This window comes from Pedobacter immunditicola (genome assembly GCF_037482985.1).
Classification (GTDB): domain Bacteria; phylum Bacteroidota; class Bacteroidia; order Sphingobacteriales; family Sphingobacteriaceae; genus Pedobacter; species Pedobacter immunditicola.
Genome location: NZ_JBBHKC010000005.1, coordinates 56775 through 114445, shown reverse-complemented (window position 1 = coordinate 114445; position 57671 = coordinate 56775). Strand labels below are relative to the sequence as shown.

At 41.0% G+C, this 57671-nt stretch carries 50 protein-coding genes (2 of these 50 cut by a window edge); 20 read left to right on the top strand and 30 right to left on the bottom strand.

From position 1 onward, the window contains the following. The first annotated feature begins 251 nt into the window (after positions 1 to 251). Entirely contained in the window at positions 252 to 1298 is a 1047-nt protein-coding gene (locus tag WG905_RS10010) for a hypothetical protein (RefSeq protein ID WP_339591578.1), read from the top strand. Positions 1299 to 1381: 83 nt separating this feature from the next. Here the strand turns inward: WG905_RS10010 and WG905_RS10005 are convergent, their stop codons facing one another. After that, the gene (locus WG905_RS10005) at positions 1382 to 3094 is read right to left on the bottom strand and encodes a RagB/SusD family nutrient uptake outer membrane protein (protein WP_339591577.1); all 1713 of its coding nucleotides are present in this window, start codon (positions 3092 to 3094) and stop codon (positions 1382 to 1384) included. Positions 3095 to 3113: 19 nt separating this feature from the next. Further along, on the bottom strand, positions 3114 to 6347 hold the full coding sequence (locus WG905_RS10000) for a SusC/RagA family TonB-linked outer membrane protein (RefSeq protein ID WP_339591576.1): 3234 nt from the start codon (positions 6345 to 6347) through the stop codon (positions 3114 to 3116). Positions 6348 to 6796: 449 nt separating this feature from the next. Here WG905_RS10000 and WG905_RS09995 point away from each other — a divergent pair, with 449 nt between their 5' ends. From WG905_RS09995 to WG905_RS09975, 5 genes are all read left to right on the top strand, one after another. Continuing rightward, entirely contained in the window at positions 6797 to 8704 is a 1908-nt protein-coding gene (locus tag WG905_RS09995) for a 7TM diverse intracellular signaling domain-containing protein (RefSeq protein ID WP_339591575.1), read from the top strand. A 254-nt stretch (positions 8705 to 8958) separates the two neighbouring features. Continuing rightward, positions 8959 to 11871: a SusC/RagA family TonB-linked outer membrane protein gene (locus tag WG905_RS09990; RefSeq protein WP_339591574.1), complete on the top strand. Its 2913-nt coding sequence runs from the start codon at positions 8959 to 8961 to the stop codon at positions 11869 to 11871. Between the two features lie 12 nt (positions 11872 to 11883). Continuing rightward, positions 11884 to 13299 (top strand): RagB/SusD family nutrient uptake outer membrane protein, encoded by a 1416-nt coding sequence (locus tag WG905_RS09985; RefSeq protein WP_339591573.1) that lies wholly within the window; start codon positions 11884 to 11886, stop codon positions 13297 to 13299. Between the two features lie 128 nt (positions 13300 to 13427). Next, complete coding sequence (locus WG905_RS09980) at positions 13428 to 14864, top strand: glycoside hydrolase family 30 protein (protein WP_339591572.1); 1437 nt, start codon at positions 13428 to 13430, stop codon at positions 14862 to 14864. 196 nt (positions 14865 to 15060) lie between these two features. Further along, a complete protein-coding gene (locus WG905_RS09975) occupies positions 15061 to 15279 on the top strand; it encodes a hypothetical protein (protein WP_339591571.1) in 219 nt (72 codons plus the stop codon). A 47-nt stretch (positions 15280 to 15326) separates the two neighbouring features. Here the strand turns inward: WG905_RS09975 and WG905_RS09970 are convergent, their stop codons facing one another. Further along, complete coding sequence (locus tag WG905_RS09970) at positions 15327 to 15707, bottom strand: PIN domain-containing protein (protein ID WP_339591570.1); 381 nt, start codon at positions 15705 to 15707, stop codon at positions 15327 to 15329. Continuing rightward, positions 15704 to 15913 carry a type II toxin-antitoxin system VapB family antitoxin gene (locus WG905_RS09965; RefSeq protein WP_339591569.1) on the bottom strand — a complete coding sequence of 70 codons (210 nt, stop codon included), beginning with the start codon at positions 15911 to 15913 and terminating at the stop codon, positions 15704 to 15706. The genes WG905_RS09970 and WG905_RS09965 overlap by 4 nt, the downstream gene beginning before the upstream one ends. Positions 15914 to 16296: 383 nt before the next feature. Between WG905_RS09965 and WG905_RS09960 the strand changes: the two genes are divergently transcribed. Then, on the top strand, positions 16297 to 16764 hold the full coding sequence (locus WG905_RS09960; RefSeq protein WP_339591568.1) for a hypothetical protein: 468 nt from the start codon (positions 16297 to 16299) through the stop codon (positions 16762 to 16764). Positions 16765 to 16769: 5 nt separating this feature from the next. On the opposite strand, the gene WG905_RS09955 is transcribed toward WG905_RS09960, so the two are convergent. Together WG905_RS09955 and panB are read right to left on the bottom strand one after the other, a co-directional pair. Then, the gene (locus WG905_RS09955; RefSeq protein WP_339591567.1) at positions 16770 to 17456 is read right to left on the bottom strand and encodes an RluA family pseudouridine synthase; all 687 of its coding nucleotides are present in this window, start codon (positions 17454 to 17456) and stop codon (positions 16770 to 16772) included. Further along, entirely contained in the window at positions 17456 to 18271 is an 816-nt protein-coding gene (gene panB / locus WG905_RS09950) for a 3-methyl-2-oxobutanoate hydroxymethyltransferase (RefSeq protein ID WP_339591566.1), read from the bottom strand. Before panB ends, WG905_RS09955 begins: the two co-directional genes overlap by 1 nt. A gap of 223 nt (positions 18272 to 18494) precedes the next feature. Here panB and carA point away from each other — a divergent pair, with 223 nt between their 5' ends. The 5 genes from carA (at position 18495) to WG905_RS09925 (ending at position 23447) form a co-directional block, all read left to right on the top strand. Continuing rightward, complete coding sequence (gene carA, locus WG905_RS09945; RefSeq protein WP_339591565.1) at positions 18495 to 19607, top strand: glutamine-hydrolyzing carbamoyl-phosphate synthase small subunit; 1113 nt, start codon at positions 18495 to 18497, stop codon at positions 19605 to 19607. Between the two features lie 97 nt (positions 19608 to 19704). Further along, a complete protein-coding gene (locus tag WG905_RS09940) occupies positions 19705 to 20472 on the top strand; it encodes an ABC transporter ATP-binding protein (protein ID WP_339591564.1) in 768 nt (255 codons plus the stop codon). 10 nt (positions 20473 to 20482) lie between these two features. After that, positions 20483 to 21574: an ABC transporter permease gene (locus WG905_RS09935; RefSeq protein ID WP_339591563.1), complete on the top strand. Its 1092-nt coding sequence runs from the start codon at positions 20483 to 20485 to the stop codon at positions 21572 to 21574. A 159-nt stretch (positions 21575 to 21733) separates the two neighbouring features. Further along, a complete protein-coding gene (gene eno, locus WG905_RS09930; protein ID WP_339591562.1) occupies positions 21734 to 23026 on the top strand; it encodes a phosphopyruvate hydratase in 1293 nt (430 codons plus the stop codon). Positions 23027 to 23147: 121 nt separating this feature from the next. Then, positions 23148 to 23447 carry an FtsB family cell division protein gene (locus WG905_RS09925; protein WP_339591561.1) on the top strand — a complete coding sequence of 100 codons (300 nt, stop codon included), beginning with the start codon at positions 23148 to 23150 and terminating at the stop codon, positions 23445 to 23447. Here the strand turns inward: WG905_RS09925 and WG905_RS09920 are convergent, their stop codons facing one another. From WG905_RS09920 to truA, 12 genes are all read right to left on the bottom strand, one after another. Beyond that, positions 23448 to 24539 (bottom strand): PAS domain-containing sensor histidine kinase, encoded by a 1092-nt coding sequence (locus WG905_RS09920; protein ID WP_339591560.1) that lies wholly within the window; start codon positions 24537 to 24539, stop codon positions 23448 to 23450. A 230-nt stretch (positions 24540 to 24769) separates the two neighbouring features. After that, the gene (gene fabG, locus WG905_RS09915) at positions 24770 to 25513 is read right to left on the bottom strand and encodes a 3-oxoacyl-[acyl-carrier-protein] reductase (protein ID WP_339591559.1); all 744 of its coding nucleotides are present in this window, start codon (positions 25511 to 25513) and stop codon (positions 24770 to 24772) included. A 30-nt stretch (positions 25514 to 25543) separates the two neighbouring features. After that, entirely contained in the window at positions 25544 to 26602 is a 1059-nt protein-coding gene (locus WG905_RS09910) for an agmatine deiminase family protein (protein WP_339591558.1), read from the bottom strand. Next, a complete protein-coding gene (locus WG905_RS09905) occupies positions 26586 to 27461 on the bottom strand; it encodes a carbon-nitrogen hydrolase (RefSeq protein ID WP_339591557.1) in 876 nt (291 codons plus the stop codon). The genes WG905_RS09910 and WG905_RS09905 overlap by 17 nt, the downstream gene beginning before the upstream one ends. A gap of 65 nt (positions 27462 to 27526) precedes the next feature. Beyond that, the gene (locus tag WG905_RS09900; protein ID WP_339591556.1) at positions 27527 to 27739 is read right to left on the bottom strand and encodes a cysteine-rich CWC family protein; all 213 of its coding nucleotides are present in this window, start codon (positions 27737 to 27739) and stop codon (positions 27527 to 27529) included. Between the two features lie 76 nt (positions 27740 to 27815). Then, entirely contained in the window at positions 27816 to 30194 is a 2379-nt protein-coding gene (locus tag WG905_RS09895) for a ribonucleoside-diphosphate reductase subunit alpha (protein WP_339591555.1), read from the bottom strand. 82 nt (positions 30195 to 30276) lie between these two features. Continuing rightward, on the bottom strand, positions 30277 to 31251 hold the full coding sequence (locus WG905_RS09890; RefSeq protein WP_339591554.1) for a ribonucleoside-diphosphate reductase small subunit: 975 nt from the start codon (positions 31249 to 31251) through the stop codon (positions 30277 to 30279). A 334-nt stretch (positions 31252 to 31585) separates the two neighbouring features. Continuing rightward, positions 31586 to 31942 (bottom strand): septal ring lytic transglycosylase RlpA family protein, encoded by a 357-nt coding sequence (locus WG905_RS09885; RefSeq protein ID WP_339591553.1) that lies wholly within the window; start codon positions 31940 to 31942, stop codon positions 31586 to 31588. Positions 31943 to 32061: 119 nt separating this feature from the next. Beyond that, positions 32062 to 32541 carry a methionine-R-sulfoxide reductase gene (locus WG905_RS09880; RefSeq protein WP_339591552.1) on the bottom strand — a complete coding sequence of 160 codons (480 nt, stop codon included), beginning with the start codon at positions 32539 to 32541 and terminating at the stop codon, positions 32062 to 32064. Positions 32542 to 32713: 172 nt separating this feature from the next. Continuing rightward, positions 32714 to 33589: a succinate--CoA ligase subunit alpha gene (gene sucD, locus WG905_RS09875; RefSeq protein WP_339591551.1), complete on the bottom strand. Its 876-nt coding sequence runs from the start codon at positions 33587 to 33589 to the stop codon at positions 32714 to 32716. A gap of 98 nt (positions 33590 to 33687) precedes the next feature. Beyond that, positions 33688 to 35457 carry an ABC transporter ATP-binding protein gene (locus WG905_RS09870; RefSeq protein WP_339591550.1) on the bottom strand — a complete coding sequence of 590 codons (1770 nt, stop codon included), beginning with the start codon at positions 35455 to 35457 and terminating at the stop codon, positions 33688 to 33690. A gap of 1 nt (position 35458) precedes the next feature. Beyond that, positions 35459 to 36205, bottom strand: a complete 747-nt coding sequence (gene truA / locus WG905_RS09865; protein WP_431844514.1) for a tRNA pseudouridine(38-40) synthase TruA — start codon at positions 36203 to 36205, stop codon at positions 35459 to 35461. Between the two features lie 98 nt (positions 36206 to 36303). Between truA and WG905_RS09860 the strand changes: the two genes are divergently transcribed. Both WG905_RS09860 and WG905_RS09855 read left to right on the top strand, forming a co-directional pair. Beyond that, positions 36304 to 36762: a DUF4293 domain-containing protein gene (locus WG905_RS09860; protein WP_339591548.1), complete on the top strand. Its 459-nt coding sequence runs from the start codon at positions 36304 to 36306 to the stop codon at positions 36760 to 36762. 89 nt (positions 36763 to 36851) lie between these two features. Further along, a complete protein-coding gene (locus WG905_RS09855) occupies positions 36852 to 38735 on the top strand; it encodes a DEAD/DEAH box helicase (protein ID WP_339591547.1) in 1884 nt (627 codons plus the stop codon). 290 nt (positions 38736 to 39025) lie between these two features. Here WG905_RS09855 and WG905_RS09850 read toward each other — a convergent pair whose 3' ends face one another. The 4 genes from WG905_RS09850 to WG905_RS09835 form a co-directional block, all read right to left on the bottom strand. Beyond that, positions 39026 to 39349: a hypothetical protein gene (locus WG905_RS09850; RefSeq protein WP_339591546.1), complete on the bottom strand. Its 324-nt coding sequence runs from the start codon at positions 39347 to 39349 to the stop codon at positions 39026 to 39028. Between the two features lie 101 nt (positions 39350 to 39450). After that, on the bottom strand, positions 39451 to 40449 hold the full coding sequence (locus WG905_RS09845) for an NAD(P)H-dependent glycerol-3-phosphate dehydrogenase (protein WP_339591545.1): 999 nt from the start codon (positions 40447 to 40449) through the stop codon (positions 39451 to 39453). A gap of 75 nt (positions 40450 to 40524) precedes the next feature. Continuing rightward, entirely contained in the window at positions 40525 to 41883 is a 1359-nt protein-coding gene (locus tag WG905_RS09840; RefSeq protein WP_339591544.1) for an efflux RND transporter periplasmic adaptor subunit, read from the bottom strand. A gap of 38 nt (positions 41884 to 41921) precedes the next feature. Continuing rightward, positions 41922 to 43292 (bottom strand): TolC family protein, encoded by a 1371-nt coding sequence (locus tag WG905_RS09835; RefSeq protein WP_339591543.1) that lies wholly within the window; start codon positions 43290 to 43292, stop codon positions 41922 to 41924. A gap of 83 nt (positions 43293 to 43375) precedes the next feature. Here WG905_RS09835 and WG905_RS09830 point away from each other — a divergent pair, with 83 nt between their 5' ends. Further along, the gene (locus WG905_RS09830; RefSeq protein WP_339591542.1) at positions 43376 to 43993 is read left to right on the top strand and encodes a polysaccharide deacetylase family protein; all 618 of its coding nucleotides are present in this window, start codon (positions 43376 to 43378) and stop codon (positions 43991 to 43993) included. 255 nt (positions 43994 to 44248) lie between these two features. Next, on the top strand, positions 44249 to 46516 hold the full coding sequence (locus WG905_RS09825; protein ID WP_339591541.1) for an aconitate hydratase: 2268 nt from the start codon (positions 44249 to 44251) through the stop codon (positions 46514 to 46516). Positions 46517 to 46636: 120 nt separating this feature from the next. On the opposite strand, the gene WG905_RS09820 is transcribed toward WG905_RS09825, so the two are convergent. Both WG905_RS09820 and WG905_RS09815 read right to left on the bottom strand, forming a co-directional pair. After that, entirely contained in the window at positions 46637 to 48451 is a 1815-nt protein-coding gene (locus WG905_RS09820; protein WP_339591540.1) for a MutS-related protein, read from the bottom strand. Positions 48452 to 48483: 32 nt separating this feature from the next. Next, positions 48484 to 49281 (bottom strand): hypothetical protein, encoded by a 798-nt coding sequence (locus WG905_RS09815; RefSeq protein WP_339591539.1) that lies wholly within the window; start codon positions 49279 to 49281, stop codon positions 48484 to 48486. Positions 49282 to 49548: 267 nt separating this feature from the next. Here WG905_RS09815 and WG905_RS09810 point away from each other — a divergent pair, with 267 nt between their 5' ends. Together WG905_RS09810 and rlmH are read left to right on the top strand one after the other, a co-directional pair. Continuing rightward, positions 49549 to 50826 carry an ATP-grasp domain-containing protein gene (locus WG905_RS09810; RefSeq protein ID WP_339591538.1) on the top strand — a complete coding sequence of 426 codons (1278 nt, stop codon included), beginning with the start codon at positions 49549 to 49551 and terminating at the stop codon, positions 50824 to 50826. A 42-nt stretch (positions 50827 to 50868) separates the two neighbouring features. Next, a complete protein-coding gene (rlmH, locus tag WG905_RS09805) occupies positions 50869 to 51342 on the top strand; it encodes a 23S rRNA (pseudouridine(1915)-N(3))-methyltransferase RlmH (RefSeq protein WP_339591537.1) in 474 nt (157 codons plus the stop codon). A gap of 185 nt (positions 51343 to 51527) precedes the next feature. On the opposite strand, the gene WG905_RS09800 is transcribed toward rlmH, so the two are convergent. Next, positions 51528 to 52439, bottom strand: a complete 912-nt coding sequence (locus WG905_RS09800; protein WP_339591536.1) for a helix-turn-helix domain-containing protein — start codon at positions 52437 to 52439, stop codon at positions 51528 to 51530. A gap of 108 nt (positions 52440 to 52547) precedes the next feature. On the opposite strand from WG905_RS09800, the gene WG905_RS09795 reads away from it, so the two are divergent. Together WG905_RS09795 and WG905_RS09790 are read left to right on the top strand one after the other, a co-directional pair. Next, on the top strand, positions 52548 to 53156 hold the full coding sequence (locus WG905_RS09795) for an ExbD/TolR family protein (protein ID WP_339591535.1): 609 nt from the start codon (positions 52548 to 52550) through the stop codon (positions 53154 to 53156). 17 nt (positions 53157 to 53173) lie between these two features. Beyond that, complete coding sequence (locus WG905_RS09790) at positions 53174 to 53680, top strand: signal peptidase II (protein ID WP_339591534.1); 507 nt, start codon at positions 53174 to 53176, stop codon at positions 53678 to 53680. A gap of 105 nt (positions 53681 to 53785) precedes the next feature. Here the strand turns inward: WG905_RS09790 and WG905_RS09785 are convergent, their stop codons facing one another. Next, positions 53786 to 54322 carry a DUF5606 family protein gene (locus tag WG905_RS09785; protein ID WP_339591533.1) on the bottom strand — a complete coding sequence of 179 codons (537 nt, stop codon included), beginning with the start codon at positions 54320 to 54322 and terminating at the stop codon, positions 53786 to 53788. Between the two features lie 2 nt (positions 54323 to 54324). Then, positions 54325 to 54786, bottom strand: a complete 462-nt coding sequence (locus WG905_RS09780; protein WP_339591532.1) for a peptidylprolyl isomerase — start codon at positions 54784 to 54786, stop codon at positions 54325 to 54327. 93 nt (positions 54787 to 54879) lie between these two features. After that, positions 54880 to 56868 carry a putative porin gene (locus WG905_RS09775; protein ID WP_339591531.1) on the bottom strand — a complete coding sequence of 663 codons (1989 nt, stop codon included), beginning with the start codon at positions 56866 to 56868 and terminating at the stop codon, positions 54880 to 54882. Next, positions 56868 to 57671 carry the 3' portion of a purine-nucleoside phosphorylase gene (locus tag WG905_RS09770; RefSeq protein WP_339591530.1) on the bottom strand. Its footprint extends 12 nt past the window's final position, so the window shows 804 of its 816 coding nt (coding positions 13-816); its start codon lies beyond the right edge, outside the window; the stop codon is at positions 56868 to 56870. Before WG905_RS09770 ends, WG905_RS09775 begins: the two co-directional genes overlap by 1 nt. Then, positions 57655 to 57671, bottom strand: the 3' end of a protein-coding gene (lpxK, locus tag WG905_RS09765) for a tetraacyldisaccharide 4'-kinase (RefSeq protein ID WP_339591529.1). The gene runs 1060 nt beyond the window's last position; only the last 17 of its 1077 coding nucleotides appear in the window; the start codon falls outside the window, past its right edge — the gene reads right to left on this strand; it ends in the stop codon at positions 57655 to 57657. The genes WG905_RS09770 and lpxK overlap by 29 nt, the downstream gene beginning before the upstream one ends.

Below are 57671 nucleotides of genomic sequence, written 5' to 3'. Positions count from 1 at the left end.
CCTTGCCCCCGTTAAAAAAACGCTACTGATAAATATTCCTGTTAGCCTAAGAAAAGATTAATCCTATTGCCATTTCCACAGTAATAATTACAGAAGTTTCGCATGGAATAACTCAGTGCAGGTATATGATAGGGCATGTTATGGGAATGTTAATTGCTAGAAGCTTTGCAGTGAAGCGCCCTATTCCGGGCAAAATTAATATATCTTCGCTGTACTAATTTACCGTCGCTTAACTCAATTATCTTCGCTTCATGATGACAAGGATATACCGGCAATTATTTCCACTGGGCCAGGCAGTTTTATTATTTCTAATCCCTGTTATTTTTTCGCTGCCGGCTATTGCGCAAAACAGCTTAAAAATTATTCCTTTACCCATCAAAATCAATAGTGTGAATGAAGAGTTCTCCGGACTGGCCTGGTCTGGGAACCGCTTGTACCTCCTGCCACAATATGGCAATCATAAAGAAACACTTTTAAATGGGGAATTTTCGATTTACAGCCTCCTGGCAGACAGTATTTCCCGGGTCATCGACGGTAAAGACACCGCATTGACACAGTTTAAGGTGTTGCGTATTAAAAATCTGGAGAAACTTCCCGATTCCGTGAAATCGCATTACCAGGGCTTTGAAGCCATTACCTTTTATAAAAACGAAGTCTTTTTAGCTATCGAAACGGATGATAAGTATGATTACTGTTTTGTCATTAAAGGGGTGTTGAATGAACAGCAAAGCCAGATCCTGATTGACCCTTCGCGAACCATAGCTTTGAAACGTTATCCTTATATTTTCAATGCAGGCTTTGAAAGTTTAACTTATCTGCCCGACAAGCAGAAGCTAATGGCTTTGTTTGAATTCAACGGCATGCATACCGGAGGAATAGGGTTTTTATTTGACACTGATTTTAAAAGTAAGCCTAAAGAAATTGCTGTTCCTTATCTTCCTTTCAGGATCACTGATATCGAGGCCACAAAACGGGGAAGAATTTATGGGATCAATTACTATTGGGAAGGAGATTATCATGTCTACCTCAACAACAATATCTCCAGAAACCAGGAAAGTGCGGTAAAGAAATGGGCGCCAGCATTTGGTGATAGCTTGAAAACGAAATCCTATGCACGAATTGTCACTAAAAAACGATGGAGATCAAAAAGTTGGGATCAGGTGACTTCTTTTGAAGCAAATAAAACGAATTGGGAAGGATTGGCACTTTTCAGAAATGGTGCATTGGTCATCACTGATGCAAACAGGAGTAAAAAACTCAAGACCGTTTTTGCGTTTATCACTTTTGAAGTGAATTAAATATAAAAGTTGCTACAGCTTCCTTAAAAAAAATCCTGCCTGCTTTAAAAGCAGGCAGGATAAAATTCGGCAAACCCGAAGGCTTAATAGCCGGTATTCTGTTTCATGATACCGTTACTACGATCTAACTGTTCCTGTGGGATCGGGAAATAGGAATCCCGGTCAGAAATTGTAATCCCCTTTAGATAAGGAAAATGTTCACCTTCAAAGGCAAAATAACTCTCTAAAGTAGGCTTCAGCACGCCCCAACGCACAAGGTCATAAAAACGGTGACCTTCCATCGCCAGCTCTAATCTGCGTTCAAAACGAACCGCATTCCGGGCGTAGGTTTGGTCAGGGAAGGATGTATATAAACCTACATTGTAAGCAGCCACCGGCGTACCACCAGCTGTTAATGGAGGAAGTTTTCCCGCACGGGTACGGATATTATTAACCAGGGTAAGAGCCCGAGGCAAATTGCCCAGTTCCACTTCACATTCTGCAGCCATCAGGTAAACATCTGCCAGACGAATGATATTCACATTCAAGCCGGTGATGTTGGCATTACCAGGACCAGTGCCACTGGCAATTTGGGAAGCTTCAATCACATTTTTATAGGCAACAAAGGGTCCGCCATTGGATGATTCCCTAATCCAGGTATCTCCAGCCATAATTCCCCAGTCGCGGAAAGGCACGCCTCTTCTGCCCATGGTGTAATCCATACGAGGATCAATAGCAAGGGTACGATCTACGGTATAAGCGGCTTTTTGAGCTGTATTTAAACCTAAATCCGATTTATACGGATTTGTACGATAACTGTTGTCAAGGAATGGTAAACCAGCTGCCGTAACTTTAAAGGAATTGGCAAGATCCAGTGTTGGCTGGAAAAATCCGCAGCAGGTAATTGGCATACCATTTCCATAGGGGAAATTCAACATATCACCAACGTTACCATTATCACCGCCACTACCATCTGTACCTACAGAATGCTGAACCGCGAAAATGGATTCTGGTCCATTTTCTTTGGTGATATCAAAGTTATCCTTATAAGGAAGGGTCTCGATATTTGGCCTCGAGGCAATCACCGCATTGAATAAAGGAAGTGCCTCCCCATATTTCTTTTGGTATAACAATACTTTTCCAAGATAAGCCTGAGCCATAATCTTGTTGACACGGCCGGCTTTACCAGAGGAGTGAGCAACTGCTAAATTATCAGCAGCATATTGTAAATCTGTAACAATAGCCGGATAGATATCAGGTGTATTATCCACAGCCGGATCGGTAGTCGTTTCAGTAATCAGCGGTACATTTTTAAACGCCCTTGCCAGGAAGAAATAATAATGTGCACGCAATAACCTCGCTTCTGCCTGTATTTCAGTTGCTTTTTCATCAGTAAATTTACCTTTATCACTGGCCTGCAAGGCGGCAATAAGCCTTAAGGTATTGTTACACCTTTGTATACCCTCATAACAACGTGTCCACAAAGTAGACAAATTATCATTCGTGCTGGTAGGCGCATGTCTTTCCAGGGCATTCATATTGGGCTGATCACCATTATCACTGCCTTTATGCGCATTATCAGAAGTAACTTCCCCTAATAACCACTGACTTGGTCCCGAAGCATAATTTCCCCAGGTACCATTTGTATTTCCATTTAAAAGTGAATAAGCACCGGTTAAAGCACCGTTTACCCCTTCTTGAGTAGCTAACTGGTCTGAACTCAGCTCTCCTTGTGGATTTTTTTCCAGAAATTCCTTCGTACAGCTTGAGGCTGCAAAGAGCAACACTACAAATAATATATAATTAATTTTTCTCATGATGTCTATTATTAATCAATTAAAAGCCTACACTTACACCCAACAGAAATTGACGTGGTGATGGATAAATACCACGGTCTACACCAGGCGCAGAAAACGTCGCGGATTCCTGGCTCACTTCCGGATCTAATCCATCGTATTTTGTAAGCGTGAAAAGGTTAGTTGTACTGGCATACACCCTCAATTTATTCACACCGTATTGGGTACCAAATAATTTCTGGGCTGGGATGCTATATCCGATCTGAAGGTTTTTCATACGGAAGAAACTACCATCCTGTACATAATAGCTCGAAGAAGCATATTCAAGATCTGAAACCCTGGCATTTGCCGAAGGGATCATACTTCCTGTATTGGTAGGACTCCAGGCATCTAACAGACGTGCACTTCTGCCACCGGCAAAAACGTTGAAATCTGTAAAATACCGGGTAGCATTATACAACTCATTACCCTGCACCCCATTGAAGAACATGGCGATATCAAAATTCTTATAATTTGCATTTAAGCTGAAAGAATAAAGAAAATCAGGATTTGGATTACCAATGATTGTCCGGTCTAATGGCGTGATTTGCCCATCGCCATTCACATCCCTGAATTTGAAACCTCCAACACGAGCCTTGTCATAGGAAGGACCAGCGGTTACTTCAGCCTGATTTTGGAAAATTCCGGCTACATCATAACCATAGAAAGATCCAAATGGCTCACCAACTTTCAGAATACTGGACTGCAGACTTCTGAAATCACCATAACCCTGCTGATCGATACCCGGAGCCAAAGCTACAATCTCGTTAACGTTTCTGCTGATGTTAACCACAAAGTCAAACTTAAACGGCCTGTCATCATTCCTACCATAGTGGTAGCCCAAACTCAACTCCACCCCTTTATTACTCATGTCACCCACGTTTCTATAGGGTGAAGTACCCATACCTGCTGCCGTAGCTGGCAAAGGAACCGGATAAAGCATATCAGAGGTTTTTTTATTGTACCAGTCGAAACTACCGTCAATAACTGAATTGAATAAAGTAAAGTCGACACCCACATTCACGGAGCTTAATGATTCCCATTTGATACCAGCATTGGAATAATTATTTTGCCATACCCCAGTAACTACGTTATTGTTTCCATCAAAGCTGTAAGCGGAACTGGTTAAAGAAGATTGAAAGCGGGATAAATAATTATAAGCAGGAATTCTCTGGTTACCAGTTTCACCATAACCCGCACGAATCTTCAGGTCAGTGATCCAGTCATGCTTGTCTTTAATGAAGTTTTCTTCGGACAGCCTCCATGCCACACTACCAGCAGGAAAATAACCATAAGTATTCTCCGGTCCGAAGTTTGAAGATCCGTCACGACGAAGAGTTACACTGGCAAGGTAACGGTCGTTGAAGGCATAATCCGCACGACCAAACAAAGAATACAATGCACCAACACTACCGGAACTGTTGTTACTGATACTGGCAGAACCTACACCCAGGTAATAGTAATCCAGGTCACCCAGGGTAAAGAAATTATTACGGCCGCCGTTCAACTGACGGTTTCTTGATTTAATAGCCTCCGTACCTGCTAATAAATTCAGGCGGTGTTTTTCTGAAATAACTGCGTTATAAGTTAAAGTATTGGTCCAGGTCCACTCTGTGGTATAGCCCTGATATTCATTCAAGCTATTAGAGTTATTTCCTTCAGAGAATTCAAGGTTTGGATAACGCATACTTACACCATTGTAGTTTTCATATCGGATACCAAAACTGGTTTTAGCAGTCAAGCCTTTAATCAGGTCCAGTTCCGCAAAAGCATTACCGAAGAAAAAGTTACTTTTATTCAAATTATCTTTCGCCCGGTAAAGTGTAGCGAGCGGGTTCTCAGAATTCCCCAATTGGCTACCACGACTGCCTGCAAAATTCCCATTGATGTCATAAACCGGAATAATTGTTGGAGCACGGTAAGCCCATCCAATAGCACTGCCTTCATCCTGGTATTCTCCGGAAGTGTTCGGATTTACCCCAAAACCAAAACCTTCAGAATAACTGTACTGTGCATTTTCACCAAAGCGAAGTCTTTTGTTCAATGCAGAAACGCTGGTATTTGCACGAACATTATAGCGTTTAAATCCGGTATATTGAATCGTGCCCTTCTGGTCTAAATATCCCGATGAGAAACTGTAGGTAGAGTTTTCACTGCCACCTGCCGCACTCAGCTGGTAATTTTGCGTAGGCGCACTTTCCGTCATCACATCAAACCAATCGGTACCTTCATGATTAGCTTTTGTGATTTGATAAAAAGTACCGGCATCGCGGCTATAATTATACTTGGATGGGTCAGCATCTGCAGGAGTAACCAATTGGCCGGAAGCATTACCCGCAACCAGGTATTCTGGAAGTATTGGTGAATCACCACTACCATAATTGTTTCCCGTTTGTGGTGCTTCGCCTGCATTACGGTAGCCCGCAAACAGGTATTCGGCATACTGCATAGGTGTCATCATTTTAGGAAAAGTATTTTTCCGCGGCGTCTGAACGCCATAATAAGAATCAAAGGTAATTTTAGGTGCACCCACGGTTCCTTTCCTGGTGGTGATGATTACAACCCCGTTATTGGCCCTGGCACCATAAATAGAAGCCGATGACGCATCTTTCAGCACCTGCATACTTTCAATGTCATTCTGGTTCAGCCAGCTTAACTTGCCTTCGTAAGGCACCCCATCCACAACATAAAGCGGGTCATTGTTATTAATGGTGGTCACACCCCTCACCCTGATTTGTGGGGTTGAGCCCGGCGCACCATCATTGATGATCTGGACACCTGGCGCTTTACCTTGTAAGGCTTCCACAGCACTCGCCGCAGGTTGTGCCTTCAATTGAGCAACATCTACAACAGTTACTGCACCTGTTAAATCTTTTTTCCGCTGACTGGTATAACCGGTTACAACAATTTCACTAAGCGTGTTATCCTCCGGCTTTAGCACAATTTTAACAGAAGTTTCAGTACCTAAGGTTACCTCCTGTGTGCGGTAACCCAGAAAAGATACAATCAGCACATCGGTTCGCTTTGCATTGATCGCAAAAGAGCCCGTTGCATCAGTCATTGTTCCTTGGGAGGTGCCCCTGATCTTAATGGAAGCACCAATGATTGGTAATTGATCATCGCTTCCGGTAACTTTACCGGTGATGGTGACTTGGGCACTGGCTCCTAAAGACAGGAGCAGACAGGCCAGCAAAAGGAAAATCTTCCTTTTGAGGTTAAGTAATTTTTTGAACATAAGATATTTGGTTAGATTGGTTAATGGATTAGGAATTTGTATTACATAATGGTTTTAATTTGGTTAGAAAATTGGAGGAATACTTGTACTTCGTTTACCTAATCTAGACATAACAAAATTCTTACACAAGTATTTTACTTAATTTTAAGGTGACAATTTTCTTAAAACTTATTTCTCTCTATTCTTTATGGTAAAACCTTTTAAACAAGCACGTGACCTGCTTTTACTGGAGTGTGCTCTTTACACTATCTGTGACGCATATGTAATGCAGTTTTTACAGTTTATACCTTGTCTGTAGGCAGGTGGAATTAACAACTTATTCGTTCCAGAAAACAAATTAACTGCTATGGTCTTACAAAATTTGAAGCAACACCCATTTAATTAAAAGCAAATCAAGGTCATGGAAAAGCAGTTTAAGGTCGACAGAAAAATATTACCTTCGTTTCCTCATGGTCAGGAACTTTTTAGCCCATCAGCTTTTCCATCTTTCCTTGTGTTTCATCCTGCTGCTTTTTGCTACAAAAAGCACAGCACAAGAGCCTGTGGTGTTACAGGACAGTGTCGACCAGCATATCTTCATCTTTAACCAAATTGAAGTATTGCAGGATATTAAAGGGGAATACAGCTTCGCCGAAGTCAGTAGTAAAGCTTTTAACCAAAAATTCCAGGCCAGTAAAAAGAGTACGCCACAAACCTCCTCGCTCAACGCCACTTACTGGTTCAGAATCAGCATTAAGCATAGCAGTAACGCAAAGAAACACTTCCTGCTGGAATTCTTCGATCAAACCATTGATGAGGTTACTGCTTATATCCCAGAAGAAAATGGGGGCTATAAAACAGAGGAGTTTGGGGACCGCTACCCCTTCAGTCAACGGAAGCTGCGTCATAAAAACTTCGAGCTCTCGGTAGAAAACCGGAATAATCAGGTACAAACTTATTACTTCAGGATCAAATCATCGCAGATTGCAGACGTCATTATTGTGCTCCGTTCCATGGACAGGTTTATCTCCTATGCCCTGGATGAGTATTTCTTTTTCGGAATATTCTATGGGATGATCCTGGTATTTAGTTTCTACAACCTGATCATGTTCATCTCCATGCGTCAGATCCAATACCTGTATTATATATTGTATAATTTAAGTGTAGGCTTATTTGAGATGAGCAGCGATGGCATTGCTTACCAATATTTATGGCCGGACAATCCTGCTTGGAACCAGATAGCCTATGCCTTCGCGCTTTGTGCCACCAGTGTTTTTGCCCTGCTGTTTACCCGTTCGTTGTTGTTTGTAGAAGCGAAAGCACCGCAGCTTAACAAATTGATCTTAACAATCATCCTTTTAAGAATTCTTTTCTTTTGCTACTGCCTGCTGTTCGACCACAGCCTGTTTAGCTATAAATTTATTGAATCTGTCCCTTTATCAGTGGCTTTTTTTACGGGCATCTATATCTATAAGAGAGGATATTTGCCTGCCCGGTTCTTTGTATTGGGCTATAGCTTTCTGTTTGTAGGTTTTACGCTGAAATTCTTAATCATGCTCGGCTACGGCTGGTTAAACTTCGGTGTGGTCAGCTATTACAGTTTAAGCTTCTGTTTTGTAATGGAAATGGTGTTTCTTTCTTTTGCGATAGGCGATAAAGTGAGCATCTTAAAGCTTAAAAAAGATAAAGTACAGCGGCAGATGATCAGTCAGCTGGCCCTTAATGCCAAGCTTAAGGACACCCTAAACGAAGAGCTGGAAAAACAAGTGGAAGCCCGCACCAAAGAAGTATTCCATAAATCGGTGATCATTGAAGCCAAAAACAGTGAACTGCTCCAGGCCAATGACCTACTGAAACAACAAGCAGCCGAAATTTCCAGGATGAATATGCTGCTGGAACAAGACAACCAGGAGCTTCAAACCAATGTGGAAAAAGTTACCCGCGACAGGGTCATGTCTGCAGATGTGGATTTTGAAGAATTCAGCAAAATATATCCCGACAAAGAAAGTTGTAACCTGTTTCTTTCCCAATTGAAATGGAAAGACGGATACAGTTGCCGCAAGTGCAAGAACACTCAATTCTATGCCGGTCACATTCCTTACAGCAAACGCTGCAGTAAATGCAGCTATGAAGAATCTGTTACTACTTACACCATTTTCCACAACACGAGGATCCCGATCAACAAAGCCTTTTATATGGTATTTCTGATCTATTCCACCAAAGGGAAGATTTCTTCACATAAATTAGCAGCGCTGTTGAACCTGCGTCAAAGCACCTGCTGGACTTACGGCTCCCGCATCAAATTAGTAATGGAAGAACGGAAAGCCAAGCTTAAAAAATCGAATAAACACGGCTGGTCAGCACTTGTGCTCGATTAAACACTTGTTTTTAGTCACAAATTTTCAAGGGTACGGAACCGTATCAAAACGCCTTTTATCGCCGCTTTAAATCATCCATTACCCACTGTTTATCAGCCTGTAAGCCTGTTTTATACTTAGGGTACTAAAGCGTATCGAATTTCTTACAACACGTTAACTATCAGTTATTTAGGCTAAAAATATTAGGGCAATAATTTGCAAATGAAGGAGAAGTTGTCTTAACTTTATCATTCAATTAAATTAAACAACCAAATATGATGAGAAAAAAGTTTACTCTTTTTATCGTTTGTCTCCTATGTAGCTTTTCAATAGCCATTGCACAGGACGTCACTGTGAAAGGTGAGGTTAAAGACGAACAAGGCCTCCCTTTGCCAGGTGTATCTGTAAAGGTAAAAGGCACTAGCCAGGGCACCATGACAAATGCAAATGGGGTATATGCTTTAACCACTCCTGCCGATGCGACCCTTACTTTTTCTTTCATCGGCTACAAAACCATAGAGGAAGTAATTAAAGGCAGAACTGCAATTAATGTGACGCTTACTGAAGATAACAACCAGCTTAATGAAGTGGTGGTGGTAGGTTATGGTACGCAAACTAAAAAAGACCTGACTACTGCAGTAGTTTCCATATCAGCAAAAGATTTGGAGAACCAGCCGGTAACCAATCCGATGCAGGCCATACAAGGTAAAGCTGCCGGTGTGCAGGTCAATTCACAATCCGGTAAACCAGGATCAGGTGTTTCCATCACCATCCGTGGTAATACCTCTATTAATGCATCTAACAGTCCTTTATATGTGATTGATGGCGTAACCTCAAGAGATGCGAGTTTCATCAACCCTGCCGACATCGAGAGCATGACCATCTTGAAAGATGCATCAGGTGCAGCCATCTATGGATCAAGCGGTGCCAATGGTGTTGTTTTAATTACCACTAAAAAGGGTAACCAGAAACTAAGTGTTGGCTTTAACGCTTTCACAGGTTTCTCTAAACTGTGGCAAGATCAGGATGTTTTAAACAGAGAACAATATGTAGCTTTAATGGGCGACATGGGCTATGATGTGTCCGGCCTTGGTAACCAAAATACTGACTGGCAGGATTTAACCTTCGGCACAGGTATTCAAAACAACTACCAGCTTTCTTTATCGGGTGGAATTAAGGGCGGACAATATTCGCTTTCCAGCGGCTACCAGCAAGATAAAGGTGTGGTTGACCCTGCTCAATTGGATAAATATACTTTCCACTTTAATGGATCGCAACCTATTACCAAATGGCTAACCTTCATCGGTTCGGCAGCTTTAACACACAATAAATCAAGAGATGTAAGCGACAATGCCAACGTTGCCAGGGGAGGAACGATTTTATCTGCCTTAACGACGCCACCAACCATTGGCATTTATGCTGCAGATGGAACTTATGCTTTTAACCCTTACAAAGGCGGTTCAGAAAATCCGGTTGCCAATGCTTTCGCTGCCAGAAACAACAGCAGGGTAACCCGTCTGCTAGCCTCTTTTGCCGCTGAAATAAAAATCACCAAAGACCTGTCTTTCAAATCGAGTATCAGTGCCAATAACAGGGATGTTAAATACAGCTATTTTCTTGACCCCTACTCCACTACGTTCGGCAGAACACAACGTGGCCAATTCAACCTCAATGACACCGAAGATCATGTATGGTTAAATGAAAACATACTGAGCTATGTAAAAAACGTGGATAAACATGCCATCACTGCTACTGCAGGTATGACATTACAGGAGTCTAACTACCTGTTTACACCCTATACAGAGACAGATTTCCTCGGCCCGGATAATGAATTGTTACCATCAGGCGAATCGATCATGCCCTTACTTCCAGAAGGTTCACAATGGTCAAAACGTTCCTATTTAGCGCGTTTTACTTATGCTTATGACGGCAAATATTTATTTAGCTCTAACTTCCGTGCCGATGGTTCATCCCGTTTCGGCCCTGATAACCGTTACGGCTATTTCCCCTCTGCTTCTGTTGGATGGCGTATTTCCGGAGAAAACTTTCTTAAAGACAGCGAATCTATTGACGACTTAAAGTTAAGGGCCAGCTGGGGTAAAGTAGGTAACGATGAAAACATTGGTGATTATAGTTATTTGGAACTTTATCAGCCAACTCCTGAAGGCGCCTATAACCTGAGCCAATTGCGCAACGACAGGCTGAAATGGGAAACGACGACGCAAACCAATCTTGGTTTAGATTTAACCATGTTCAACAGCAGGTTAACTTTCACAGCGGATGCTTACCTGAAAAAAACAGAGGGTTTACTGATCTATCAGCCATTACCCAACAGTGTTGGTTTTGACCGGATTGTAAGTAACGTTGGTAAAATGGAAAACAAAGGCTTTGAATTTGTGCTTTCTACAAGAAATGTGGTCGGCGATAAATTCAACTGGTCCTCTGACATCAACTTCTCCCTGAACAAAAACAAAGTGACAGACCTTGGCGAAAGGGTGAGCTCGATTAACTTTGCGGGAATTTACGAACGCGATGCGGCGATCAGGGTTGTTCCAGGTCGTCCATTGGGTAGCTTTTATGGCTATGTGTCTGAGGGCGTTAATACGCAAACCGGCGATATCGATTATGCTGATTTAAACGGCGACAACCAAATCAATTCAGACGACCGTACCTTTATTGGTCATGCGCAGCCTGATTTTTCTTATGGTTTTAACAACACGTTTAACTATGGCAATTTCGGTTTAACCTTCTTATTCCAGGGTGTACAGGGCAATGATTTGTTCAATGCTTCAAGAATGGAATTAGAAGGCATGAATGATTCAAAGAACCAATTGGCAAAAGTATTGGACAGGTGGACTACCCCAGGTCAGGTCACTTCCATCCCCAGAGCTGCAAGAGATAATACCAACAATACTTTAACCTCCAGCAGGTTTATTGAAGATGGTTCGTATTTACGCTTAAAAACAGCAACGTTATCTTACAATTTCGGACAAACAACTTTAGGGAAGTTCAAAATGAACCGATTAATGATCTATGCGTCAGGATACAACTTGTTAACCTTTACAGATTATACTGGCCTGGATCCTGAAGTAAATCAATATGAAGCTAACGGACCATCCATGGGTGTAGATTTTGGAACCTATCCGCAGTCAAGAACATTTTTATTCGGTGTTAACGTAAGCTTTTAAATATAAAAGAAGATGAAATTTAAAATATATTCAATCGTAGCAGCAGGCGCCATCATCATGGCGTTTGGAAGCTGCAAAAAAGATTTCCTTGATAAAGACCCCGTTACACAAGTAGGTCCCGAAGCTGCCTTTGCCGATGCCGCAGCCGCTGAGAAACTTATTCTTGGTGCTTATTCAGGGATGTACAATGATTACCATATTTGGGACTACATGACCAATGGCGATGTAACTTCAGACAATGCCTATGCTGGTGGCGATAATGCTGCCAACATCGCGATCGATAAGTTTACGCCGATCTCGACCAATGGTAATGTCACCCGTGACTGGAATGGTTTATACAGCAACGTTAAAGATGCGAATATTGTATTAAACAATGTTCCCAATATTGAAGATGCAAAGCTGGATGCTAACGACAGAAGGAATCAAATACTTGGTGAGGCCAGCATCCTTAGGGCATACATGTATTTTAACCTGGTACGTTTATGGGGTTCAGTACCCTTGGTATTGGCATTGCCGACCACTGATGCCGAGTTTTATCCTCCCAAAGCCAGTGTAGATGAAATTTACGCACAAATCATCAAGGACCTGGAATTTGGTGCTGCAAATGCTCCAGCTACCGGTCCTCATAAAGGTATTGCTACCAAAGGTGTAGCGAATGCTTTATTAGCTAAAGTGTATGCGACCAAACCATCGCCAGACTGGGCCAAAGTACAACAATACAGTGATGCCGTAATTGCCGGCGGTTATTCACTGATCAGCAATTATGATCACTTATGGGATGGTCAACATGAAAACAACAGCGAATCTATCTGGGAACTGCAGTTTGATGGCTGGGGTGGTGTTCATGGTAACTGGATGCCAAGTGTGATTGTAGGTACTGGCTGGAAGAGATTCAATACGCCAACTAATGACCTTGTTGCTGCGTTTGACGCAGAAAAAGATGTCGTAAGAAAAAACTCCAGCATCAGCTTTAAAAATGTAACTTCTGAAGGATGGACTGATGATTACTGGTCAAAATCCAATTATCCTTACATCAATAAATACAGGATTGACGATAAAGCAAACAACTATATCATCAGGCTGTCGGATATTATTTTGTTAAAAGCAGAAGCTATAAACGAATTGAGTGCAGGTGGATGGGCACAAGCCAAAACATTGGTAGACCAGGTGCGGACACGAGCAAAACTTACCGGTACAACGGCTGCAGATCAGGCTTCCATGCGTTTAGCCATAGAAAATGAACGCCGCCTTGAGCTTGCTTTTGAAGGTCACCGCTGGTTTGACCTTGTGCGTACAAACCGGGCTATCCCTGTGATGAATGCACAAAAAGATGGCAATGGCAACCCATTAAACTACAATGTTTCTGAAGCTAAAATGTTCTTCCCTATTCCTCAGGATGAACTGGACAGAAACCCCAATGTAAAATAAAAGCACACACACACCAAATGAACATAAGAACACCCTTAACGCTGCTGCATTTTGTAGCAGCGTTTTTAATGCAACAGCACAAAGGTGTTCAGTTTACAAAATAATAGCTGATCAAAACAACATCAATTATGCTTAATAAAAACATGCTGAAACCCAAAAACATCATCGCCTTGTCTGCTGTCCTCCTATTCAGCGCATGTGCTTCAAAAAAAACACCGCAAGCAGATATAGCGGCTACCAGTGACATTGGTTTTTGGTTAACCACAGGAGATAAATCTGCCTTACTGACGAAGCAGGACTCGGTTTTAAATTTTGTTGATGCTACCGGTCAAACAAACCCCGTTATTGAAATCAATGAGAAAGAAACCTTCCAGACCATTGATGGTTTCGGTTATACCTTAACAGGTGGAAGTGCCACCTTAATTAATGGCTTGCCAGAAGCCGAAAAAGATGCCTTGATTAAGGAGCTTTATTCGCCAGAAGGAAATGGTATTGGCAGCAACTATTTAAGGATTAGTATCGGGGCTTCTGATTTAAGTGCAAATACCTTTACGTACAACGAACTTCCGGATGGGGAAGCTGATGTAAACCAGGATAAATTTTCTATAGCCATAGAAATGGCGGACCTGATTCCGGTTCTAAGGAAGATCGTGCAGCTAAACCCTTCCATTAAAATCTTAGGTTCTCCCTGGACTGCACCAACCTGGATGAAGGACAACAAAAGCTTTAAAGGCGGTAGTTTAAAACCTGAATATTACCAGAGTTACGCTCGTTATTTTGTAAAATACATCAGGGCCATGCAAGCCCAGAATATCACGATTGATGCGATTACCATACAAAATGAGCCCCTGCATCCTGGAAATGTACCAAGTATGTACATGGAAGCAGCAGATCAGGCTAAGTTCATCAAAACAGCATTGGGCCCACTTTTCCAGTCGGAAGGCATCAAGACAAAAATCATTACCTACGACCATAATGCCGATAAGCCGGAGTATCCTATTTCTATTTTAGATGATCCTGAGGCTAAAAAATATGTTGATGGTTCTGCCTTCCACTTGTATGGCGGCACGATCGATGCCTTATCGAAAGTTCATGAGGCACACCCAGACAAGCATATCTATTTCACGGAACAGTGGGTTGGTGGGCCAGGAAACTTCGCTGAAGACTTAAAATGGCATGTTTCTACCCTTATTATTGGTGCCACGCGTAACTGGAGCAGGAATGTACTGGAGTGGAATGTTGCTGCTGATCCAGCATACGGTCCGCACACTGATGGTGGCTGCGTAACCTGTTTAGGTGCGATCACCATTGCCCCGGCAGTGACCAGAAATGTGGCTTATTATGTGATTGGACACGCATCGAAGTTTGTTCCTTCAAATTCAGTGCGGATCGCTTCAAATAATTTAAGCAACTTACCTAACGTGGCTTTTAAAACGCCGGATGGTAAGAAAGTACTAATTGTGACCAATACCGGTACCACTGCCCAGAATTTTAACATTAAAGATGATGGCAAGGTTGCAGCCACAAACTTACCCGCCGGAGCGGTTGGTACTTTTGTCTGGTAACCGGAACAAGCAAATAAAAATAGTTAAAAAGGAGGACGTTTCATCAGCGTCCTCCTTTTTTTAATCAGTAATATTGGTAGTAAAAAGCAGTGATTTGTATACCAATTACTAATAAAGATTATAGAACTTTGTAACCTGGCCGTTTTAGCTAAAACGCCTGAAATTGATTAGAGAAATCAAAAAAACGAAGAAAAGGATGAAGAAATTGCTGTACCTCACAATTGCATTGTTTGCCGCTTTGTCTACCAAAGTAATGCACAGGAAGCAGGCTATCCTTTTGAACAGGATCACCCTGTTAGCGGTTGTTGAAGACAATGAGGTGACCAATCCATTCACGGTGACAGAAGTTTATCAAAAGGAGAATAACAGCTGGAAATTAGCGTCGATGTCGTTCACCCGACTAATGACCCGATAATTGCTTCCTCGCGAAATTCTGATTCTTTTTTCTATTCAAATTGAATCTCAAGTGACAAAGAGAAACTCATCGCTTAAGTAATTTTTAATCTTTTTATCCAATGTCCAAAGTTTAGCATTTGACTTTAAGGTTGCAGTTATTATACAAGCATCGATGAGCCCAATACCCTTATTCACTAGCTTTTCTTGCCTTGAAAATTCGCCCGCTAAAATATATAAATTGTCAATCTCAACCTTAACAATCAGTTCGTAATACGCTTTGACAATGTCTGCTTCACTATTATTTAGAGTTCCCTGAAGCAATTCCGCAAAGATAATTTCGATAGTACTCACCTCACCTTTTTCTAATAACTGTTGGCATGTATCAAAATACTCAGCTGTTCCTCTAAAATATTCGATCCATATGGACGTATCTAAAATGATAATCATCGTTTTCTGTTGATACTTCTTAAATCTTCAGCGGAACAATTAAACACCAACGGATTATTCTTTACTTGCTGACTCAATTCTTTGAGCTTTTGAGAATTTATATATGCTTTTAAAGCAATCTTTAATGCATCAGTTATCGTAGCAGACTTTGAATACCTGATTGCTTCCTGAATAAGTTTATCATCGATAATGGCCGTTACTTTCATGACATTTTTAGTTATACGATTAAATTTACGATTAATTAGCGTATGGAAGCAAACATTTGATTAACCAATTCTATTGATGTTGTAACCCACCATTGCACTGTAAACTTCTATTAGAAATTAATTTTATCACTAATCAGTAATTCTCTTTTTTGCTGTAAACTCATACCAGTATAGAACACACGCATTATCAAGCCTAATTTTAACCGGGGGGTTAACGGAGGGTTTCCAAAGCGTTGGCAGGGCCTTGGCAGGGCAATTAGCCCTACCAAGGCCCTGCCAACCCCCTACCAAGGCCCTAAAAACGCCCTTGCAACCATTAAATTTCGATAAGCAAGACCCAACTTTTCGCAACGACGTTTGTTATTACCTGAAAACCCAGCTTTATGAAATTACCCCTAATGATATGCCTCGCTACGGCTGCACTTTTCTCCGCCTGCCAGAATAACTCAAAAACACCAGCGACTGATGAAGTAACGGCAGAAAGCGTCAATGAAGCCGAGCCAGAGAAGGAATGTTACCGCTATGTAAGCAACCGGGATACGATTTCCATGTCGCTGGAGCAAACCAATCAAGTGGTTACCGGAGAGCTTGCTTATAATTTTTTTGAAAAAGACAAGAGCCGGGGCAAGGTCAGTGGAATTAAAAATGGAGACACGCTCCTGCTGATTTATAACTTTGAGGCCGAAGGAACGACATCGGAAAGGGAGGTGGCATTTTTAAAAAGAGGCAACAAGCTCATACAGGGATTTGGAGCCGAGGTGGAAAAAGACGGCTCCATGATTTTTAAGGACAAAAAGCAACTAAGGTATGATGAAGATGGTGTTGCTTTAACAAAAACAGATTGCGACTAAAGGATTTAGAACCCTTCGAAGCGCTCCCAAAAACCATCTACAGGTAATTTAGCGAAAATAGATACCGGTTCTTTTTTTACCGGATGAGTAAACTGCAATTTACGGGCATGGAGGCAGATGCTTCCTTTGCGACTTCCGCGTGGGTAACCATATTTATTATCGCCAACAATGGGGCAGCCCATGCTGGCCAACTGCACCCTGATCTGGTGTGACCTCCCTGTTAAGGGATCTACCTCCAGCAGGAAAAAACCACCCAGCTCTCCGATGAGCTTATAGCTTAATTCAGCACGCTGGCTACCTTCAACTTCCCTGTTATGGGCAGTAACCACGTTCTTTTGTGTGTTTTTTACCAGCCAGTGCACCAGTGTACCGGCCGCAACTGCCGGCTTATTGCGTACTACAGCCCAATAAGTTTTTTTAACCTCCCGGTTTTTAAACACGTCATTCATCCTGGCAAGGGCCTTGCTGGTCCGTGCAAATAAAATAACACCGCTCACCGGGCGGTCTAAACGATGCATCACACCCAGAAAAACATCACTGGGCTTGTGATACTTAATGGCAATATACTTTTTTACCTTTTCATCCAATGACTCATCCCCGGTTTCGTCCACCTGCACAATATCGCCCGCACGTTTATTAACCGCTATTAAATGATTATCTTCAAAAAGGATATCTTTCTCCGTTATGGGCATTAGTATTGTTCCTTTTCATTGGGAAAATCTTTCCCTTTAACATCCTTGATATAAGATTCTGCAGCACCTTTAACACCTTCATAAAGATCAAGATACTGGCGCAGGAAACGTGGTTTAAAGCCCTTGGTTAAGCCAATCATATCGTTAACCACCAATACTTGTCCGTCACAATGCATGCCTGCACCGATGCCGATCGTAGGTATATGTAAGCTTTCAGTTACTTCCTTAGCTAGTTTGGCAGGGATCTTTTCCAGAACAATGGAGAAACAACCTGCATCCTGTAATACCAGCACATCTTTTTTAAGTTTATTTGCTTCCATTTCACTTTTAGCCCTTACGGTATATGTGCCGAACTTGTATATAGACTGTGGTGTTAGACCTAAATGACCCATTACTGGAATACCAGCGGTGATGATGCGCTGTACAGATTCTATAATTTCTTCCCCACCTTCCAGCTTTACGCCATGGGCACCGGATTCTTTCATAATTCTGATGGCAGAATTCAGGGCCTCTTTAGAATTTCCCTGGTAAGAACCAAACGGAAGGTCTACCACAACAAAAGCACGACCCGCACCTCTAACGACACTCTGTGCATGATAAATCATTTGATCAAGCGTAATCGGTAAAGTAGTTTCATGACCCGCCATCACATTCGAGGCCGAATCACCAACCAACAAAACATCCATACCCGCATCGCCAAGAACGGTCGCCATGGAATAATCATAGGCTGTTAACATGGCAATTTTTTCGCCACGATCTTTCATTTCCTGTAAGGTATGGGTGGTAATACGCTTTACTTCTTTGTTTACAGACATTGTATCGAGTTTAGGCTAACAAAATTAAGTTTTACATTTGAATTCTGCGCTTGTAAACGAGTATTAAAAAAAATATTGATATTACTTATCAAACTTGTATCTTTGTATCCCGAAATGAACGGGTTACCTAACAACACATTTGTTAATAGTATAAGCAGCAGCAATGCCACTATTCCCCTTTATTTTTTCTCTTATTTCAATCTAATTTCTGATTATAATTATCATGACTAACTACATCAAGTTACCTGCGATCTTGTTATTGGCTGATGGGACCGTATATTACGGCAAGGCTGCTGGAAAAATCGGTACAACTACCGGAGAAATATGTTTCAATACAGGAATGACGGGTTACCAGGAGGTCTTTACGGACCCTTCTTATTTCGGACAAATCATGGTGACCACCAATGCTCACATCGGAAATTATGGTATACATAAAGAGGAAGGTGAGTCTGAAAGCATCAAAATTGCTGGTCTGGTTTGTAAAAACTACAACATCGGCTATAGCCGTAAAGAAGCATCAGGATCTATCCAGGACTACTTCCAAGACGAAAACATTGTCGGCATTTCTGATATTGACACCCGTTCGCTGGTTCGTCACATCAGAAACAAAGGTGCCATGAATGCCATCATTTCTTCCGAAATATTAGATCTGGAAGAATTGAAAAGCAAGCTTGCCGCTGTTCCTTCTATGGACGGACTAGAATTGTCATCACAGGTTTCTACTGATAAGGCCTACTTTTACGGATCTCCAGATGCGACTTATAAAATCGCTGCACTGGATCTTGGTATCAAAAAGAACATCCTGCGTAACTTCGACGAGAGAGATATTTACGTACAGGTATTCCCTGCTAAAACAACTTTCGAGGAGATGGAAAAATGGGGTGCTGATGGTTATTTTATCTCCAACGGCCCCGGTGATCCTGCAGCAATGCCTTATGCCATTGAAACGGTAAAAGACATTCTGGCTGCTGATAAACCGATGTTCGGCATCTGTCTTGGTCACCAGTTACTGGCACAAGCCAACGGTATTGGTACCATGAAAATGTTTAACGGCCACCGTGGCTTAAATCACCCAGTTAAAAACATCATTAAAAATCAATGCGAGGTAACTTCGCAAAACCATGGTTTTGGTGTGGTGCCAGACGAGGTTAGAAATTCTGATAAGGTAGAAATTACACACCTTAATTTAAATGACCAGTCGATTGAAGGCATCCGTGTGAAGGGTAAAAAAGCATTCTCGGTACAATACCACCCTGAATCATCACCTGGTCCGCATGATTCACGTTACCTTTTTGATGACTTTATTGACATGATCAAGAACGAACTGGCCTGGTAAGCTAACGCTGGATTAACTTCAGCACATATAAACGATATTTTACGGGTTTTAGGGAAAAGAGCCATTTCTTTTCCTTAAAACCTTTTATTTTTACAATATGGATATGAGGAAGGCCATTATTAGTGTTAAAGACCTGGTAAAAAAATATGATGACTTTACTGCGGTACAAGGCATTAGTTTTGACGTCTATGAAAACGAGATCTTTGGATTGCTGGGGCCAAATGGCGCAGGTAAAACCACTACGCTTGAAATTATAGAAACCCTTAGGACAAAAACTTCAGGAGAGATCTTTGTTGATGGCTTTTCCGTGGATAAGGATGCTTACCAGATTAAACAAATTATAGGGGTGCAGCTGCAGGCAGCAGGTTATTATCCTAACCTGAACCTGGTTGAACTGCTGGAACTTTTCTCCGGTTTATATGGCGTTGACATCAAGCCCATGGAGATGTTGGAAATGGTAAACCTGCAGGATAAGGCAAAAGCAAAATACAAAGCTTTATCTGGCGGACAGAAACAGCGTTTCTCCATTGCAACGACCTTAATTAATAATCCTAAAATTATATTTCTTGATGAGCCTACCACGGGTCTCGACCCACAGGCACGCCGTAATTTGTGGGATTTGATTATAGACATCCGCAATAATGGCACCACGGTGGTGATTACCACGCATTATATGGATGAGGCCGAACAGCTTTGCGACCGTGTGGCCTTTGTGGAACATGGGAATATCATTGCACTGGATACACCAGATAACTTGATAGATAATTTGGTAAACAGTGGCTTTGAACGCAAAAAAGAAGTTAAAAAAGCCAATCTGGAAGATGTTTTTATTAACCTGACGGGCCAGGAATGGCGCGAGGGATAAACCGAAATTAATGAACAAACCTTACAATAACACCAGGGCTACCCTGGCCCTTGCCAAAGCAAGTTTCAGGTCCATCATGCGCAGTCCCTCTGCAGTGATCTTTACCCTTGCTTTTCCCCTCATCTTTATATTGGTCTTTGGTTTTATGGGCGGCGGCAGCATCAAGGTAAATATGGCTATAATGCCTGGTTCCGACCTTAATAACCCTGTCATTGCTGCACTGGAGCAGGTTTCCATCATCCGACTTCATCAAGATAAATCTGTCGGAGAAATTCAGGATGCTTTGGAAAAAGGAAACCTGGATGCCGCCATTGCAGTTGAAAAAAATACCGAAGCGGTACCTGCTTATGTTGCTAATGTAAAATATACTTCAGCATCGCTTGATAAAGCGAACATCCTGAAATCTATATTAAACAATTTACTTTACACACTGAATACCAAGGACATCAAACCCACAGTAGCCTCGCTTAATGAAAGTACGGTTACGGGAAGATTATACCGCAGTATTGATTTTATTTTACCAGGACAACTGGGCTTTGCTTTATTAAGTACCGGCGTTTTTGGTACAGCTTTCGTTTTCTTTAATTTAAGGCAAACCTTGGTTATCAAACGCTTTTTTGCCACTCCGGTAAGGCGCTCCAGCATTGTTTTAGGTGAAGGACTTGCCCGTATTGGCTTCTCCTTATTAGGGGCTTTATTTATCATCATCCTGGGCCGTTACTTTTTCGATTTCACCCTCATCAACGGCTTTGTAACCGTCATTAACATGCTTCTGCTGGCTACCCTGGGCGTTATCGTATTTATGGGCTTTGGCTTTGTCGTGTCTGGTATTGCAAAAAGTGAAAGTACCATTCCCCCGATCTCTAATATCGTGACCTTGCCACAGTTTTTACTTTCGGGCACTTTCTTTCCTATTGACGCTTTCCCGGCATGGCTGCAACCCATCAGCAAGGCGCTTCCCCTCACCTATCTGAATGATGCCTTGCGAAAAGTGGCTTTTGAAGGGGCTGGTTTATGGGACGTAAAAACACAAATCCTAATTATGCTGATCTGGGGTATTGTGGTTTATGCTGTTGCCGTTAAAGTTTTTAAATGGGAATAAGTTTTTACCTTAATTCTTGCATAACAACGCTTTAGTATAATTCGCACGCAAATTATTAGGCAATACAATCGATAATTTAAAATTTATTATAACTTTGGATATGTGCTTAGTAATTGTAAAATTTACACTAAGACAATTTTAACCATAAAACTAATAAAAATGAGTTTAATTATTGATGTTCATGCAAGACAAATCCTCGATTCAAGAGGCAATCCTACCATTGAAGTAGAGGTAGTAACCGAAAACGGCAATATGGGCCGTGCAGCAGTTCCTTCTGGAGCCAGCACAGGTAAACATGAGGCTGTTGAACTTAGAGACGGGGATGATAAAGTCTACATGGGCAAAGGTGTATTAAAAGCCGTTGAAAATGTAAATACCAAAATAGCGTTAGAATTACAGGGTGTTGATGTTTTTGAACAAAATGTGATCGATAAATTAATGATCGATCTTGATGGTTCTGAAAACAAAGGAAACCTTGGCGCAAATGCAATTCTTGGTGTTTCTCTTGCAGTGGCCAAAGCTGCCGCACAGGAAAGCAGACAACCATTATACCGCTATATCGGTGGTGTAAATGCCAATACTTTACCGGTACCTATGATGAACATCTTGAATGGTGGTGCTCATGCGGATAATAAAATAGATTTCCAGGAATTTATGATCATGCCTTTAGGTGCATCTAGTTTCTCTGAAGCTTTGCAAATGGGTACTGAAGTTTTCCACAACCTGAAAACTGTGTTGAAGAAAAAAGGATATTCTACAAACGTTGGTGATGAGGGTGGTTTTGCACCAAACATCGGTTCTAACGTGGAGGCTATTGAAACTGTATTAACAGCGATTGAAGCTTCAGGCTTTAAGCCAGGTCAGGACATCTGGATTGCTATGGATGCTGCCGCTTCTGAGATGTACGATTCTAAGACACAAACTTATAACTTCCATAAATCATCTGGTGAGAAATTGTCTTCTGAAGATATGGTTAATTACTGGGTAGACTGGGCCAGCAAATATCCGATCATTTCTATTGAGGATGGATTGGATGAGGATGATTGGGCTGCATGGGAAGCTTTAACCAGAGCAATCGGTGATAAAGTACAACTGGTAGGTGATGATTTGTTTGTGACCAACGTAAAACGCCTTCAACAGGGTATCGATAAGAACATCGCTAACTCTATTTTGGTAAAAGTTAACCAAATCGGTTCTTTAACTGAAACTATCAATGCAGTGAGTTTAGCACAGAACAGTGGTTATACTTCGGTAATGAGCCATAGAAGTGGTGAAACTGAAGATACTACAATTGCTGATTTAGCGGTTGCTTTGAACTGTGGTCAGATCAAAACTGGTTCTGCATCACGTTCTGACAGGATTGCAAAATACAACCAATTGATACGTATCGAGGAAGAATTAGGTTCTTCAGCACGTTTCATTGGTAAAGATTTCAAATTCTTAAAAAAATAGTTAGTAAATGTTTTCGTCATCCCGTGCTTCGTGCAGGGATCTATTTACGATAATCGAATTAATCCCTGCCTTTTAACCGGCAGGGATTTTTTGTTAGTGTAATTGTCTTATATTTGTATATATGAACCGCTTGTTCGAACTCTTCCGTAACAAATATTTTGTCGCAACTGCGGCCTTTGTGGTATGGATGCTTTTCTTCGATAAAAACGACATGCTTTCGCAATATGAATACCGCTATGAGGTGAATAAACTTCAGGAAGAAAAAGATTTCTATGAGGAAGAAACTGCCCAGGTAAAGAAGAATTTAAGGGAACTGAGCACAAACCTTAAATCTGCCGAAAAGTTCGCCCGCGAAAAGTACTTCATGAAGAAAGATAATGAAGATGTCTTCGTCATCATTAAGGAAGCCAAAAAGGATTAATCAATCCTCTACTACCCCCAAAGGGAATTCTACATAAAATTTGCTGCCTTTTTTTTCTTCACTTTCGAACCAGACTTTTCCACCATGTGCATCGGTAAACAACCTAACGATCCACATCCCTAATCCAACCGTATCTTCACCTTCAAGGCCCTCCCGTCCAGCCTTGGTATACTTTTTAAACAATATGGGCTGGAGGCTTCTTGGAATGCCGATACCGTTATCTGTTACCGTAACTAGAAAGGTCTTTTCCAGTTTCTCCAGGTGAACCTTGATATGCCCTTCTGTAGGGGTAAATTTAATGGCATTGGAAACCAGGTTGTTTATAACTTGCAGAAATTTCATACTGTCCACCTCGGCAAACACCTTCTCGTGAGAATAGGTGAACTCCAGCTTCTTCTCAAGGGTTTCCTGCGATTTAATATAAATGTCCATTGCTTGTTTAATTTCCCAAACAACATCCAGGCGTTCCCTGCTCATCTCCACTTCCGCAGTATCCAGTGTTTCACGCTTCAGCACATTTTTGATCAGCTCAATATTTCGTCTGGATATACCTTCGATCAGCTCTGTCAGTTTGTGTACCTCCGGGTTATCAGGGAGTTTCTTAGCAATGACTGAAGCCAACATTTTTACTGTTCCTATAGGGCCTCTTAAATCATGGGATAAAATCTCCAGGGTTGAATTCTTCCAGCCATTTACTTTCTGCATGTTGAAAATGCTGGCGATCCGTGCAGAATCGTCTTCAGCCACCCCACTCAAGTATTGAATTTCATTCCCGTTCAGAATAGGATATACCTTGACCCGCATCCATCGTTCTGTATGATCAGGCCTCAGGATCCTGAAGCTTAAAAAGGTATTGGTCTTTTTCAGCTGAATTACTTTCAGGTGGTTTTTGACATATTTTAAGTCTTCAGGAAAGATGATCCTGAGCAACAACTTTGGGTTTTTTAACAGCTCGCTGCATTTCCTTTTAGTTACCTCCTCAAAGGCCTGGTTCACATAAGTGAAACGGCCTTCTTTTGGACTGAAAATGAAATATACTTCATCAGACTGGAGCGTCATCTGTTTCAAAACAAGTTCTTCAGTGTTATCCATTGATAAATAAAGATTATGTATTCAACTCTGAGTAAACAGTTTACGCTACATAATGTTTTTGTATATTCATTGCTTTTGCTGCCTCTTTTTTCTTCTTTAAACTGACTAAAAACAGCTTTTAGGGATGATGACCATTAACTTAACGGTGCTACAAGAAAAAAGGCTGTACTATTGGTGTTTTAGCACCATCAATACAGCCTTTTTGAAACCTTAATAGGTTAGATATAGTTTTAAAGCATACCGCCGCATACCGACAATACTTGTCCGGTAACGTAAGCACTCATGTCGGAAGCCAGAAATACGCATACATTAGCTACATCTTCAGGTTCTCCAGCTCTTTTCAATGGAATTCCCTGCTCCCATCCCTGAACAACTTTAGGATCTAAAACATCAGTCATTTCGGTACGGATGAAACCTGGGGCCACGACGTTAGAGCGGATATTACGTGAGCCTAATTCTTTAGCCACTGATTTAGAGAAGCCAATAATACCTGCTTTTGAAGCCGCATAATTAGCCTGGCCTGCATTGCCCTGAACACCTACCACAGAGCTCATGTTGATAAACACCCCTTTACGGTTTTTCATCATCACTTTAGAAGCTGCTTTGGTGACATTGAAAACAGATTTAAGGTTAACGTTGATCACGTCATCCCAATTCTCTTCAGTCATGCGCATTAACAAGCCGTCTTTAGTGATACCCGCATTGTTGACCACGATATCCAGGGTTCCAAAATCAGCCACAATAGCGCTAATCAATGACTCCGCTTCAGCAAATTTAGAAGCATCAGAACGGTAGCCTTTAACTTGAGTACCGTAAGCTTGTAATTCCTGTTCAAGAGCTTCCCCCTTCTCCACAGAAGATAAGTAAGTAAATGCTACATTAGCACCTTGTGCTGCGAATGTTTCTGCTATTTTGCGGCCTATTCCTTTAGAAGCACCAGTGATCAGTGCAGTTTTTCCTTCAAGTAATTTCATGTATAATTCTGGTTGTAGTAATGGTTTAAATTAACGGCTAACGGCTGGTTCCTGCTGACTCAGGCAATGGAAACTACCCAGGCCCCAAATGATGTCTACGGAGTCAATTCCAATCACTTTACGGTCTGGAAATGCTTTCTGGATAATTTCTATCGCCTTGCTGTCGTTGACATCCCTGAACGTAGGTACGATCACCGATTTATTGGCAATATAAAAATTAGCATAAGAGGCCGGCAGACGGGTATCTTCATGGATGACCGGTGAAGGCATGGGCAAGGTAATGATGTTTAAAGATTCACCGTTTAACAGGCGCATCCCTTTTAAGGCCTCCAGGTTTTCATGAAGCAAGACAAAATTTTCATCCAGCGGATTGCTTTCTACGGCTGTTAATACGGTATTCTTATTAACAAAACGGGTGATATCATCAATGTGGCCATCTGTATCATCACCAACAATACCATCGCCAAGCCAGAGTACCTGTTCTGCACCATAGTATTCCATCAGGTAAAGCTCAATTCGGGCTTTACTCAGGTTGGGGTTTCTGTTTTTGTTTAACAAACAGGCCGTGGTGGTTAAAACGGTGCCGGCACCATTAAACTCTACAGCGCCACCCTCCATTACAATACCCGGGTTGAACAGCGGCAAATTGAAATGTTCGGCAATCCTGGTCGGGATCACGTCATCAAGGTCGTAGGGTGGATATTTATTACCCCAGGCATTATAACCCCAGTCTACTACTGCTTTTTCACTTCCATCTTTGTTCAGCAAGAAAGCCGGTCCGTGGTCACGGCACCAGGCATCATTGGTGGGATTGAAGTAAAATTCAATATTAGAGAGGTCAGCTCCTGCTTTTTGAAGTTCTTCAATGGCAAAAGCTTTGGTTTCTTCATCATTGATGTTGATGCGGACCTTTTCATCCTGGGCAACAATCTTGATAAACTCACAGTAAGGTGCATAGATGGTTTCTAATTTTCCGGGCCAGGAAGCTTCTTTATGTGGCCAGCTTAGCCAGGTAGCCTCGTGCGGTGCCCATTCAGCAGGAAATGTAAATCCCGCCTTTTTGGGGCTATCATTAAATAGATTCGTCATCTATATATCTTTTTGTAATTTGTGAATAACTATCAATGCGTCTGTCGCGTAAAAAAGGCCAGTGGGTCCGGTAACTATCAGACTTGGTTAAGTCGAGCTCTACCACCTTCAATTCTTCTTCATCATGTGACGCCTGGTATAACAGGGAACCAAAAGGATTGGAAACGAAAGAACCGCCCCAGAACTGTACCCCTGCTTCTTCACCCACACGATTAATGCTCACCACCGGCACCCCGTTGGCAATGGAATGTGAGCGCTGTATGGTTTGCCAGGCGTTATATTGCTCTAGATTAGTGTCTTCATCCTGGGTAGTGGCCCATCCAATAGCGGTTGGGTACACTAAAAAGTCTGCCCCCATTAAAGAGGTCAGTCTTGCAGCTTCGGGATACCATTGATCCCAGCAAATCAGCACGCCTATTTTCGCATATTTGGTTTTAAACACCTTGTAGCCCAAATCGCCCGGGGTGAAATAAAACTTCTCATAAAAACCAGGATCATCAGGGATGTGCATTTTACGGTACTTACCTAAATATGCGCCATCAGCATCTAAAACAGCTGTTGTATTGTGATATAAGCCTTCTGCTCTTTTTTCAAATAATGAGGCAACAATAACCACATTTAATTCGGCAGCAACTTTCGATAATACATCCGTTGAGGGACCAGGAATCGTTTCTGCTAGTTTGAAGTTCTCATAATCCTCTTCATCACAAAAGTAAAGAGAGGTAAACAATTCCTGCAAACATACAACCTGTGCACCCTGCGCAGCAATTTCACGTATTTTAACGATTGCCTTATCTAAATTTTCCTGCTTATTAGCGGTACAGCTCATCTGCACCAATCCAACTTGTACTTTAGCCATTCTATAAAATTTGAATTGCAAAGTTAGCAGAAATTTTTTGTTTGCGTGTTGAGTTAATGTAAAGGCTAATCCTGCGTAGACAGGTACAGCGTTCGATATTCTTCCTGTAGCGTCAGTAAACACTGGGCACACATACAACCATCATATAATTCACTGATGTACTGCATTTCGTTAAGGCTAAGCTGGACAGCGTTACACTGGCACTTTAAAGATGAATTAGCTTTGCATTCTATGCCGGTATGACAACGTTCGCAAGGAATGATTTCGTGTTTTGCCATGGCTATAAAGATAAGGCATAAAAAAAGGAGTAAGAAATGAATCTTACTCCTGTACAATATTTTGATTGTTTACTGATTATCCGGAACAGCTGATACAGCCTTCTTCCATAGAACAAACTGGTCCTTCTACAATTTCCTCTGCACTTTCTGTAATATGCGCAGGAATAACAGGCTCCAGGTTTTTACCAGCCTGGTTTTCTACCGTAAACTTAACAGCCTGGGAAGCAGCCTGTGTACGCAAATAATACATTCCGGTTTTTAAGCCTTTCTTCCAGGCATAAAAATGCATAGAAGTTAATTTAGAAGTATTTGGCGCATTGATGAAAAGGTTCAACGACTGCGACTGGCAAATGTAGGCACCACGGTCTGCAGCCATGTCAATAATGCTGCGCATTTTGATCTCCCAAACAGTTTTGTATAGTTCTTTAATGTAATCAGGAATCTCGTCGATGTGCTGAATAGAGCCATTCGCTATAATGATCCTGTCTTTCATTGCGGTATCCCACAAGCCTAAAGCAACCAGGTCTTTCAATAAATGTTTGTTCACCACCACAAATTCTCCGCTCAATACCCTTCTGGTATAAATATTAGAAGTATAAGGCTCAAAGCATTCGTTGTTACCTAATATCTGTGAAGTAGAGGCTGTTGGCATCGGTGCCACCAACAATGAATTGTATACGCCATCTTTAACCACTTTCTCACGTAAATTTTCCCAGTCCCAGCGATTGCTGTCTGGTTTTACATTCCATAGATCAAACTGGAATTTACCTTTTGATAAAGGTGAACCGGCAAAAGTCTGGTACGGACCATGTTTAACGGCCAGGTCATGCGAAGCATTCATGGCAGCAAAATAAATGGTTTCAAAGATGTCTTTGTTCAGTTTCTTTGCTTCTTCACTTTCAAAGGGAAGGCGCAATAAAATAAAAGCATCTGCTAAGCCCTGTACACCCAAGCCTACTGGTCTGTGGCGCATGTTGGAGTTTCTAGCCTCTTCAACAGGGTAATAGTTATGGTCGATGATCTTGTTCAGGTTAACAGTAACCTGGTAGGTAACATCGTATAATTTCTGATGATCAAATTCCCCATTGATCACATATCTTGGTAAAGCCAGGGATGCTAAATTACATACGGCAACTTCATCTTTAGAAGTATACTCAATGATTTCGGTACATAGGTTGGAACTTTTAATCGTACCCAGGTTTTGCTGGTTAGATTTGCTGTTGGCAGCATCTTTATACAATAAGTAAGGCGTTCCGGTTTCAATCTGTGAATCAAGGATAGCAAACCAAAGCTCCTGCGCTTTAATGGTTTTTCTAGCACGGCCCTCACGCTCATAACGGGTGTACAACTCGTCAAATTCTGCACCAAAACAATCCGCTAATCCGGGTGCTTCATGGGGACAAAACAAGCTCCATTCGCCATTTTCTTCCACACGTTTCATGAATAAATCGCAAATCCATAAGGCGTAGAACAAATCGCGCGCACGCATTTCTTCTTTACCATGGTTCTTGCGCAAATCAAGGAAGGCGAACACATCGGCATGCCATGGCTCCAGGTAAATAGCGAAGGCACCTTTGCGCTTGCCTCCACCCTGATCTACATAACGGGCCGTATCATTAAACACTTTTAACATGGGCACGATACCATTGCTGGTACCATTGGTGCCACCAATGTAAGTTCCTGTAGCCCTGATGTTATGGATGCTTAAACCAATACCACCAGCACTCTGAGATATTTTGGCCGTTTGTTTCAGCGTATCGTAAATACCTTCAATGCTGTCATCCTGCATGGTTAAAAGGAAGCAGGAAGACATTTGTGGTTTAGGTGTTGCCGCATTAAATAAGGTTGGCGTAGCATGCGTAAACCAACGCTCGCTCATCAGGTTATACGTAGCGATGGCACTGTCAATATCCTCTTTATGGATACCTACAGCAACACGCATAAATAAATGCTGTGGGCGCTCCACGATTTGACCTTCAACTTTAAGCAGGTATGACTTTTCAAGGGTTTTGAAACCGAAGTAATCAAAACCAAAATCCCTGTCGTATATAATGGTACTGTCTAATATATCTGCATTTTTGCTGATGACTTCCCAAACATCATCCGCAATCAGCGAAGCTGACTTGCCGGTTTTGGAATCTATATAGTTATACAGCATCTCCATCGTTTTGGAAAACGATTTGATGGTATTTTTATGTAAGTTAGACACTGCGATCCTGGATGCCAGCAAAGCGTAATCAGGATGTTTGGTGGTTAAGGATGCTGCCGTTTCTGCAGCTAGGTTATCCAGTTCTGAAGTGGTTACGCCATCATATAAACCCTCAATTACCTTCTTGGCAACATCGATCGGGTCAACCAGTTCAGGATTAAAGCCATAGCATAGCTTTTCAATACGGGCAGTTATTTTATCGAATCTAACAGCTTCCTTGCGGCCGTCTCTTTTTTGTACAAACATATTTACAGGTATTTTATAGTGCGTTCAGAACTGCTTATAACAAGATACAGCCACACCAGTTTTATATTTTATTTATTTGGGCCTAGAAATCATCATCTAAAGAGAAAGCACTTGCTTTATCCTCGGAAGAAGTTAACACCCCACTTTTTTGATAGTCACCAACACGTTTCTCAAAGAAATTAGTTTTACCCTGTAAGGAAATCATCTCCATGAAATCAAACGGATTGGTTGCATTGTACACTTTCGAATAACCTAATTCCTGTAACCACCTGTCGGCTACAAACTCAATATACTGCGACATTAATTTCGCATTCATCCCGATCAAAGCAACAGGCAGTGCATCGGTAACAAATTCTTTTTCAATTTCCACCGCATCACGGATGATACCCTGAACAGCTTCCTCAGACAGCTTATTTTCAAGCATTCTGTAAAGCAGACAAGCAAACTCACAGTGCATACCTTCGTCACGTGAAATCAACTCATTGCTGAAAGTCAGGCCAGGCATTAAGCCTCTTTTCTTTAACCAGAAGATAGAACAGAAACTACCGCTGAAGAATATCCCCTCAACCGCAGCAAAAGCCACCAGGCGTTCAGCGAAAGTGCCGCCGTCGATCCAGCGCAATGCCCAGTCAGCCTTACGTTTAACACAAGGCACGGTTTCAACAGCATTGAACAAACGGTTCTTTTCATCTGGATCCTTGATATAAGTATCAATTAACAAAGCATAAGTTTCCGAGTGAATGTTCTCCATCATGATCTGGAAACCATAAAAACAACGTGCTTCAGGCAGTTGCACTTCTCTCATGAAATTTACAGCAAGGTTCTCGTTAACAATGCCATCACTTGCAGCAAAGAAAGCAAGGATATGAGAAATAAAATGACGCTCGCCGTCATTTAAATTATCCCAATATTTTTGGTCGTCCGAAAGATCGATCTCTTCCGCAGTCCAGAAACTTGCCTCACTTTTCTTGTACATTTCCCAGATTTCAGGGTATTTGATAGGCAAAAGAACAAAACGGTCCTTATTTTCTCTTAACAATACTTCTTCTTCCTGCATAACTTTGATTTTAAAACTTGAATATTCTTATACTTTTTCCATTCCTACTTACACTCATTTTTGCAGGTGTTACAAATCATCATGATGATGTATAACAACTGAGAAATGATGTATAATTTACTAGAGAATTGTATAAACAAATATACTGTTACAGGCTTAGTATCGACCCAATAAGTTGTTAACAACTCCTGCAATTTATTAACATCTGTCGTGGAAATTTACATACAAATTACGTGGCAGACTTGCGTCAGATTAATCTTAAAAAACAGAAATCAGGAAGAACGGGGGGTTGATAAGTTTAATTTTCTGACTGCAATGGAGTTAGGAAGAATGCTTACACACCTGAGGCATTATAACTAATTTCCACTCTCGAATGACCCTTTTTATAAAAGCCAAGAATTTTCGCGGCGGACTCAGAGATATCAATGATGTATTTTTTGGTGAATGGCCCACGGTCGTTAACTTCTACATCGACTGACTTTCCATTACTGAGATTGGTCACCGTAACGATGGTTCCAAAGGGTAATGTTCGATGTGCAGCAGTTAATTTCTCAGCATGGTATCTTCTACCGCTGGTGGTCTTCCTGCCTTCGAACTTTTTGTGATAATAGGTAGCATAACCTGTTCTTTCCTCTTGTGCATTTACCTTCAAAAACAGGAACATGCACATTAAAATCAAACAATATCTCATATAAATTCTAGTTGATGAACGGTCAAAGATAAGAAAACTAACGATTTATAAAAGAGCACAGCCCCATGAGCTATCCACAGGGCTGTGGAAAAGTATAAAATGTATGTTAAAAACCAGGCTTATTGTGCCTTGGGGATAAAAGCCATAGAAACAGAATTTACACAATGGCGGGTATTCTTGGCAGTAAAACCTTCGCCCAGAAAGACATGGCCAAGGTGCCCTTTGCAATTGGCGCAAACAATTTCTGTACGCATGCCATCAGCATCAGGAATCTGAAGCACCGCCCCTTTTATTTCATCATCAAAACTAGGCCATCCACAATCCGATTCAAATTTTGAAGTCGAACTGTATAGTGGCGCATTACATCGTTTACAGACATAAGTACCTTCCTGTTTATTATTTAACAGTTTCCCTGTACCGGGATATTCCGTGCCTTTGTTAACAATAACGGCCTCTTCTTCTTTGGTTAATTTATTCCATTCCATATTTGTAGTTGTTTTTGCAGCCTGCTGTGGCTTATCCTTCTGGGCACAGGCAGTAAAGCTGCTCAGAAAGAACATCCCCAACAGGATCAAAGTTTTATTAATTAAAGTTTTCATCAGTATAGTTCGTTATTTAATGGTCATGAAGCTATCAACAAGATACGCAAAAGGCAAGCTACACACTTGTTTAGGCGGGTAAAAATTCTGTCATGTATGCGGCGAAAACCCTTTAAACAAAGAAAGCTCCGGTAATGTAGACCGGAGCTTTCAAATTATACAAGAAGATCTTCTATTTTTTCAATAACAATTCTGCCATGGCAGCGCCAATTTCAGCAGGACTTTCTACTACGCGGATACCGCATTCGGTCATGATTTTCATCTTTGCAGCAGCCGTATCGTCAGCACCACCAACAATAGCACCAGCGTGACCCATTCTACGTCCAGCAGGAGCAGTTTGTCCGGCGATAAAACCAACTACTGGTTTAGTACCGTTTTCTTTAATCCAGCGCGCAGCTTCAGCTTCCATACCACCGCCAATTTCACCAATCATGATGATACCTTCAGTTTCAGGATCGTTCATTAACAATTCAACAGCTTGTTTAGTCGTGGTACCGATGATCGGATCTCCACCAATACCAATAGCAGTGGTGATACCCATACCCGCTTTAACCACCTGGTCAACCGCTTCATAAGTTAAAGTACCAGATTTAGAAACCACACCAACTGTACCTTTTTTGAAAATAAAGCCCGGCATGATACCGATTTTAGCCTCATCTGCAGTAATAATACCAGGACAGTTTGGCCCGATTAAAATACAGTCTCTGTCAGAAATATATTCTTTTACTTTAATCATATCCTTTGTAGGGATACCTTCAGTAATACAAACAATAACTTTAATTCCCGCTTCAGCAGCTTCCATAATGGCATCTGCAGCAAAAGCAGGAGGAACAAAAATGATAGATACATTGGCACCGGCCTTATCAACCGCGTCCTGTACAGTATTAAATACTGGTCTGTCTAAGTGCGTTTGTCCACCTTTACCCGGAGTAACACCACCAACAACGTCAGTTCCGTATTCTATCATTTGGGAAGCATGATAAGTGCCTTCATTTCCTGTAAAACCTTGAACAACAACTTTTGAATCCTTATTTACTAAAACACTCATGTATCTATATTTTTTTGTTGCAAATCTAAGTTAATTGAAAGGGATTGTCAAATGATAACAGGATTTTTTATTATTAATTAAGAAGCACTTCTACTGCATCATCCGGTTATTCCCACAGAATTAAACTGCAGGTCATACAGCTTTTTATAATAACCGTTCAGTTTAAGTAATTCCTGGTGAGTTCCTTGTTCTTTAATCTCCCCTTTATCAAGAACGATAATCTTATCGGCTTTTTGAATGGTAGATAAACGGTGAGCGATGACAATGGCGGTACGGTTACTCATTAGATTGTCAATGGCATGTTGAATCAGGATTTCGGTTTCCGTATCGACCGAAGAAGTAGCTTCATCCAATACCAGGATGGAAGGGTTGTAAACCAGTGCCCTAATAAATGATATCAGCTGCGCTTGTCCGGCAGAAAGCGTAGAACCTCTTTCCATCACGTTATACTGGTAACCACCCGGCAGCCGTTCAATAAAATCATGGGCGCCCACTTTTTTGGCAGCATTAACCACCTCTTCCATAGTGATATCCGGATTATTCAAGGTGATGTTATGGTATATGCTATCTGAAAACAAGAAAACATCCTGCAGCACCGTAGCGATATTTCTCCGCAGGTAACTCAGTTCATAATCCTGAATTGCTACGCCATCCACACTAATGGATCCTTTCTGAATTTCGTAAAAGCGGTTAAGTATATTGATAGTAGAAGATTTCCCTGCACCTGTGGCCCCTACCAATGCTACTGTCTGCCCGGCTTTAACTTCAAAGGAGATATTTTTCAGCACATAATTCTCGTCATTGTAGGCAAACCATACTTGATCAAAAGTAATTGTGCCCTTCATTTTTTCAGGGGCATATACCCCTTCGTTTGGCGTAATTTCCTGGGTATCCAAGACCTTAAACACACGTTCGGCACCCACCATCCCCATTTGCAAAGTGTTGAACTTATCAGCAAGCTCACGGATAGGCCTGAACAGCATACTGATATACATCAGGAATTCGGCGATGGTACCTGGGGTAACTTCAAGTGGTTTACCTAAAATGCTCTTGGCACCCCACCATACCAATAGGCCCATAGACATGGCCGATATGATTTCCACCACCGGGAAAAATATTGAATAATACCAGTTGGAGCGAATGTTGGCATCACGGTAACGCGAATTGATGTTCTTAAACTTGGTGTATTCCTGTTTCTCCCTGGCGAAATACTGGATAATTGAAATTCCGGAAATATGTTCCTGCAAGAAAGTGTTGAGGTTGGAAACCTCTGTACGCACCTGCTGGAAAGCTGATTTAATGGCTTTTTGAAAGATAGATGTGGCAAGGATAAGCAATGGCATCGGCAACAGAATCACCACGGTAAGCTCCCAGTCAGTATAAAACATGACCGTCAGGATAGCTGCTACCTGTAAGATGTCGCCAATAATCACAATCAGACCCTCGGAGAAAATATCCGAAATGGTTTCCAGGTCAGACACTGTTCTGGTAATCAGCTGGCCGATGGGCGTTTGATCAAAATACTTCAGCCGCAGTTTGGTAATATGGTTAAACACGTTGATGCGCAGGTCACGAATAGCCGACTGCCCCAGGGTATTGGTAAGTAAAGTGTGAAAATACTGCACGAGGCTCTGCAAAACCAATAAAAAAAGCATGACCAGGGTGAGTGTTAACAAACCACCATATTGACCTGTCAGGATATAATTATCAAGGGTATATTTAATTAAGAAAGGACGAACGGGGGCAAGGACCGCCAGGAGAATAGTCAGAATGACTGACCAGATAAATATGCCACGATACGGTTTAACATACTGAAATATTCTTTTCAGCAGGTTTACATTAAAAACATCTCCGGTAATTTTAGACATACTATTTTACAAAAGGATAATCTACCGCCACTAAAAATAAACCACATGCAGGCACAGATTGCCCCGCTTTACCCCTGTCCTTGCTCTCCATAATTTGTGCCAAATCTATTAAGTCAATTTCCTTTCTTCCCACCCTAACCAGGGTGCCAACAATGGCCCTGACCATATTTCTCAAGAAGCGGTCTGCCTTAATGGTAAAAACAAGTCCATCTTCCAGCACCTCAAAATGAGCCGAAGCAATTTTACAGTTATTGGTAAAAGTCTGCGTATTGGATTTGCTGAAGCAGGAGAAATCAGTGTAAGTGGCAATAAGAGCTGCAGCAGCATTCATAGCTGGCACATCCAGGGCACCTTTAAACAACCATGAACGCTCCAGTTTGAAAGGATCTTTATGAAAATGCAGGTAATATTTATAAGCCCTGGATACCGCATGAAAACGCGCATGCGCATCGTTATCGACTTTAAAGATGCGCTTAACGGCAATTTCATAAGGCAGGAGCGAATTAATGCTGCTCACCTTAGTTTCCACAGGCATGTTTTCCCCTAAATGGAGGTCAAAGTGAGCATAAAATTGTGTAGCATGCACACCGGCATCAGTTCTTCCACAACCCAGTGTAAGCACGGGCTGCCTGAAAAACACGGAAAGCGCCTTGTCCAGGCATTCCTGCACGGTCAGGGCATTGGGCTGTATCTGCCAACCATGGTATGGCGTACCATTGTAAGCCAGTTCAATAAAATAACGCTGCATCATCAATACACAAAGTTAATCTTTCTTACAGCACTTCTTATAATTGTCGTTGCTTAGTCTGCACCTTTTAATATATTTGCTGAAATTAATACCCTGATATGATACAAAGAGTACAAACCATATGGCTTTTTCTGGCAAGCTTAACTTTGTTTATGTTATTGCTTTTACCGATAGTAACTAAAACCAGTAATGGTACAGAATTCTGGGTATTGGTCAGTGGATTGTATCAGAAAGCTGCAACGGGAACTGTAAAAACAGAAGGATTTATGGCCTTGCTGATCAGCACCATGGTGATTGCTTTAATTGCTTTTGCAAACATATTTAACTACAAGAACAGAACATTACAGAAAATGATTTGTAATGTGGTTATCATTTTAACACTGGGCCTAAGTTTCTGGATCAGTCAGGCGGCACAGAAAATTCCAGGGGGCCTGGAGGGGGCAGACTATAATGTAGGGGCTTTTATGCCAATTCTGACCATTATTTTCTGCTTTTTAGCATTTCGCGGCATCAGAAAAGACGAACTTCTGATTAAATCAGCCGACCGTTTACGCTAAGTCATTGAGTCTCTGCAACATTTTATTTCGGGGGACACCAAAAAAGTAAAAATAAAAAAACGTACCTTTGCGGCTTAATTAAATAATACATGACAAACCCATTTAAATTATTGGGGATAAGTGATGACGTTGTTAATGCTGTAATGGATTTAGGTTTCATAAATCCAACACCTATTCAGGAACAAAGTATTCCTGTACTGTTAGAGGGCGTTAATGATTTTGTTGGTTTGGCCCAAACAGGTACAGGAAAAACAGCCGCATTCGGCTTGCCGCTGTTAGAATTAGTAGACTTTAAAAGCAATAAGCCTCAGGCATTGATTTTATGCCCTACGAGAGAGCTTTGCCTACAGATTACGAGCGACATCAAAAATTTCTCAAAAAACATCTCAGGTGCTAGTGTTGTTGCCGTTTACGGTGGTGCAAACATCATGCAGCAGTTACGTGAGATCAGAATCGGTGTACAAATAGTTGTGGCTACACCGGGCCGTATGTTGGACATTATCGGTCGTAAGGCTATAGATTTCACAAATGTGAAATATGTAGTTTTAGACGAGGCTGATGAAATGTTAAACATGGGCTTCCAGGAAGACATTAATGATATTTTGTCTACAACACCTGATGATAAAAAAACATGGTTATTTTCTGCAACTATGCCTCCTGAGGTTAGGAAAATAGCTAAGAACTACATGGACAATCCTATTGAGATGACCATGGGTACAAAAAATGCTGGTAACGTTAATATTGAGCACGAATACTACATCGTTAAAGCAAGAGATAAATATGCAGCACTTAAACGTATTGTAGATTTTAACCCAGAAATTTTTGCCGTTGTATTTTGTAAAACCAAAATGGATACGCAGGATGTTGCTGAGCATTTAATCAAGGATGGTTACAATGCAGATGCACTACATGGTGATCTTTCTCAACAACAACGTGATAAGGTAATGCAACGTTTCCGCGACAAACACATGCAATTATTAATTGCTACTGATGTTGCTGCTCGTGGTATTGATGTGAATAGCATTACTCACGTGATCAACTATTCTTTACCTGACGAAATTGAAAGTTATACCCACCGTTCTGGCCGTACAGGTCGTGCAGGTAAAACAGGTATTTCTATCTGTATCATCAACGCAAAGGAAACTGGTAAAATCCGTCAGATTGAAAAAATCATTGGTAAACAATTCACGAAAGCTGAATTGCCTACTGGTTTTGATGTTTGCGAGAAGCAATTGTTCTCCTTAGTTCATAAAGTAAACAATGTAGAGGTTAATGAGTCACAGATTGAGCAGTATATCCCTAGGATTATGGAGCAATTTACTGAATTATCTAAGGAAGAAGTGATCAAACGTTTCGCATCTTTAGAGTTTAACCGCTTCTTGGAATATTACAAAAATGCGCCTGATTTGAATGCATCTGCAGATGATCGTGGTGAGCGTGGCCTACGTGGTGAACGTGGTGAGCGCGGATCCAGAGGTAGTGATGGTTATACCCGTTTGTTTATCAACTTAGGTTCGGTAGATGATTTTACAAGAGGTGATCTATTATCGTTTGTATGTAACAACGGAAAAATCAGCGGAAAAAGCATTGGTAAGATTGATCTTAAAGGTGTTTATTCCTTCTTCGAAGTGGAAGATTCCAGTGTTGATTCTTTATTTGGAAACTTTAAAGACGTACAATTCAACAACCGCGGCGTAAGGATTGAAAAATCTGGCGATGCTGCAGAAAGCAGAAGCGGCGGCGGTGGCGGTGATAGAAAACGCAGCTTTGGCGGCGGTGGCGGTGAGAGAAGAAGCTATGGTGGCGGTAATCGTCGTGAAGGCGGTGGCAGTCGTGAAGGTGGAAGACGTGAAGGCGGAGCTAGCAGTGGTGGCTTTAAAGATTTCTCTGGCAGAAGCCGTGAAGAAAGAACGACCAGCGGTGCTGGAAGACGTGAAGGAAGTGCTGGCGGCGACAGAAGACGCAGGTCTTAATTAGCCCAGGTATTTAATATATCTATTAAAAAGCCGGTCATTGAAAAATGACCGGCTTTTTTGTGCCCTTTTTTCCTGATCGTAACGGTACATGCTGGTTTCGGTTCGGGATGTAATACAACCTCAGCATGTAGCTGCTATTTTAATAAAGCAGCTGATGATTATTGCAGACTAGGGACAAAAAATGGAAATTGACTGATTGAAGGCTGGAGCCAAGAAAATACGGGAGAAGAGGTTGTAAAGAAATAGGAGGTTGTTAACAACCTCCTATCTTCAGGAGTGTTGATGTTTTAATTTTTAGCTTTTTCTGGTCTTGTTTTGATTTCTGAGGCTTTCAGAAACACTTTAGCACCACGTTTATTGATATAATATTTCTGGTTTTTATTGTTGATATAAACATCAGAACCATCGGGGGCCATTTTGCCCTTCCAGGTTTTATCGGCAATTTTAGAAGTGCCTTTCACCGCAACCTCAGCGGTTTTATTACCTACTTTTGTGGCTGTTTTATCTATTTTTTTTCCTACAGATTCTTTTTTCTCCTGTGCAGAAGCAGCGATTGAAAAGGTGCTTAGCAAACCGAAGGCAAATGCAGCCATTAATATTTTCGTTTTCATAGTGATATAGTTTTTATCAGGTGATGTAATTACCTCCCTATACAACAGGAACAAAAAAGAAATGTTTCAAAAGTATATGATCATTTGCCCCCGGATCAGCATTAATTCAGCTGCTCGGTCAGCAGTCTCATCTCAATTTGTGGCGAATGTTTCTCATATAAAACAGCGTATACGGCTCTGCTGATAGGCATTTCCACTTTATACTTTTTATTGATCACATGCATACAACTGGCCGCATAGTAACCTTCAGCTACCATATTCATTTCTAATTGAGCAGACCTTACCGTGTACCCTTTTCCAACCATATTACCGAAAGTCCGGTTCCGGCTAAATTGAGAATAAGCCGTTACCAACAAGTCACCAAGATAAGCGGGTTCCATGATGTCTCTTGAAATGGGATGTACTGCATTTACAAAACGATTGATCTCTCTGATGGCATTGGAAATAAGCACAGCCTGGAAATTGTCACCGTAACCTAAGCCATGACAAATGCCACTGGCTACAGCGTAGATGTTCTTTAGTACCGCAGCATATTCAGTACCGAAAATATCATCAGAGACATTTGTTTTGATATAGCGGTTATTCAGTAAGCCTGCAAATTCCATTGCAATTTCCATGTTAACGGAGGCAATCGTCAGGTAGGAAAGTTTCTCCAGGGCTACTTCTTCGGCATGGCATGGACCACTGATCACCAGTATATTATCCACAGGCACCTGGTATTTTTCCTGCAGAAACTCGCCTATAATCTGGTTTTCGTCTGGCACAATGCCTTTGATCGCTGATACAATCTTTTTACCCTTCAGGTCCTCAGCGGTTACATCTTTCAATGTTTCTTTTAAAAAGGCCGCAGGTACGTTCAAAATAATATAATCTGCGGCTGCGATAATCTTCTTTATATCAGCAGAAATATGATCATCAGGCACCTGGATCTGTACTGCACTTAAATAATTAGGGTTATGATGATAGGTCTTAATGTGTTCTATCGCTTCTGTATTACGCATCCACCAATAGAGTGATTTTTTCGTAAAATTATCAGATAACATTTTTATGATGGCGGTAGCCCAACTACCCCCTCCTATCATTGCAATTTTTGGCACCATATACTGTAAATAAAAAATCCCGGCTTAATATCTTAAACCGGGACAATTTACTTAATTTATTACTATCAGAAGACCTTACTTCTTGGCAGGATCTGCAAACAACTGATCTTTAGTCGTTTTTTCTACCTTCACACCATCTTTTAAGCGGTTCTGAATAGCAGCATAAGGACCCGAAACTACTTCTGCGCCTGGTTTAAGTCCCGACTTAATAATGATGTACCTGTCGTCCTGGATACCTGTGGTTACTTCCACCATTTTAACGGTACCATTATTATAAATATATACATATTGTTTCACCGTTTTATCGGTTAGCTTGTTCTTCTGTTTCTCCATATCAGCATCATTGCTTGTTGCTTCTTTTGGAGCTTCTGTTTTTCCTTTATCACTGGTAAATACCGATTGTATAGGGATCGACAGCCCTTTAAAGGATTCACTTTCAATATCCACACTGGCCGAAAGCCCCGGTCTGAATGGTGAAGGAAGATCTTTAGCTCCCCCTTTGATATCACCGTATGATTCTGGCAGAATGCGCACTTTAACAAGGAAATTGGTTACCTGATCTACAGAAGAGGTAGCTGTAGTACCCACATCTTTAGAAGAGCTTGCAATCTCCGTTACCACACCTTTAAACTTTTTATCAGCAAAAGCATCCACCTCTATCACAGCGCTGTCACCCACATTTACCCTGTTGATATCATTCTCATTCACGTCAACATTTACCTCCATGGTGTTCAGGTTCGAAATACGCATCACCTCAGTACCAGCCATCTGGGTAGTACCCAAAATACGGTCACCACGCTCAATCGATAACTTAGAGATCACCCCGTCGCCTGGAGCAAGAATGGTAGTCTTCGCTAAATTGGCACCTGCTTCCCTTACGTTAGCTTCACTTTGTTCAAGGCTAAACCTGGAGCCGGTTACGTTAGCCCTCAGGCGTGCAATATCGGCCTGAGCAGAAAAATAATCAGCTTTAACGGCATCAAATTCAGCTGCCGAGATTACCTTTTGTTTAAACAGTTCCTGGTTTCTTTTATAAGTACTTTCGGTGTTTTTAAAAGTCGCGATTGCCTGGTTTAGCTGCTGTTGTGAGGCTAATAAAACCGCTTTCTGCGTATTATTTGATGCGACAGCTTTCTCAAAGCCCGAAAGCAATACATCAGGCCTTACTTTAACCAGTACCTGCCCTTTTTTTACGATATCCCCTTCTTTTACCAATAGTTCAACCACTTCACCGGATACCTCAGAACTCAATTTCACTTCTGTTTCCGGGTGTATTTTACCACTTGCCGTGATCGTTTCAATAACCTTCCTGTTAGCAGCTTTCTCAGTCGTTACTTTCTCTGTTTTCTCACCGCCAATAACACCAGTAAGTGCCAGAATGACCACTAAAGCGATAAGTGCGCCAACGGTTATGATAATGTGTTTTAATTTCATTAGTTTTTTTATTTATTGTTAATTTAAGATGAGGTCTTCTAAAAAGTAATTTGTTTACCAAGGTAATAATCAATGACCTTCGCTCTGAAGACCAGGTCGTATTTGGCTTGAATAAAATCAATTTCTGCTTTGTTACGGTTAGTAATGGCCGTATTATAATCCAGGGAATTGACTAGCCCTACATTGTAACGCTGTTCAATCACATTGAAAGCATCTTTCTGTGCATCATAAGTATTTTGCGTAGAGGCATAGCGGCTTCTTGCTGCTTTTAAATCTGTTACGGCCTGTGCAATCACCTTATTTAAATTGTTTTTTGTCAGCTGTTCCTGAATCCTGTAACCCTCATAATCAATTTTCGCACGTTTAACATTAGACTTTGCCGCAAGGCCATTGAAGATAGGAATTTGCAATGTCAATCCGATGTATTGGTTAAAACGGTCACTCACCTGTCTTGAAAAGTCATCCTGTGGCACATCTACATTAAAGACATAAGAATAGGAGGAGCCAAGCCCGGCATTAAAAGAAACGCTTGGATACAAGGATCCTTTAGCCACAGCTATTCCTTTTTCAGCAGCCAAGGTATTTAAGGTAGCCAGTTGAATATCCGGGAAAGATTTTATAGCAGTTCCATAAACCTCATTAACCGTGTAGTCAGTTTGTGCAATTGCAATTTCCGCTACGGTCGGGGCTACCACTTTGAATGAATCTACGTCAGCACCCATTTCCATTAATTGCGCTAAAGTAAGGTAAGATATTGTCAGGTCATTTTGCGCATTGGTCACATTCAATTCTGCAGTTGCCACCTGGGCTTTTGCCTGCGATACATCAGCAATGGTTTTATTTCCTGCATCCAATAAAGCGTTTTCCCTTTTCAGGGTCTGCTCGGCTACCAGTAACTGGTCTTTCGAAGCCCTTAACAAATCTTCATTATAGACTACATCCATGTAAGAGATCACCACATTCAGGACCAGGTCATTTTTAATCTTATCCAGGTTGCTGTTATTTGCTTCTAAAAGAATTTTATTTTGCCTGATCTGGTTAATCTTGGCAAAGCCTCCAAAGACGTCTACAGAAGTACCTATACTTCCATTTGCCTGGTATAATTTCTGATTAACAATCTGGAAGGAAGTCTGATCCAGTCCGCGCCCGAAACTGATATTGTTACTGGAATTGGCATTAAGGTTAGGCAACAGTGCAGCTTTCGACTGGCGCAAATTTACATCCGCAGCGGATACATTTAGGCCCCCCTGTTTAATGTTCAGGTTGTTGTTCAGCATTCTTTCTATTGCCTGTGGCAAGGTGATCGCCTCCTGTGCAAAAGCTTCACTTTGAAAGCCTGAAACCAGCACACCAAATAAGAAAATGCAGGTAAAATTTGGTAATAAACGCTTATGGATTAACTTCTTCATAAATTTGATTTCACAATATTACATAAACAACTTTTCCTTTTGTAATTTTTCAGGGCTAAGCCGGCAATTTCTTACCTTTGGGCATGTACCTGGTTAAATCACCCCTTCTTTTAAAATGGTATTACCCATCTTTAGTATGGAACAAGGCCCGCACAGATAAAGTCATTTATTTAACCTTTGACGACGGTCCTATACCTGATGTTACAGATTTTGTTCTAAAAACTTTAAACACGTTTAATGCTAAGGCAACTTTCTTTTGCATCGGGGATAATATCATTAAACATCCCGCGGTTTTTGACCGGGTGGTAGCCGCCGGACATCAGCTGGCAAACCATACTTACAACCATTTGAAAGGCTGGAAAACCGATGACCAGACCTATATCGAGAACATGCAGTTATGCCAGCAATTAACAAAGTCTCACTTGTTCCGTCCACCCTATGGACGCATTAAAAAATCACAGGTAAAACGTATTAAATCACGCTATCCGAAGATACAAATAATTATGTGGGATGTGCTGAGCGGCGACTTCGACCTGCAGCTATCTCCAGAAAATTGTTACAAAAATGTAATTAAGCATACCCGCAATGGCTCGATCATCGTTTTTCATGATAGCCTAAAAGCGTTTGAAAGGTTACAGTACACCCTGCCAAGGGTCTTAAAATACTTCCATAAACGGGGCTTTACTTTTGCAACTCTATAATTTCTTTTAAGGAAACCAATAGTTTGACGTCTTTCCAGCATTCATCGCAAAAATCTGTAAGACAGCCACTTAAATTCAAAACTTTATGCTATATTGTTCATTATTGAACATCAGTATATAATTTTGAAATGGCACTATATTATTTAGATTATTTATAAATAATATAATGATCCCCTGATGATGGCAGTACCCTGTTTTTTTTTGTAAATTCGCTAGCAAATAATTAATATATTACCTTTTAAACACAGATTATCAATGGCTTTTGATATAGATATGATCAAAAAGGTGTATGCAAACTTCGGCCCTCGTGTAGAGGCAGCCCGTAAACTAGTAGGCAGACCTTTAACACTTTCAGAAAAAATTTTATATACTCACCTTTGGGATGAGAAAGCAAATACAGCTTATGTAAGGGGTGCAGATTATGTAGATTTCGCTCCAGACAGAGTAGCCATGCAGGATGCAACTGCACAAATGGCTTTACTGCAGTTTATGCAGGCCGGCCGTCCACAGGTTGCTGTTCCTTCTACGGTACATTGCGACCACCTGATCACAGCAAAACTTGGTGCAGAACTAGATTTACCTGCTGCCAATACAGAGAGTAAAGAAGTTTTTGATTTCCTTGCTTCTGTTTCTAATAAATATGGTATCGGTTTCTGGAAACCAGGTGCCGGAATTATTCACCAGGTTGTTCTGGAAAACTATGCGTTTCCAGGTGGAATGATGATCGGTACCGACTCTCACACGGTTAATGCCGGTGGTTTAGGTATGGTCGCTATTGGTGTAGGTGGTGCTGATGCCTGTGATGTAATGGCAGGTTTACCCTGGGAGCTTAAATTCCCTAAACTAATAGGTGTTAAGTTAACCGGCAAGTTAAACGGCTGGGCTGCTCCTAAAGATATTATTTTAAAAGTTGCTGGTATTTTAACCGTTAAAGGTGGTACTGGCGCTATCGTTGAATATTTTGGCGAAGGTGCAGAGAACTTAAGCTGTACTGGTAAAGGTACGATTTGTAACATGGGTGCTGAAGTTGGTGCAACTACCTCTACTTTTGGCTATGACGAAAGCATGGAGCGTTATTTACGCGCTACCAACAGAGCTGACGTTGCTGATGCTGCCAATGAGATTAAACAACATTTAACAGGTGATGCGGAAGTTTATGCTAACCCTGAACAATATTTTGATCAGTTGATTGAAATCGACTTATCAACATTGGAACCTTATTTAAACGGTCCTTTTACACCAGACCTGGCTACGCCTATTTCAAAAATGAAAGAAGTAGCTTTAGAAAACGGCTGGCCAATGAAAATTGATGTTGGTTTGATCGGCTCTTGCACAAACTCTTCTTACGAAGATATTTCCCGTGCAGTGAGCGTGGCAAAACAAGTGTCTGAAAAAGGCCTTAAAACCAATTCTGAGTATTGCATTAACCCGGGTTCTGAGCAAATACGTTATACCATTGCCCGTGATGGTTTCTTAGATGTATTTAAAAACATCGGTGCTACTGTATTCACCAATGCCTGCGGACCATGTATTGGTATGTGGGACAGGGTTGGTGCTGAAAAACAGGAAAGAAATACCATCGTACACTCGTTTAACAGGAACTTCGCTAAACGTGCTGATGGTAACCCTAATACTTATGCTTTTGTTGGTTCTCCGGAGCTGGTTACAGCAATGGCCATTGCCGGCGATTTAAGCTTTAACCCGATAACGGATACTTTGACCAATGATCGCGGTGAACAAGTTAAATTAGATCCACCTACAGGATTTGAATTGCCTCCAAAAGGTTTTGCAGTAGATGATCCTGGATACCAGGCTCCTGCAGAAGATGGTTCAGGTGTACAGATTTTGGTTTCACCAACATCTCACCGTCTGCAATTATTAGATCCTTTTACCCCTTGGGAAGGTACTGATCTTAAAGGTTTGCGCCTATTGATCAAAGCTAAAGGTAAATGTACTACGGATCATATTTCTATGGCTGGTCCATGGTTAAAATTCCGTGGTCACCTCGATAACATTTCAAATAACATGTTAATTGGTGCGGTCAACTATTATAATGACAGTACAGATAACGTTAAGAACGCTTTAACAGGAGAATATGGTCCTGTTCCAGCTACGCAGCGCGCCTATAAAGCTGCAGGTATCGGTTCTATCGTTGTCGGTGACGAAAACTATGGTGAAGGATCAAGCCGTGAGCATGCTGCCATGGAACCTCGCCACCTGGGTGTTCGTGCCGTACTGGTAAAATCATTCGCTCGTATCCACGAAACAAACCTTAAAAAACAGGGTATGTTAGGCTTAACTTTCAATAATAAGGAAGATTATGACCTGATCCGTGAAGACGATGTAATTGACATTGTTGGATTAACAGAATTCACGCCTAACGTTCCATTAACAGTGGTATTAAACCACAGTGATGGTACGAAAGACGAGATTAAAGTAAACCATAGCTATAATGCGCAACAAATCGACTGGTTTAAAGCCGGCGGCGCGTTGAACATTATCCGCAGACAGGTTACTCAATAAGATCTGCCATTAATACAATAAAAAGCTCCCGTAGAAATACGGGAGCTTTTTTTATGAAGTGATTTATGAAGCTTTAAGATACGGAAATTAAGATCCCAAAACAGGTCCGGGATGCCGACATCAAGTATTTAAGCCTATTTGTTTCAGTAAAATTGCAGCATTGAAGGTTTTGCAGGCACCATGTTTCAGCTTATAATCAAAGTGCATTTCACTTTCCGTAATCTGTATATCAAAATGATAATTGCGTACCATTCCCCCGTATTGTGCTTCCATTTCAGAAAGCGCAAGGTCATGTGTCGCAAAAAGTGCCTGCGTTCGCTGAGCGATCATGCGCTCAATAAATACTTTTGAGCCTAAAAACTTATCCTTACTGTTCGTACCCCGCAGCATTTCATCAATCAGCACAAAAGTATTTGCCGAAAGTTTTGACGCTTCCAAAATCATTTTCAGCCGGTTAAGTTCTGCTTTAAAAGTGGAAGTCTGGTCGTTAAGGGAGTCTTTGATCCGCATGTAGGAAAGCACTTTAAAAATCGACAAGTTCAACACTTTTGCACAAACTGGTGCGCCAGCAAAAGCCAAAACCATGTTAATGCCCATCGTTCTTAAGAAAGTACTTTTGCCGGCCATATTAGAACCGGTCACAATATCAACCGTAGGCTGGCCAGTTAAAGTATAATCATTTACAATCCGTTTACTGGCTTCAATTAAAGGATGACCAACTTGTACAGCCTCTAATCTAAAAGCTGGAGACAGGGCAGGAAAATTCCACTCCGGTTCATTATAGGTTAACGTTGCCAAAGAAATCAATTCTTCAAACTGGCTGATCCTGTCTAATCCTTTTAAGATATGCTCAGAAGAACCTTTATACCAATTATCCAGACGGATGGCACATTTTAAATCCCACAAAAAGAAAAGGTTTAGAAATATGGCGACGATCATGTTTAACCGCGCGTCATAAGCCTGTATAATTAAAGCCAGATCCTTAATCTCTCTACTCACCGGCACACTACCTTCATCGCTGCTAAAAAAAGCCCTGATATAAGGTGACCTCCAGGTTATTTTCTCTGTCCATTCAATAATGCCCGAATAGGCTTTCAATAATTCAGCACTGCCACTGAAACCATAATATACCGGGTTGATATGTTTGAGGTTAAAAAAGATCAGGGCGGCATTGAACAAAGCAGCAAGTCCGAATATATTCCAAACCATGCCCCCCATCAGGATCGCTGTAAACAATAGAGCGAACATGAAAAAGGGAACAACCTTTACATAAGTACGCAAGCTAGTCGCTCTCGTAAACTTTAACTGCAAGGGTAACTCCTTCGCCAATTTTTGTTCAATAGCTATAAGTTGTGCAGGTTGGTGGTTTTGCAGCCTGGCCCTGAAATGAAAGGAATCTTCCATATGGTCGCTCAGCTCTTTAACAGCCTCCTGGCGTTCCAGAATCGTTTCTCGCGGTAAGGCCTGGTTAAAGTGACCTGCAAGCAGGTTCATGCCTTTAACTGTTTTACATCGGTTAACATAAGCATATAACGACAGATGCCCAAAGATATCCAGGTCTGAAGTATAGGGATGAGACTCGCTTTCAAACTGCTCACCATGGTCATAGCCATTGGCCCGTGTCAATAAATGATCTTCCTCATTTTGATAAACCCACATTAACTGCCTGGCATAATCCAGCTCATTTTGTACCCTGCCCTGCTTTTTAACCAGCACCAGGAAGTAAACTAATGGCAGTAAGATTAAAATGATATAAAACCAGTGAAATCCCCAGCTGATGATCATTGCCACTAATAAAATTTCAGCAACGAATAAGCCTAGGCGGGATAATGAAATTTTATTCAGCTGCCCGGCTAAACTGTCAATGTTACTTTGCTGCTTTTGAATTTTATTTTGGTAGGCAATTAAAATAGCTTCTTTTGAATTTAACATCATGGAATTGGTAGAGTGGAAAATAAATATAGGGTTTAATCTTCAAACAGGTATTTCTGAAGGTTCTTTTGTTCTATTTTTAGGGATAAACCATATTTTAACAAAGATTGCTGCAACACTTCGAATGAGTCCTTATGAAGGTAAAAATCATAATGATCCGTATAGAGATCTTTCTTTTTAATGACTACCTGCGAGGTGAGTGCGCGCTTTAATTCATCAGCTAATGTATACAGGGAGCCATTTTCAATTCTGATGGCGCTGGTGCCTTCCGAATTAATCTCTGTGATACCGGTTTCTTTCTTCTGAATTGCCTTTGCCAGGTTTAACTTCACAGAGTCCACAATTTCGACCACCACTACATCCTGTAAAGCTTCGGTCAGTGTTGTTTTCAACTTAAGGTTTTCAACAATAAGTTTTAACAGCAACTTTTCGCCCTGTTCTCTTGTTAAGCTATCCTCTTTAAAGCAATAGGATAAATATTTGTCTTTTAAGCTTTTGGGTAATTCAATTTGATTTTCATTGCAATGAAGCAAATTGGAAAAAAGGGTGATCGCCTTCGAACCAATTTCAAAGGCATGGTAAGTATTCGGACCAATAACCTTACTGGAGGATACGCCTGAACGCAAACGTGCAGAAGTTGACAAATTGAAATAGCTTTTTATTTTAGGATCATCAAAAGCACTCTGGTATTTCGCTGACAATGAATCAGGTTGCGTTTTGGCTGCAGATTTGCGATCAATGTTCGTCGCTGGTGTATGACTGGCAGCAGCCAGTTGTGCAAAACAGCTGACTGTAGAAACCGATAAAATAAGAAATACAAAGAATTTCTTCATGCTGCAATTTAACAATAATTAACGGCTACCTGAAAATCCGCTATTTATTAATCCTGCTCATGCAGGTGTTGTGGTATTCCCACCTCCATTACCTAGTTAAGTTACAAATAAAAACTTTAAATTAATTATACAATAATTACAACCGCCTAAAATTTTTATTAGCCTATACAATAATACTGTTTACCGATACTTAAAATTAACATAAAACTATTTTAATATTATTGTGTTATTTAAAAATAGAGGTTAATAAGTTAATACATGGATTCAATGAAGAAAAATGTTTTGGTATTTCCGTGTGGCTCAGAAATAGGCCTGGAAGTAAACCGCGGACTAGCACAATCGACACACTTTAACTTATACGGAGCAAGCAGTGTAGATGACCACGGCAAGTTTGTATATAAAAACTATATCACGAAACAATTAGATATGGATGCCCCCAATTTTATAGCGGATTTAAATAAAATCATTAAGCTATATCAAATTGATTATATCATACCCGCACACGATACTGCTGTTACTACCCTGGCAGAAAATCAGCCCCATATTATGGCCGAGGTCATTACTTCTGATACGGAGACTTGCCGAATCTGCAGGTCAAAAGGAGAAACCTATAGATTGTTTGAAAAATTGATCCCTACTCCATCTCTATACCCCATGACAGACACCATGGACTTCCCTGTATTCCTGAAACCGGACATTGGCCAAGGGACTAAAGGGACGTTTACTGTTTCTACCAAAGAAGAGGTTGATTTTTATGCCATGAAAGATGAAACTTTGCTCGCCATGGAATATTTGCCAGGTGATGAATATACCGTTGACTGTTTCACCAATAAAGATGGGGAATTATTGTTTTCGGAAGGAAGGATCAGAAACCGCATCTCCAATGGCATTAGTGTTAATTCCACTCAAATTAAAAATGAACAGTTTAATCAAATCGCTGAAATCATCAATAACACCCTCTCCTTTCGTGGAGTATGGTTTTTCCAGGTAAAAGAACGGGAGAGCGGTGAAATGGTGCTGATGGAAATTTCGCCACGAATAGCCGGTACAATGGCATTATACAGGAATAAGGGGGTAAACTTTATACTCTTAAGTTTATTTGACAGGATGGGCTATGATGTATCTGTGCTTCAAAATGATTTCAATATTGAGATAGACCGTGCCTTATTCAGCAGATTTACCATTGACATTCAATACGACTATGTTTATGTTGATTTTGATGACACCATTATTGTAGATGAATGTGTGAATACCACACTGATCAAGTTTCTATATGAGGCAAGGAACGATAACAAAAAAATCATACTGATTACCAAACATTTATATAACCTTCAGGATAAATTACGCCGCTTTGCCCTGAGTAATTTGCTTTTTGATGAAATCATTCAAATTCAAAAATCAGAAAAGAAGTATGAGTTTATCAAAAACAAAAATTCCATATTTATTGATGACTCCTTTGTGGAGAGAAAAGAAATTGCACAGTATTTAAATATTCCCGTATTTGGATTGGATGCAGTAGAATCTTTGTTTTGCGCCAAAGCTTAAAGTTGATTATCTTCGCGTGATATAGATTTTTGAGCAAATACAATGAAGATAACTTTATTGGTGGTGGGTAAAACCGAAGATAAATACCTGGTTGAAGGGATAGAAAAATACATTAGCAGGCTAAAGCATTATATTGGTTTTAATCTGGTTGTTATTCCTGAACTAAAAAACACCAAGAACCTCACCGAAGCCCAGCAAAAAACCAAAGAAGCAGAGTTGATTTCAAAACAGCTCAGTAACCTGGATGTGGTGATACTGCTGGATGAAAAAGGCAAAAAACACAGTTCTGTATCTTTTTCAAATTATTTAAACAAACAAATGATCAGTAGTGTTCAACATTTAGTGTTCATTATTGGTGGTCCTTATGGTTTTGATGAAACGATCTACAAACGTTCTAATTCCAGCATTTCCCTGTCAGACATGACCTTTTCCCACCAAATGGTGAGGCTGTTTTTTGTAGAGCAGCTTTACAGGGCCTTTAGTATATTGAAGGGTGAACCCTACCACCACGAATAATTACGCATGATGGAAAAAGCGTATATTGATCATCTTTAAAAAAAGGAGTAATTATGGGACCTGGAGATTTTAAAAGAAAATATAAGTATAGAAGTAATCCTGCAAGTTCAAAATATGCATATTGGATAGCCATAGTCCTTTCAATCATCATTTTCTGGGCGCTTTGGACCTTCTTTAAATAGCCCTTAAGTTTTTATCTTGCGGTAGGCTGAAGGATTTAATCCGGTTTTTTTCTTAAAGAATTTACTGAAGTGGAACTGGTCTTTAAAGTGCAAGCTTTCAGCTATTTGCAGTATAGACAAGGCAGATTTGTGAAGCAATATTTTGGACTCTTGTATCACCATTTCATCAATAAAAGATCTTGCAGTTTTATGGAGTGTCTTTTTACTAAGTTTATTTAAATAATTAGGCGTTACAGCCAATTGATCTGCATAAAACTGCACAGTTCTTTCCGTTGCGATATTTTGGGTTAAAAGATTCAAAAAGCGCAAAGATAAGGCTTCATTTCGGGACAACTGATTTCCCGCTATACTGAAATGATTTTTGAATAAGGCTGAGATTTCGAACATTAGCAGGGTAAAAGAATGAAGGATAAGTTCCGCCCTGAACGGATGATCCTTGATGGATGTTTTTTGGTTTAAAAGGTCTATCTGTGCCGCAATCACCGAACTTTCCTCATCAGTAAGTGATAGGATTAAACTGTGCTGCCGGGTAAAGAAGCTAAAAGCTTCTGCATGCTGCTCGTTAACACCAAGTTTTATTGGGAAATCTACACTAAAGCTCACCAGCTTGAAATGATAATCTTCACTCACCCTGATAAATTCATTCATCGTAGCCGGTACAATTACAATCAGGTCATTTTTTCTTTGCGTATGACTAATTAAATCAAATTGCATTTCGCATTCGCCGGAGGTAACTAAAATTACACAATAATGATCCAGCCTGAACGGGAGATTAATTGGCACCTGGTACATGGCTTCTTCCTGAACGAAAACGTGTAAGCTCTCATCCTGGAGCGTTTCGCCAAATACAGACAAAATTTGATCTATAGAAAGTTCTTGTGGCGTAGGTTTCACAATCAAAGGTACAGAAAACATCTCATAAGGTTACGAAAGTCAGTTTCTGACATATTTTGTCCCACATTGGCTATTATTTACAGGAGCCATATTTCGCAACTTAGTGGTCTCAAATATTAAGAAATTATTATGGCAAGACCAAAGATAAAAAGACAAGCTACAGCTGTAGATATGACCGCAATGTGTGATGTGTCTTTCCTGCTCCTGAACTTCTTTGTGATGACCTCCACTGCAATTGTGCCAGACCCGGTTGACATCAAAATACCTTCATCCACCTACAAGATTAAGGTACCGGATACAGATCTATCTATTTTAACCTTAGGTAAAGAAGGACAGGTGTTTTACGAAACCATCGGACAAGATATCAAAATAGCAACGCTTGAAAAAATGGGCGAACAATATAATATTGAGTTTACGCCTGAAGAGAAAAAACGCTTCAGTGTGATCGCTGGATTTGGAGTTCCTATTCAAAGCCTTAAGCAGTATATTGCTTTGGATACTGATGGCAGAAAGAAATCTGGCTTAAATGTGGGTATCCCTACTGATTCAACCAACAACCAGCTTTCATCATGGCTTTTAAACTCCAGAAAAGCAGTTGCAGAATTACATTCAACCCCAATGCGGGTGAGTATCAAAGGTGAACAAAGTCAGCCATATCCTCAGTTTAAGAAGATTGTAGATATTTTGCAAGACCAAAAAATCAACAAGTTTAGCCTGGTTACCACGTCTGAAGGTTAGTCCACAGACCGCATAGGATGAACAATACCATTAGAAACATATCAATTTTACTGCTGGTCATGGCAAATATGGGCTGTGACCAGATATCAAAGACTATTGCCAGACAAGAAATAGGTACTTTTGAAACCATCAATGTCATCGGCGATCACCTTGTACTCAACAGGGTAGAAAATACGGGTGCATTCTTGAGTATCGGGGATGAGATGAACGGCAATTTGAAGATCATCCTTCTGGGGATATTGCCCTTAGCCTTGTTATGCTTCGGCATCAGCTACCTGCTATTTCATAAAAAACTTCCGGGACTGTTGGTCCTCGGCATGAGCTTCGTTATTGGCGGCGGTTTAGGAAATTTATATGATCGCTTTTCTTACGGTTCAGTAACCGATTTTATGCACATCGACTTTTGGTTCTTCAAAAGTGGTATATTTAATTTCGCGGATGTCTCCATCCTGACCGGTATGATCATGCTCCTGATCAATGTATACAACAAACATCATTCAGCTGTTTTAGAGAACCAGTATTAAAGGTGCTTGTAGCACCTTACTGTAAGGTAGCCGAAGTTATACCTTATATAGCAAAAAGGCCATGTCACTTATCGTGACATGGCCTTTTTATTTCAATAAGCAGGCTTAAACGCCTTTTTTACTGGTCATACTTGCTTTTTTAGCAGGCTGATTAGCTTTGCTTGGTGCTTTTGCATTAGCAGGCTTTGTAGCAGCTTTTATTTTAGCTGCGTTTTTATCATCAGCTTTCATACTGTCATGTTCTTCTGTGCCAGGTGCTTCTTCCGTAAACAAAGGTAAATCCTTTAGTAAGTGGTACCAGCTAACGATCTTCTTCATGTCTGAAGTATATACTTTACCTTCATCATGATTAGGAGCAACTTCTTCAAAAAAAGCTTTCAATGTATTCACATCCGCTTTTGAATCAGGAACCTCTCCCGCTGTTGCTGCAATGTTAGCTAAAACATCTACCAGTTTCAAGTCATCTTCCTGACCGTAAACGGTAATGTCTTCTAATGAGGCTAACTTCGTGTTAGACACATTAGCGATGATTTTGGCTTTCTGCGCATCCAGACTTTCTAATACATATCCAGCCTTATTTTGTCCAACCAATTTAAATAAACCTGGTCTGCCGGAAACGGCTACAATTCCTCTTAAATTCATAATTAATCTTCTATCAAATCTATCCCTAAAATTTTGTCCCCTACTTTAATGTCATCCACTATGTCAACATTTTCCACTACTTTACCAAAGCAAGTATGATTCCTGTCTAAATGAGCAGTGTTTTCTCTGCTGTGACAAATGAAGAACTGTGAACCACCAGTATTTCTGCCCGCATGTGCCATTGATAAAACACCACGATCATGGTATTGGTTATCGCCAGTCAACTCGCAATCAATTTTATAACCCGGGTCACCAGTACCAGCTAAATGTGCTGTTTTAGGATCTTTAGTATTTGGACATCCGCCTTGTACAACAAAATTAGGTATCACACGGTGAAAAGAAATGCCATCATAAAAACCTTCTTTAGCAAGTTTTTTAAAGTTGGCAACGGTATTAGGTGCGTCGTTATCGTAAAACTCAACGGTCATGTCCCCTTTTTCTGTTTTTATTATTGCTTTGCTCATATTCGTTATTTTATGTAAAACTCAAATTTAGTAAATTGAAATGATTACCTAATTGTTTGTCTTTAATTGCTATTTCGGATAAAAGTATATATTTTAATCGTAAAAATTCCAACTCACGCCAAACTTCAGCATCCTATCTGGCATTAAATAGCCTCTCACGGTTGAATAGCCCTCAGAAAACAGCCCCTGATTTACATAATCATACTTCACAAACAGGTTCGCTTTTCTTAAGTTAGCCCGTACAAATACATCAACAATTGGTTCGGTTTTAAGTTCCAGGTTATCGTTAGGGATATAAAACTGACTAGCGGCAGGTGAATATGCATAAGACTGGTAAGGTGTATTGTATCTGATATCAAAACCAATATCAGTTTTAAGGAATTTAAAAAACGTTTGATTAATGTAGAAGCTATTAAAGGTATAAAACTCCGGGGTACGTAAAACACTTTCCCTGCTGGATTTTTGATAAACCACATAGCTGTCGAGATTAAACTTACCAAAGTTGAATTTTTTACCCACATTAATTTTCAGCAAATTGATACTGCCACCGAGTTGCTGTGGTTTAATGGACACCAGGCTATCCTGTGCGAAATACAAGTGATCATTGATCAGAAAATATTGTGCACCGGCATCCAGCTTATATTTATCGTTGATGTAATTGAAGGAAAGATTAACTGTTTTAGTACGGCTGAAATCATTCACCCAGTTATAGTGGTTACCGAAATACCGGTTGTAGATTTCTTCAGGTGATTTATTCTGCATATAGGCACCGAGTTGAATACGGCCGGCCGACTTGCTTAACAGCACATTACTTTTTGCTTCATACAGGAAATCTCCAATTTGCCTTCCCTGAAAAATCTGTTGCACATCCACATTCAAATCTATCCTGTTACTGAAACGGTATCCTAAGGCACCTAATAAAGTAGCATTTTGAAAAGTAGCCTCATAGTTGTAAAAATCGGTCAGGTCTTCATATTTGGAAAGTTGCCTGTATTTATAGTAATCATGACGGATACCGACGTCCACTTTAAGCTCATTTTTAATAAATGAACTTGATTTCCCCCGAAGGAAGAAACTGTAGATGAATTCATTTTGAAGGTGTTTTGAATTGGTAGAGTCGCGGGTGTTGGCCAGGTCAATTAAGCCTTCCGGCAAAATGCTGTTGTCATCCTCTTCATTCTTCAGGAAACTAAAGGCATCTGTATTGTAGGACAGGGTATAGCTTACCTTATTCGTAGGCAGCACTTTTTTCATCACTTCCTGCGGCACCGTGTCTATCCGGCCAATGAAATAAGATTGTTTCAATAACAAAGAGTTCTTGCGGGAAATCTGCTTTGCTGTACGTAAATTAACCACCATGGCATCTTTAGTGACTTGCCCACCCGAATTATTGGCCACCTCGTTCAATCCGCCGTTTTCCTGGGCCTTTAAGGTGTTAAAAACCGCATTTACCCATAAGTTATACCGCTTATTTGGCGACTGGTACCAGCTGATAATAGAGGCGTTCAGGTCATCGCCCCTTTGATTGGCATATAGCCCGTCGGCACCGATTCTGAAATAATTAGCGCCCACATTCCAGTGTCTGTTTACATTTTGGGAGTGCGTTACCCTGAACAGCTGTTCAGCTTGCCCACCACCCATATAATAAAGGTTGCTGAAAGGAGAACGTGCCTGGTAGTAAATCACATCATTATGCGTCATGGCATAACGGTCCAGCGTATGAAACCCGGGATCAAAGCCTATGGTTTTTTTCGGTTCAAACAACAATGCCCTTGCTGCCAGTCCCTGGTTACCCGTGCCAATGGTTGGACGCCGTGGTTGGTGAGTAGGACTATAATTTTGAAAATTTCTTAAACTGGTATCCAGTGGCAGGGTTTGGATACTGTCTTTTGTTAACTGCAGCGTGGTATAGCGGACATACCTGGAGGTGAACACCACAGAATCTGCCCCGCCGTCCAGTTTCTCTCTTAAAGAATCAAGTTCTTTATTATCTCTGACATTGGTCTTCAAATCCTGGCCATGCGCATTTTTCCCTAATAAAAGGAAACAAAACAGAACTGAAAGAACAAGAACTTTATACATTAGATTTTGGAAATTAACTGGCTTAATATTTTGGTCATTTTCGGCTCTGCAAGATGGGCAGTCTCCAGAATCTCTTCCAGGCTTACGGGAAGCAATACTTCGGGGAAACCTTCATCCGTAATAACGGAGATAGCGAATACAGGCAGGCTCATGTGGTTGGCAACAATTACTTCCGGCACGGTGCTCATGCCCACTGCATCGCCACCGATGATGCGCAGGTATTTATATTCTGCTTTTGTTTCCAGGTTTGGCCCTGTAACCGATACATACACACCTTGTTTACAAGAAATACCTTCGGTTTCAGCAATGGTTAAAGCTTCCTGAATTAGCTTACGGTTATAAGGCTCACTCATATCGGGGAAACGGGGGCCCATATCAGCATCGTTCCTTCCTCGCAACGGACTATCCAGCTGCAGGTTGATATGGTCGGTGATCACCATCAGGTCACCCTTTTTAATAGCAGGGTTTAAAGAACCAGCGGCATTAGATACAAACAGGTACTGTATGCCCAGGGCTTTCATTACCCTCACCGGGAAGGTAATTTGCTGCATGGTATAACCTTCATAATAATGTAAGCGGCCTTGCATCGCAACCACCTTTTTTCCATTCAGGGTGCCAAATATCAGTTTGCCTGAATGAAACTCGAGCGTTGAAATGGGGAAGTTAGGGATATTGGGGTACATTAGACTAAAAGCCACCTCAATTTCTGAAACCAGGGCACCCAGGCCGGTGCCAAGAATAATGCCCACTTCAGGTTGAAAATGTGCTGTTTTTTTATTTATATATTCAACGGTTTCGCTGAT

Bases quoted from the DNA above. Each gene is read 5' to 3' on its own strand.
- WG905_RS10010 (WP_339591578.1), top strand. From the start codon at position 252: ATGATGACAAGGATATACCGGCAATTATTTCCACTGGGCCAGGCAGTT.
- WG905_RS10005 (WP_339591577.1), bottom strand. From the start codon at position 3,094: ATGAGAAAAATTAATTATATATTATTTGTAGTGTTGCTCTTTGCAGCC.
- WG905_RS10000 (WP_339591576.1), bottom strand. From the start codon at position 6,347: ATGTTCAAAAAATTACTTAACCTCAAAAGGAAGATTTTCCTTTTGCTG.
- WG905_RS09995 (WP_339591575.1), top strand. From the start codon at position 6,797: ATGGTCAGGAACTTTTTAGCCCATCAGCTTTTCCATCTTTCCTTGTGT.
- WG905_RS09990 (WP_339591574.1), top strand. From the start codon at position 8,959: ATGATGAGAAAAAAGTTTACTCTTTTTATCGTTTGTCTCCTATGTAGC.
- WG905_RS09985 (WP_339591573.1), top strand. From the start codon at position 11,884: ATGAAATTTAAAATATATTCAATCGTAGCAGCAGGCGCCATCATCATG.
- WG905_RS09980 (WP_339591572.1), top strand. From the start codon at position 13,428: ATGCTTAATAAAAACATGCTGAAACCCAAAAACATCATCGCCTTGTCT.
- WG905_RS09975 (WP_339591571.1), top strand. From the start codon at position 15,061: ATGAAGAAATTGCTGTACCTCACAATTGCATTGTTTGCCGCTTTGTCT.
- WG905_RS09970 (WP_339591570.1), bottom strand. From the start codon at position 15,707: ATGATTATCATTTTAGATACGTCCATATGGATCGAATATTTTAGAGGA.
- WG905_RS09965 (WP_339591569.1), bottom strand. From the start codon at position 15,913: ATGAAAGTAACGGCCATTATCGATGATAAACTTATTCAGGAAGCAATC.
- WG905_RS09960 (WP_339591568.1), top strand. From the start codon at position 16,297: ATGAAATTACCCCTAATGATATGCCTCGCTACGGCTGCACTTTTCTCC.
- WG905_RS09955 (WP_339591567.1), bottom strand. From the start codon at position 17,456: ATGCCCATAACGGAGAAAGATATCCTTTTTGAAGATAATCATTTAATA.
- panB (WP_339591566.1), bottom strand. From the start codon at position 18,271: ATGTCTGTAAACAAAGAAGTAAAGCGTATTACCACCCATACCTTACAG.
- carA (WP_339591565.1), top strand. From the start codon at position 18,495: ATGACTAACTACATCAAGTTACCTGCGATCTTGTTATTGGCTGATGGG.
- WG905_RS09940 (WP_339591564.1), top strand. From the start codon at position 19,705: ATGGATATGAGGAAGGCCATTATTAGTGTTAAAGACCTGGTAAAAAAA.
- WG905_RS09935 (WP_339591563.1), top strand. From the start codon at position 20,483: ATGAACAAACCTTACAATAACACCAGGGCTACCCTGGCCCTTGCCAAA.
- eno (WP_339591562.1), top strand. From the start codon at position 21,734: ATGAGTTTAATTATTGATGTTCATGCAAGACAAATCCTCGATTCAAGA.
- WG905_RS09925 (WP_339591561.1), top strand. From the start codon at position 23,148: ATGAACCGCTTGTTCGAACTCTTCCGTAACAAATATTTTGTCGCAACT.
- WG905_RS09920 (WP_339591560.1), bottom strand. From the start codon at position 24,539: ATGGATAACACTGAAGAACTTGTTTTGAAACAGATGACGCTCCAGTCT.
- fabG (WP_339591559.1), bottom strand. From the start codon at position 25,513: ATGAAATTACTTGAAGGAAAAACTGCACTGATCACTGGTGCTTCTAAA.
- WG905_RS09910 (WP_339591558.1), bottom strand. From the start codon at position 26,602: ATGACGAATCTATTTAATGATAGCCCCAAAAAGGCGGGATTTACATTT.
- WG905_RS09905 (WP_339591557.1), bottom strand. From the start codon at position 27,461: ATGGCTAAAGTACAAGTTGGATTGGTGCAGATGAGCTGTACCGCTAAT.
- WG905_RS09900 (WP_339591556.1), bottom strand. From the start codon at position 27,739: ATGGCAAAACACGAAATCATTCCTTGCGAACGTTGTCATACCGGCATA.
- WG905_RS09895 (WP_339591555.1), bottom strand. From the start codon at position 30,194: ATGTTTGTACAAAAAAGAGACGGCCGCAAGGAAGCTGTTAGATTCGAT.
- WG905_RS09890 (WP_339591554.1), bottom strand. From the start codon at position 31,251: ATGCAGGAAGAAGAAGTATTGTTAAGAGAAAATAAGGACCGTTTTGTT.
- WG905_RS09885 (WP_339591553.1), bottom strand. From the start codon at position 31,942: ATGAGATATTGTTTGATTTTAATGTGCATGTTCCTGTTTTTGAAGGTA.
- WG905_RS09880 (WP_339591552.1), bottom strand. From the start codon at position 32,541: ATGAAAACTTTAATTAATAAAACTTTGATCCTGTTGGGGATGTTCTTT.
- sucD (WP_339591551.1), bottom strand. From the start codon at position 33,589: ATGAGTGTTTTAGTAAATAAGGATTCAAAAGTTGTTGTTCAAGGTTTT.
- WG905_RS09870 (WP_339591550.1), bottom strand. From the start codon at position 35,457: ATGTCTAAAATTACCGGAGATGTTTTTAATGTAAACCTGCTGAAAAGA.
- truA (WP_431844514.1), bottom strand. From the start codon at position 36,205: ATGCAGCGTTATTTTATTGAACTGGCTTACAATGGTACGCCATACCAT.
- WG905_RS09860 (WP_339591548.1), top strand. From the start codon at position 36,304: ATGATACAAAGAGTACAAACCATATGGCTTTTTCTGGCAAGCTTAACT.
- WG905_RS09855 (WP_339591547.1), top strand. From the start codon at position 36,852: ATGACAAACCCATTTAAATTATTGGGGATAAGTGATGACGTTGTTAAT.
- WG905_RS09850 (WP_339591546.1), bottom strand. From the start codon at position 39,349: ATGAAAACGAAAATATTAATGGCTGCATTTGCCTTCGGTTTGCTAAGC.
- WG905_RS09845 (WP_339591545.1), bottom strand. From the start codon at position 40,449: ATGGTGCCAAAAATTGCAATGATAGGAGGGGGTAGTTGGGCTACCGCC.
- WG905_RS09840 (WP_339591544.1), bottom strand. From the start codon at position 41,883: ATGAAATTAAAACACATTATCATAACCGTTGGCGCACTTATCGCTTTA.
- WG905_RS09835 (WP_339591543.1), bottom strand. From the start codon at position 43,292: ATGAAGAAGTTAATCCATAAGCGTTTATTACCAAATTTTACCTGCATT.
- WG905_RS09830 (WP_339591542.1), top strand. From the start codon at position 43,376: ATGTACCTGGTTAAATCACCCCTTCTTTTAAAATGGTATTACCCATCT.
- WG905_RS09825 (WP_339591541.1), top strand. From the start codon at position 44,249: ATGGCTTTTGATATAGATATGATCAAAAAGGTGTATGCAAACTTCGGC.
- WG905_RS09820 (WP_339591540.1), bottom strand. From the start codon at position 48,451: ATGATGTTAAATTCAAAAGAAGCTATTTTAATTGCCTACCAAAATAAA.
- WG905_RS09815 (WP_339591539.1), bottom strand. From the start codon at position 49,281: ATGAAGAAATTCTTTGTATTTCTTATTTTATCGGTTTCTACAGTCAGC.
- WG905_RS09810 (WP_339591538.1), top strand. From the start codon at position 49,549: ATGAAGAAAAATGTTTTGGTATTTCCGTGTGGCTCAGAAATAGGCCTG.
- rlmH (WP_339591537.1), top strand. From the start codon at position 50,869: ATGAAGATAACTTTATTGGTGGTGGGTAAAACCGAAGATAAATACCTG.
- WG905_RS09800 (WP_339591536.1), bottom strand. From the start codon at position 52,439: ATGTTTTCTGTACCTTTGATTGTGAAACCTACGCCACAAGAACTTTCT.
- WG905_RS09795 (WP_339591535.1), top strand. From the start codon at position 52,548: ATGGCAAGACCAAAGATAAAAAGACAAGCTACAGCTGTAGATATGACC.
- WG905_RS09790 (WP_339591534.1), top strand. From the start codon at position 53,174: ATGAACAATACCATTAGAAACATATCAATTTTACTGCTGGTCATGGCA.
- WG905_RS09785 (WP_339591533.1), bottom strand. From the start codon at position 54,322: ATGAATTTAAGAGGAATTGTAGCCGTTTCCGGCAGACCAGGTTTATTT.
- WG905_RS09780 (WP_339591532.1), bottom strand. From the start codon at position 54,786: ATGAGCAAAGCAATAATAAAAACAGAAAAAGGGGACATGACCGTTGAG.
- WG905_RS09775 (WP_339591531.1), bottom strand. From the start codon at position 56,868: ATGTATAAAGTTCTTGTTCTTTCAGTTCTGTTTTGTTTCCTTTTATTA.